Origin of the sequence: Pseudooceanicola endophyticus, from assembly GCF_018760365.1 — a bacterium.
GTDB lineage: Bacteria > Pseudomonadota > Alphaproteobacteria > Rhodobacterales > Rhodobacteraceae > Pseudooceanicola > Pseudooceanicola endophyticus.
Window position 1 is genome coordinate 397,143 of the sequence record NZ_JAHIAB010000002.1, and the last position, 53,591, is coordinate 450,733.

Annotated in this window: 68 protein-coding genes and 1 tRNA gene (2 of these 69 cut by a window edge); 50 read left to right on the forward strand and 19 right to left on the reverse strand. The window is 65.4% G+C overall.

Annotated features, from left to right (window positions below):
* Nucleotides 1–92 carry the 3' portion of a transcription-repair coupling factor gene (mfd, locus tag KM176_RS05400; RefSeq protein ID WP_160890931.1) on the forward strand. Its footprint begins 3,382 nt before the window's first position, so 92 of the gene's 3,474 nt are visible here — the last part of the coding sequence; its start codon lies off the left edge, out of view; the stop codon is at nt 90–92.
* Between the two features lie 81 nt (nt 93–173).
* Here mfd and KM176_RS05405 read toward each other — a convergent pair whose 3' ends face one another.
* Nucleotides 174–1,313 carry an HD domain-containing protein gene (locus tag KM176_RS05405; protein WP_160890930.1) on the reverse strand — a complete coding sequence of 380 codons (1,140 nt, stop codon included), beginning with the start codon at nt 1,311–1,313 and terminating at the stop codon, nt 174–176.
* A gap of 87 nt (nt 1,314–1,400) precedes the next feature.
* Nucleotides 1,401–2,057 carry an alpha/beta hydrolase gene (locus tag KM176_RS05410; protein WP_160890929.1) on the reverse strand — a complete coding sequence of 219 codons (657 nt, stop codon included), beginning with the start codon at nt 2,055–2,057 and terminating at the stop codon, nt 1,401–1,403.
* A 192-nt stretch (nt 2,058–2,249) separates the two neighbouring features.
* On the opposite strand from KM176_RS05410, the gene iscR reads away from it, so the two are divergent.
* The 11 genes from iscR to KM176_RS05465 all read left to right on the forward strand — a co-directional run bounded on the left by iscR (nt 2,250) and on the right by KM176_RS05465 (nt 12,903).
* The gene (iscR, locus tag KM176_RS05415) at nt 2,250–2,750 is read left to right on the forward strand and encodes a Fe-S cluster assembly transcriptional regulator IscR (protein WP_160890928.1); all 501 of its coding nucleotides are present in this window, start codon (nt 2,250–2,252) and stop codon (nt 2,748–2,750) included.
* A gap of 109 nt (nt 2,751–2,859) precedes the next feature.
* Nucleotides 2,860–3,903 carry a cysteine desulfurase family protein gene (locus tag KM176_RS05420; RefSeq protein WP_160890927.1) on the forward strand — a complete coding sequence of 348 codons (1,044 nt, stop codon included), beginning with the start codon at nt 2,860–2,862 and terminating at the stop codon, nt 3,901–3,903.
* 24 nt (nt 3,904–3,927) lie between these two features.
* Nucleotides 3,928–5,466, forward strand: coding sequence for a Fe-S cluster assembly protein SufB (gene sufB, locus KM176_RS05425; RefSeq protein WP_375372106.1), 1,539 nt, complete (start codon nt 3,928–3,930; stop codon nt 5,464–5,466).
* Between the two features lie 41 nt (nt 5,467–5,507).
* Nucleotides 5,508–7,133 carry a glycosyltransferase family 2 protein gene (locus tag KM176_RS25155; RefSeq protein WP_160890925.1) on the forward strand — a complete coding sequence of 542 codons (1,626 nt, stop codon included), beginning with the start codon at nt 5,508–5,510 and terminating at the stop codon, nt 7,131–7,133.
* Between the two features lie 63 nt (nt 7,134–7,196).
* A complete protein-coding gene (gene sufC, locus KM176_RS05435) occupies nt 7,197–7,952 on the forward strand; it encodes a Fe-S cluster assembly ATPase SufC (protein WP_160890924.1) in 756 nt (251 codons plus the stop codon).
* Entirely contained in the window at nt 7,952–9,268 is a 1,317-nt protein-coding gene (gene sufD / locus KM176_RS05440; RefSeq protein ID WP_160890923.1) for a Fe-S cluster assembly protein SufD, read from the forward strand. Before sufC ends, sufD begins: the two co-directional genes overlap by 1 nt.
* Nucleotides 9,268–9,768, forward strand: a complete 501-nt coding sequence (locus KM176_RS05445) for a YIP1 family protein (protein WP_160891264.1) — start codon at nt 9,268–9,270, stop codon at nt 9,766–9,768. The genes sufD and KM176_RS05445 overlap by 1 nt, the downstream gene beginning before the upstream one ends.
* A gap of 2 nt (nt 9,769–9,770) precedes the next feature.
* On the forward strand, nt 9,771–10,331 hold the full coding sequence (locus KM176_RS05450) for a Yip1 family protein (RefSeq protein WP_160890922.1): 561 nt from the start codon (nt 9,771–9,773) through the stop codon (nt 10,329–10,331).
* A 1-nt stretch (nt 10,332) separates the two neighbouring features.
* A complete protein-coding gene (locus KM176_RS05455; protein WP_160890921.1) occupies nt 10,333–11,553 on the forward strand; it encodes a cysteine desulfurase in 1,221 nt (406 codons plus the stop codon).
* A 184-nt stretch (nt 11,554–11,737) separates the two neighbouring features.
* Complete coding sequence (locus tag KM176_RS05460) at nt 11,738–12,748, forward strand: methyltransferase family protein (RefSeq protein WP_160890920.1); 1,011 nt, start codon at nt 11,738–11,740, stop codon at nt 12,746–12,748.
* Nucleotides 12,749–12,826: 78 nt separating this feature from the next.
* Nucleotides 12,827–12,903: transfer RNA gene (locus KM176_RS05465), tRNA-Arg, on the forward strand.
* 217 nt (nt 12,904–13,120) lie between these two features.
* Here the strand turns inward: KM176_RS05465 and KM176_RS05470 are convergent.
* The 10 genes from KM176_RS05470 to KM176_RS05505 all read right to left on the reverse strand — a co-directional run bounded on the left by KM176_RS05470 (nt 13,121) and on the right by KM176_RS05505 (nt 18,114).
* Nucleotides 13,121–13,306 (reverse strand): helix-turn-helix domain-containing protein, encoded by a 186-nt coding sequence (locus tag KM176_RS05470; RefSeq protein WP_160890919.1) that lies wholly within the window; start codon nt 13,304–13,306, stop codon nt 13,121–13,123.
* A 447-nt stretch (nt 13,307–13,753) separates the two neighbouring features.
* The gene (locus KM176_RS05475) at nt 13,754–14,653 is read right to left on the reverse strand and encodes a tyrosine-type recombinase/integrase (RefSeq protein ID WP_236045174.1); all 900 of its coding nucleotides are present in this window, start codon (nt 14,651–14,653) and stop codon (nt 13,754–13,756) included.
* 8 nt (nt 14,654–14,661) lie between these two features.
* Nucleotides 14,662–15,012 (reverse strand): hypothetical protein, encoded by a 351-nt coding sequence (locus KM176_RS24805; protein ID WP_236045175.1) that lies wholly within the window; start codon nt 15,010–15,012, stop codon nt 14,662–14,664.
* Nucleotides 15,009–15,191: a hypothetical protein gene (locus tag KM176_RS05480; RefSeq protein ID WP_160890917.1), complete on the reverse strand. Its 183-nt coding sequence runs from the start codon at nt 15,189–15,191 to the stop codon at nt 15,009–15,011. Before KM176_RS05480 ends, KM176_RS24805 begins: the two co-directional genes overlap by 4 nt.
* Nucleotides 15,188–15,853, reverse strand: coding sequence for a hypothetical protein (locus tag KM176_RS05485; RefSeq protein WP_160890916.1), 666 nt, complete (start codon nt 15,851–15,853; stop codon nt 15,188–15,190). Before KM176_RS05485 ends, KM176_RS05480 begins: the two co-directional genes overlap by 4 nt.
* A gap of 30 nt (nt 15,854–15,883) precedes the next feature.
* On the reverse strand, nt 15,884–16,018 hold the full coding sequence (locus tag KM176_RS25160) for a hypothetical protein (RefSeq protein ID WP_268946102.1): 135 nt from the start codon (nt 16,016–16,018) through the stop codon (nt 15,884–15,886).
* Nucleotides 16,015–16,566 carry a LabA-like NYN domain-containing protein gene (locus KM176_RS05490; RefSeq protein WP_160890915.1) on the reverse strand — a complete coding sequence of 184 codons (552 nt, stop codon included), beginning with the start codon at nt 16,564–16,566 and terminating at the stop codon, nt 16,015–16,017. Before KM176_RS05490 ends, KM176_RS25160 begins: the two co-directional genes overlap by 4 nt.
* Nucleotides 16,567–16,568: 2 nt before the next feature.
* A complete protein-coding gene (locus KM176_RS05495; protein ID WP_160890914.1) occupies nt 16,569–16,943 on the reverse strand; it encodes a hypothetical protein in 375 nt (124 codons plus the stop codon).
* Nucleotides 16,909–17,202 carry a hypothetical protein gene (locus KM176_RS05500; protein WP_160890913.1) on the reverse strand — a complete coding sequence of 98 codons (294 nt, stop codon included), beginning with the start codon at nt 17,200–17,202 and terminating at the stop codon, nt 16,909–16,911. The genes KM176_RS05495 and KM176_RS05500 overlap by 35 nt, the downstream gene beginning before the upstream one ends.
* A gap of 546 nt (nt 17,203–17,748) precedes the next feature.
* Nucleotides 17,749–18,114, reverse strand: coding sequence for a helix-turn-helix domain-containing protein (locus KM176_RS05505; RefSeq protein WP_311136118.1), 366 nt, complete (start codon nt 18,112–18,114; stop codon nt 17,749–17,751).
* 421 nt (nt 18,115–18,535) lie between these two features.
* Between KM176_RS05505 and KM176_RS05510 the strand changes: the two genes are divergently transcribed.
* From KM176_RS05510 to KM176_RS05535, 6 genes are all read left to right on the forward strand, one after another.
* The gene (locus KM176_RS05510; RefSeq protein WP_215558763.1) at nt 18,536–18,970 is read left to right on the forward strand and encodes a hypothetical protein; all 435 of its coding nucleotides are present in this window, start codon (nt 18,536–18,538) and stop codon (nt 18,968–18,970) included.
* A gap of 103 nt (nt 18,971–19,073) precedes the next feature.
* Nucleotides 19,074–19,469 (forward strand): hypothetical protein, encoded by a 396-nt coding sequence (locus tag KM176_RS05515; RefSeq protein ID WP_160890911.1) that lies wholly within the window; start codon nt 19,074–19,076, stop codon nt 19,467–19,469.
* Between the two features lie 34 nt (nt 19,470–19,503).
* Nucleotides 19,504–20,160 (forward strand): hypothetical protein, encoded by a 657-nt coding sequence (locus KM176_RS05520; protein WP_160890910.1) that lies wholly within the window; start codon nt 19,504–19,506, stop codon nt 20,158–20,160.
* Nucleotides 20,161–20,443: 283 nt separating this feature from the next.
* Nucleotides 20,444–21,031: a hypothetical protein gene (locus KM176_RS05525; RefSeq protein WP_160890909.1), complete on the forward strand. Its 588-nt coding sequence runs from the start codon at nt 20,444–20,446 to the stop codon at nt 21,029–21,031.
* Nucleotides 21,028–21,687 (forward strand): transcription termination/antitermination protein NusG, encoded by a 660-nt coding sequence (gene nusG / locus KM176_RS05530; RefSeq protein WP_160890908.1) that lies wholly within the window; start codon nt 21,028–21,030, stop codon nt 21,685–21,687. Before KM176_RS05525 ends, nusG begins: the two co-directional genes overlap by 4 nt.
* A gap of 287 nt (nt 21,688–21,974) precedes the next feature.
* Nucleotides 21,975–22,553, forward strand: a complete 579-nt coding sequence (locus tag KM176_RS05535) for a hypothetical protein (protein ID WP_160890907.1) — start codon at nt 21,975–21,977, stop codon at nt 22,551–22,553.
* Between the two features lie 340 nt (nt 22,554–22,893).
* On the opposite strand, the gene KM176_RS05540 is transcribed toward KM176_RS05535, so the two are convergent.
* Nucleotides 22,894–23,574 (reverse strand): hypothetical protein, encoded by a 681-nt coding sequence (locus tag KM176_RS05540; RefSeq protein WP_160890906.1) that lies wholly within the window; start codon nt 23,572–23,574, stop codon nt 22,894–22,896.
* Between the two features lie 133 nt (nt 23,575–23,707).
* On the opposite strand from KM176_RS05540, the gene KM176_RS05545 reads away from it, so the two are divergent.
* The 19 genes from KM176_RS05545 (at nt 23,708) to KM176_RS05635 (ending at nt 39,986) form a co-directional block, all read left to right on the forward strand.
* Nucleotides 23,708–24,436, forward strand: a complete 729-nt coding sequence (locus tag KM176_RS05545; protein ID WP_160890905.1) for a hypothetical protein — start codon at nt 23,708–23,710, stop codon at nt 24,434–24,436.
* On the forward strand, nt 24,436–26,415 hold the full coding sequence (locus KM176_RS05550) for a phage terminase large subunit family protein (protein WP_160890904.1): 1,980 nt from the start codon (nt 24,436–24,438) through the stop codon (nt 26,413–26,415). Before KM176_RS05545 ends, KM176_RS05550 begins: the two co-directional genes overlap by 1 nt.
* 67 nt (nt 26,416–26,482) lie before the next feature.
* Entirely contained in the window at nt 26,483–26,713 is a 231-nt protein-coding gene (locus tag KM176_RS05555; protein WP_160890903.1) for a hypothetical protein, read from the forward strand.
* A complete protein-coding gene (locus tag KM176_RS05560) occupies nt 26,710–28,293 on the forward strand; it encodes a phage portal protein (RefSeq protein ID WP_160890902.1) in 1,584 nt (527 codons plus the stop codon). The genes KM176_RS05555 and KM176_RS05560 overlap by 4 nt, the downstream gene beginning before the upstream one ends.
* Entirely contained in the window at nt 28,290–28,556 is a 267-nt protein-coding gene (locus KM176_RS05565) for a hypothetical protein (protein WP_160890901.1), read from the forward strand. The genes KM176_RS05560 and KM176_RS05565 overlap by 4 nt, the downstream gene beginning before the upstream one ends.
* Nucleotides 28,557–28,599: 43 nt before the next feature.
* Entirely contained in the window at nt 28,600–29,658 is a 1,059-nt protein-coding gene (locus tag KM176_RS05570) for a head maturation protease, ClpP-related (RefSeq protein WP_160890900.1), read from the forward strand.
* A 3-nt stretch (nt 29,659–29,661) separates the two neighbouring features.
* Nucleotides 29,662–30,042, forward strand: coding sequence for a head decoration protein (locus KM176_RS05575; protein WP_160890899.1), 381 nt, complete (start codon nt 29,662–29,664; stop codon nt 30,040–30,042).
* 14 nt (nt 30,043–30,056) lie between these two features.
* A complete protein-coding gene (locus KM176_RS05580; protein WP_160890898.1) occupies nt 30,057–31,049 on the forward strand; it encodes a major capsid protein in 993 nt (330 codons plus the stop codon).
* 122 nt (nt 31,050–31,171) lie between these two features.
* A complete protein-coding gene (locus KM176_RS05585) occupies nt 31,172–31,678 on the forward strand; it encodes a hypothetical protein (protein ID WP_160890897.1) in 507 nt (168 codons plus the stop codon).
* On the forward strand, nt 31,678–32,049 hold the full coding sequence (locus tag KM176_RS05590) for a hypothetical protein (RefSeq protein ID WP_160890896.1): 372 nt from the start codon (nt 31,678–31,680) through the stop codon (nt 32,047–32,049). The genes KM176_RS05585 and KM176_RS05590 overlap by 1 nt, the downstream gene beginning before the upstream one ends.
* A complete protein-coding gene (locus KM176_RS05595; RefSeq protein ID WP_160890895.1) occupies nt 32,049–32,828 on the forward strand; it encodes a hypothetical protein in 780 nt (259 codons plus the stop codon). Before KM176_RS05590 ends, KM176_RS05595 begins: the two co-directional genes overlap by 1 nt.
* Nucleotides 32,828–33,412, forward strand: coding sequence for a phage baseplate assembly protein V (locus KM176_RS05600; protein WP_160890894.1), 585 nt, complete (start codon nt 32,828–32,830; stop codon nt 33,410–33,412). Before KM176_RS05595 ends, KM176_RS05600 begins: the two co-directional genes overlap by 1 nt.
* A 58-nt stretch (nt 33,413–33,470) precedes the next feature.
* Complete coding sequence (locus KM176_RS05605; RefSeq protein WP_160890893.1) at nt 33,471–33,857, forward strand: GPW/gp25 family protein; 387 nt, start codon at nt 33,471–33,473, stop codon at nt 33,855–33,857.
* Nucleotides 33,854–34,810 (forward strand): baseplate assembly protein, encoded by a 957-nt coding sequence (locus KM176_RS05610; RefSeq protein WP_160890892.1) that lies wholly within the window; start codon nt 33,854–33,856, stop codon nt 34,808–34,810. The genes KM176_RS05605 and KM176_RS05610 overlap by 4 nt, the downstream gene beginning before the upstream one ends.
* The gene (locus tag KM176_RS05615) at nt 34,803–35,549 is read left to right on the forward strand and encodes a phage tail protein I (RefSeq protein WP_160890891.1); all 747 of its coding nucleotides are present in this window, start codon (nt 34,803–34,805) and stop codon (nt 35,547–35,549) included. The genes KM176_RS05610 and KM176_RS05615 overlap by 8 nt, the downstream gene beginning before the upstream one ends.
* 9 nt (nt 35,550–35,558) lie before the next feature.
* A complete protein-coding gene (locus tag KM176_RS05620; protein WP_160890890.1) occupies nt 35,559–37,784 on the forward strand; it encodes a phage tail-collar fiber domain-containing protein in 2,226 nt (741 codons plus the stop codon).
* A gap of 114 nt (nt 37,785–37,898) precedes the next feature.
* The gene (locus KM176_RS05625; protein WP_160890889.1) at nt 37,899–39,077 is read left to right on the forward strand and encodes a phage tail sheath subtilisin-like domain-containing protein; all 1,179 of its coding nucleotides are present in this window, start codon (nt 37,899–37,901) and stop codon (nt 39,075–39,077) included.
* 77 nt (nt 39,078–39,154) lie between these two features.
* The gene (locus KM176_RS05630) at nt 39,155–39,661 is read left to right on the forward strand and encodes a phage major tail tube protein (RefSeq protein ID WP_160890888.1); all 507 of its coding nucleotides are present in this window, start codon (nt 39,155–39,157) and stop codon (nt 39,659–39,661) included.
* A gap of 13 nt (nt 39,662–39,674) precedes the next feature.
* A complete protein-coding gene (locus KM176_RS05635; RefSeq protein WP_160890887.1) occupies nt 39,675–39,986 on the forward strand; it encodes a hypothetical protein in 312 nt (103 codons plus the stop codon).
* Between the two features lie 146 nt (nt 39,987–40,132).
* On the opposite strand, the gene KM176_RS05640 is transcribed toward KM176_RS05635, so the two are convergent.
* The gene (locus tag KM176_RS05640; RefSeq protein ID WP_160890886.1) at nt 40,133–40,348 is read right to left on the reverse strand and encodes a hypothetical protein; all 216 of its coding nucleotides are present in this window, start codon (nt 40,346–40,348) and stop codon (nt 40,133–40,135) included.
* 49 nt (nt 40,349–40,397) lie between these two features.
* Here KM176_RS05640 and KM176_RS05645 point away from each other — a divergent pair, with 49 nt between their 5' ends.
* From KM176_RS05645 to KM176_RS05695, 11 genes are all read left to right on the forward strand, one after another.
* The gene (locus KM176_RS05645; protein WP_160890885.1) at nt 40,398–42,974 is read left to right on the forward strand and encodes a phage tail tape measure protein; all 2,577 of its coding nucleotides are present in this window, start codon (nt 40,398–40,400) and stop codon (nt 42,972–42,974) included.
* A 69-nt stretch (nt 42,975–43,043) separates the two neighbouring features.
* On the forward strand, nt 43,044–43,469 hold the full coding sequence (locus KM176_RS05650) for a phage tail protein (RefSeq protein ID WP_160890884.1): 426 nt from the start codon (nt 43,044–43,046) through the stop codon (nt 43,467–43,469).
* On the forward strand, nt 43,469–43,678 hold the full coding sequence (locus tag KM176_RS05655) for a tail protein X (RefSeq protein ID WP_160890883.1): 210 nt from the start codon (nt 43,469–43,471) through the stop codon (nt 43,676–43,678). Before KM176_RS05650 ends, KM176_RS05655 begins: the two co-directional genes overlap by 1 nt.
* Nucleotides 43,678–44,673: a phage late control D family protein gene (locus KM176_RS05660; protein WP_160890882.1), complete on the forward strand. Its 996-nt coding sequence runs from the start codon at nt 43,678–43,680 to the stop codon at nt 44,671–44,673. The genes KM176_RS05655 and KM176_RS05660 overlap by 1 nt, the downstream gene beginning before the upstream one ends.
* Before the next feature lie 15 nt (nt 44,674–44,688).
* On the forward strand, nt 44,689–44,982 hold the full coding sequence (locus KM176_RS05665; RefSeq protein ID WP_160890881.1) for a hypothetical protein: 294 nt from the start codon (nt 44,689–44,691) through the stop codon (nt 44,980–44,982).
* A 3-nt stretch (nt 44,983–44,985) separates the two neighbouring features.
* A complete protein-coding gene (locus KM176_RS05670; protein WP_160890880.1) occupies nt 44,986–45,480 on the forward strand; it encodes a hypothetical protein in 495 nt (164 codons plus the stop codon).
* A 27-nt stretch (nt 45,481–45,507) separates the two neighbouring features.
* Nucleotides 45,508–45,903, forward strand: coding sequence for a hypothetical protein (locus tag KM176_RS05675; RefSeq protein WP_160890879.1), 396 nt, complete (start codon nt 45,508–45,510; stop codon nt 45,901–45,903).
* A gap of 30 nt (nt 45,904–45,933) precedes the next feature.
* Entirely contained in the window at nt 45,934–46,749 is an 816-nt protein-coding gene (locus tag KM176_RS05680; protein ID WP_160890878.1) for a M15 family metallopeptidase, read from the forward strand.
* 83 nt (nt 46,750–46,832) lie between these two features.
* Entirely contained in the window at nt 46,833–47,093 is a 261-nt protein-coding gene (locus KM176_RS05685; protein WP_160890877.1) for a hypothetical protein, read from the forward strand.
* Complete coding sequence (locus tag KM176_RS05690; protein WP_160890876.1) at nt 47,090–47,452, forward strand: hypothetical protein; 363 nt, start codon at nt 47,090–47,092, stop codon at nt 47,450–47,452. Before KM176_RS05685 ends, KM176_RS05690 begins: the two co-directional genes overlap by 4 nt.
* Entirely contained in the window at nt 47,415–47,684 is a 270-nt protein-coding gene (locus KM176_RS05695) for a hypothetical protein (RefSeq protein ID WP_160890875.1), read from the forward strand. Before KM176_RS05690 ends, KM176_RS05695 begins: the two co-directional genes overlap by 38 nt.
* A gap of 111 nt (nt 47,685–47,795) precedes the next feature.
* Here KM176_RS05695 and KM176_RS05700 read toward each other — a convergent pair whose 3' ends face one another.
* Together KM176_RS05700 and KM176_RS05705 are read right to left on the reverse strand one after the other, a co-directional pair.
* Nucleotides 47,796–48,224: a hypothetical protein gene (locus tag KM176_RS05700; RefSeq protein WP_160890874.1), complete on the reverse strand. Its 429-nt coding sequence runs from the start codon at nt 48,222–48,224 to the stop codon at nt 47,796–47,798.
* The gene (locus KM176_RS05705) at nt 48,211–48,420 is read right to left on the reverse strand and encodes a hypothetical protein (protein WP_160890873.1); all 210 of its coding nucleotides are present in this window, start codon (nt 48,418–48,420) and stop codon (nt 48,211–48,213) included. The genes KM176_RS05700 and KM176_RS05705 overlap by 14 nt, the downstream gene beginning before the upstream one ends.
* Nucleotides 48,421–50,879: 2,459 nt before the next feature.
* Between KM176_RS05705 and KM176_RS05710 the strand changes: the two genes are divergently transcribed.
* The gene (locus KM176_RS05710) at nt 50,880–51,044 is read left to right on the forward strand and encodes a hypothetical protein (RefSeq protein ID WP_160890872.1); all 165 of its coding nucleotides are present in this window, start codon (nt 50,880–50,882) and stop codon (nt 51,042–51,044) included.
* A gap of 11 nt (nt 51,045–51,055) precedes the next feature.
* On the opposite strand, the gene KM176_RS05715 is transcribed toward KM176_RS05710, so the two are convergent.
* Nucleotides 51,056–51,445: a c-type cytochrome domain-containing protein gene (locus KM176_RS05715; RefSeq protein ID WP_160890871.1), complete on the reverse strand. Its 390-nt coding sequence runs from the start codon at nt 51,443–51,445 to the stop codon at nt 51,056–51,058.
* Between the two features lie 156 nt (nt 51,446–51,601).
* Between KM176_RS05715 and KM176_RS05720 the strand changes: the two genes are divergently transcribed.
* Nucleotides 51,602–52,180, forward strand: coding sequence for a hypothetical protein (locus KM176_RS05720; protein ID WP_236045176.1), 579 nt, complete (start codon nt 51,602–51,604; stop codon nt 52,178–52,180).
* 93 nt (nt 52,181–52,273) lie between these two features.
* Here the strand turns inward: KM176_RS05720 and KM176_RS05725 are convergent, their stop codons facing one another.
* Both KM176_RS05725 and KM176_RS05730 read right to left on the reverse strand, forming a co-directional pair.
* A complete protein-coding gene (locus KM176_RS05725; RefSeq protein ID WP_215558764.1) occupies nt 52,274–53,044 on the reverse strand; it encodes a Pnap_2097 family protein in 771 nt (256 codons plus the stop codon).
* A protein-coding gene (locus tag KM176_RS05730) for an MSMEG_0569 family flavin-dependent oxidoreductase (RefSeq protein ID WP_160890869.1) crosses the window boundary here: on the reverse strand, nt 53,041–53,591 show its 3' portion. It continues 724 nt past the right edge of the window; the window shows 551 of its 1,275 coding nt (coding positions 725–1,275); the start codon falls outside the window, past its right edge — the gene reads right to left on this strand; the stop codon is at nt 53,041–53,043. The genes KM176_RS05725 and KM176_RS05730 overlap by 4 nt, the downstream gene beginning before the upstream one ends.

The following is a 53,591-nucleotide window of genomic DNA, read 5'->3' on the forward strand; positions in this document are numbered from 1 at the left end:
AGGCGGATCGGATCAAGGGGGCCTTCGCCATCGCGCGGGACCTGGCCGAGAAGGTCGTTGCCAAGGAAAAGGCCGCGAAGGCGAAGGGCTGAGGGCGGCAGGGGGCGCTGCCCCCGCGCCTTTCGGCGCTCCCCCGGGATATTTCGGGCCAGATGACTGGGAGCGCGGCGGGTTCAGGCCAGCAGCGTGGTGATCTTCGGGGCGATGTGATCCCAGAGCGCAGGGGTGGCGCGGCGGATGACGCGACCGACGCGGGTGTCTATCATCTCGTAGGTGACGTTGTTGGCGCGCCAGGAGACGCCGTTGGAGGCGATGTTCTGCATCGGCGGCTGGAAGCGGTCGAGGGCCTTGGCGAAGCGGGCATCCGGGGTCTCGGCGGCTTCGAACTCCTGCCAGAGGGCATGGTGGGGGGCGCCTTCGGTGTCGGGCAGCAGGCCGAAGAGGCGGGCGGCGGCGGCCTCTTCCTTCTCGGCCATCAGGGCCTGGGTTTCGGGGGTCTGCAGGTAGAGGGGGGCATCGCCGGCGTCGATCTCGACCAGGTCATGCAGCAGCAGCATGCGGATCACCCGGGAAGGCCGGGTGCCCTCGGGGGCATGTTCGCCAAGGGTCAGCGCGTAGAGGGCGAGGTGCCAGGAATGTTCGGCGGAGTTCTCGAACCGGGAACCGTCGGTGAGGGTGGTGGCGCGGGTCACGGTTTTCAGCCGGTCGGCCTCGGCCACGAAGCGGGCGCGGGCGGCGACGGGCTGATCGGTGTCGGCGCAGGCGGCGGAGAGATGGGCGTGCAGATCGGGCAGGGTCTCGGCCAGCAGGCGGGCGCGACCGGTGGCGAGATTGCTCAGCGTGCCCTCCACGTGGTCGGCGCGGCGGGGCGAGGCGGCGAAGGTCTGCAGCACCGGCACGCCGAAATCGACGGATTTGGCGAGGCGGGCGTCGGGGGTTTCCTTTGCCTCGAATTCGGACCAGAGGGCGTGGAAGGCGGCGCCCTGGTCGGCGGGCAGCAGCCCGAAGAGGCGTTCGGCGGCGGCGCGTTCGGCCCGTTCCAGGGCCGCGGCATCGTGGGGTTCGTCGAAGGGCTGATCGCCGGCGTCGATTTCCACCAGATCGTGCAGCAGCAGCATCGACAGGATGCGGTCGAGGCGATGATCGGGGAGGTCCGGCAGCCAGGCCATGGCCGCGAGCGCCGCCTGCCAGGAATGTTCGGCCGCGTTTTCCTGCCGGGACTGGTCGGTGAGGGTCGAGGCACGGATGACGCGCTTGAGCTTGTCGGCCTCGGTGAGGAAGGCAAGCTGGGCGTCGAGGCGGGTGCTGTCCATGGGGGCTCCTGTCGCTATGCGCGTGGGGTAGGCCCATGGGCGGAAAGGTGCAAGGCCTGCCCCGGTCGAGGCAGGCCCTGTCATGGTTCAGCGCGTGGTCTCGGTGAGGCGGCGCTTCACGTAGTCGGAGACCGAACCGATCATCTGGTTCATCTGCTCTTCCTCGGAGAAGAAGTGGCCTGCGCCCTCGACTTCCTCGTGGGTGATGGTGATTCCCTTCTGCTCCTGAAGTTTCGAGACCAGGGAGCGGGTATCGGCGGGGGGCGCCACGCGGTCGGCGGCGCCGTTGATGATCAGGCCCGAGGAGGGGCAGGGCGCCAGGAACGAGAAATCGTACATGTTGGCGGGCGGCGCGACCGAGATGAAGCCGGTGATCTCGGGGCGGCGCATCAGCAGTTGCATGCCGATCCAGGCGCCGAAGGAGAAGCCCGCGACCCAGCAGTGCTTGGAGTTCGAGTTCATCGACTGGAGGTAGTCGAGCGCCGAGGCGGCATCGGAAAGCTCGCCCACGCCCTGGTCGTATTCGCCCTGGGAGCGGCCGACGCCGCGGAAATTGAAACGCAGGACCGTGAAGCCCATGTTATAGAAGGCGTAGTGAAGGTTGTAGACAACCTTGTTGTTCATCGTACCGCCGAACTGGGGGTGCGGATGAAGGACGATGGCGATCGGGGCGTCCCGGTCCCGCTGGGGGTGGTAACGGCCTTCAAGACGGCCTTCGGGTCCGGGAAAGATGACCTCGGGCATGGAAAGGTTCCTCACAGGTGGCGCCTTCATTCTTGACGAATTTGGTCAGGCACCTTAGAAATGTTCTAAACGGCTCATCCGGGCCGTTTGCCGGTTTCCAGCCGAGATAGTCTGGACGCGGGCGAAGGTCAATGAAATCAGCCAGTCCCAGCGGAGGGCCAGGCGAGGCGCAGGATCGGGAGAGAACCCCTCGTGAAACTGAGTACCAAGGGACGTTACGCCATGGTGGCGCTGTCGGACATCGCCCTGCAACCGGCGGAAAGCCTGGTGGCCCTGGGCGATATTTCCCGGCGTCAGTCGATTTCGCTGCCCTATCTGGAGCAGCTTTTCGTGAAGCTGCGCCGGGCCGGGCTGGTGGTGAGCGTGCGCGGGCCGGGCGGCGGCTACCGCCTGTCGCGGGAGGCGGGAGAGATTCGCGTCCTGGATGTGCTTTCTGCGGTGGACGAGACGGTCAGCGCGATGCACAAGGGCGCGGGCGTATCGGGCGGGCTTTCGGGCAGCCGGGCGCAGTCGATGACCAACCGGCTCTGGGAGGGGCTTTCGGCCCATGTCTACGTGTTCCTGCACCAGACCACCCTGGCCGATGTCGTGCGCAACGGCCTGGCCCCGTGCCCGGCGGTGCCGAGCCTGCTGGTGCTGGTCGACGAGGATGATGCCGATGCGGCGGCCGAGCCGGTGAGTGCCGCGTCGTGAGAACCCGGCGGGAGAAAGGGGGCTCTGCCCCCGTCGCTGCGCGACTCCCCCGCCATATTTTTGGAAAGATGAAGATGTTGCGGATCGCGCGACATCGGGTGTGCCGATCATGAGCCGAGTGTATCTGGATCACAATGCGACGACGCCGCTGCGGGCCGAGGCCCGGGCGGCGATGATCGCGGCCATGGATGTGGCGGGCAACGCTTCTTCGGTGCATGCCGAGGGGCGGGCCGCCAAGGCGCTGATCGAGCGGGCGCGGGCCCAGGTGGCCTCTGCGCTTGGGGCCGATGGCGCCGACGTGGTCTTTGTCTCGGGGGCCACCGAGGCGGCGGCGCTGGCCATGGCGGGGCGCGACCTGGCCGTGGCCGATGTGGAACATGATGCCGTGCGCTCCTGGGGGCGGGCGGTGCTGGCGGTCGATGGTGCGGGCATCGTGAGTGTATCCGATCCCGCGGGATCGGCGCTGCAGCTGGCCAACAGCGAAACAGGCGTGGTCCAGAAACTGCCGGAGGGGCTGGCGGTCAGCGACCTGACCCAGGCCTTCGGCAAGCTGCCGCTGGCCTTCAACTGGCTGGGGGTCGGTATGGCGCTGATCTCGGCGCACAAGCTGGGCGGGCCGAAGGGTGTGGGGGCGCTGGTGCTGAAGCGCGGCACCGACCTGGCGGCGCAGCTGAAGGGCGGCGGCCAGGAGATGGGGCGCCGTGCCGGTACCGAGAACGTGATCGGCATTGCCGGGTTCGGGGCGGCTGCGGAAGCGGCGGCGCGCGACCTCGATGCCGGGCTCTGGGAGGCTGTGGCGGCCCGGCGCGACCGGCTGGAGGCCCGGCTGAGGGATGACATTCCCGATCTGGTGATCGCCGGATCGGAGGCGGCACGGCTGCCGAATACGACCTGCCTGATCTCGCCCGGCTGGAAGGGTGAGACCCAGGTGATGCAGATGGACCTTGCCGGGTTCGCGGTCAGTGCCGGTTCGGCCTGTTCCTCGGGCAAGGTGAGGGCAAGCAATGTGCTGCGGGCCATGGGCTATGACGAGGAGGCCGCCTCGGGCGCGCTGCGGATCAGCCTGGGTCTTGAGACAACCGATGAAGAGCTTGAGCGCTTTGCCACTGCCTGGCTGGCGCAGAGAAAACGTCGCCGCGCGCGTGCGGCGTAAGAGATAGGACGCGATATGACCAAGATGGATACGCCCGAAGACATCCGGGGGCCCGAAGTCAAGGAAGGCGTCGACCAGGAGACGGTGGATGCCGTCCGCAACGTGTCGACCTACAAGTACGGCTGGGACACCGAGATCGAGATGGACTACGCCCCGATGGGGCTGAACGAGGACATCGTGCGCCTGATCTCGGCCAAGAACGAAGAGCCCGAGTGGATGACCGACTGGCGTCTGCAGGCCTATCGTCGCTGGCTGGAAAAGGAAGAGCCCTCCTGGGCGATGGTCGACTACCCCGAGATCGACTTCCAGAAGCAGTACTACTATGCCCGTCCCAAGAGCATGGAAGTGAAGCCGAAGTCGCTGGACGAGGTCGATCCGAAGCTGCTGGAGACCTACCAGAAGCTGGGCATCCCGCTGAAGGAGCAGATGATCCTGGCCGGTGTCGAGGCGCCCGAGGCCCCCGAGGGCGAGGAAGAGGCGCCGCGCCGGGTCGCCGTGGACGCGGTCTTCGACAGTGTTTCCGTGGGCACCACCTTCCAGAAGGAACTGAAGGAAGCCGGCGTCATCTTCTGCTCGATCTCGGAGGCGATCCGCGAACATCCCGAGCTGGTGAAGAAGTACCTTGGCTCGGTGGTTCCGGTGTCGGACAACTTCTACGCGACGCTGAACAGCGCGGTCTTCTCGGACGGGTCCTTCGTCTACGTGCCGCCGGGCGTGCGCTGCCCGATGGAGCTGTCGACCTATTTCCGCATCAATGCGGAGAACACCGGCCAGTTCGAACGCACCCTGATCATCGCCGACAAGGGCAGCTACGTCAGCTACCTGGAAGGCTGCACCGCGCCGCAGCGCGACACCGCGCAGCTGCACGCCGCCGTGGTCGAGATCATCATCGAGGAAGACGCCGAGGTTAAGTACTCCACCGTTCAGAACTGGTTCCCCGGGGACGAGAACGGCAAGGGCGGCATCTACAACTTCGTGACCAAGCGCGCCGATTGCCGGGGCGACCGGGCGAAGGTGATGTGGACCCAGGTTGAAACCGGCTCTGCCGTGACCTGGAAATACCCCTCCTGCATCCTGCGCGGCGATGATGCACAGGGCGAATTCTACTCGATCGCCATCGCCAACAACTTCCAGCAGGCCGATACCGGCACCAAGATGATCCACCTTGGCAAGAACACCAAGTCCCGGATCGTGTCCAAGGGCATCTCGGCGGGCCGCGCGCAGAACACCTATCGCGGCCTGGTCTCGGTGCATCCGAAGGCCAAGAACGCGCGCAACTACACCCAGTGCGACAGCCTGCTGATCGGCGACAAGTGCGGGGCCCACACGGTGCCCTACATCGAGGTGAAGAACAATTCTTCCCGCGTGGAGCACGAGGCGACCACCTCCAAGGTGGATGACGATCAGCTGTTCTACTGCCGCTCGCGCGGGATGGACGAAGAGGAAGCCGTGGCCCTGGTTGTTAACGGTTTCTGCAAGGACGTGCTGCAGGCTCTGCCGATGGAATTCGCGATGGAAGCACAGCAGCTTGTCGCGATCTCGCTGGAAGGGTCCGTGGGCTAAGGCCTGCGGACTCAGGGTACGCCGGGGCAAAGGGTCGGGTCATGGTTCAGAAGGTCTTTTTCTCGGCCGTCAAGAACGAGGGCCCGTTCCTGTTGGAATGGATCGCCTATCACCGGGCGATCGGTTTCGACCGGATGGTGATCTATTCCAACGACTGCACCGATGGCAGCCACGAGCTGCTGGAGGCGCTGGCGCAGGCCGGGATCATCGACCACCACCCCCGGGACCTTAAGCCCGGTCAGTCGGCCCAGGTCTCGGCGGCGCAGGCGGCGAATGCCGCCGGTGTCGTGGCGCCGGGGGACTGGGTGATCTGGCTGGATGCGGACGAGTTCCTGAACATCCACGCCGGGGCCGGCCATCTGGACGACCTGCTGGCCGAGATCGGAGAGGCGCGCGGCATGCTGATCCCCTGGCGGATCTTCGGCGATGGCGGCAACCTGACCTTCCCGGGCCGGGTTCTGTCGGAGGCCTTTACCCGGGCCGCCCGGCCGACCTTTGGCGCCAATCGCGAAAGCAAGACGCTGTTCCGCGCCGGTCCGGGGATCGAGGGTTTTGCCGAGGTCGGGATCAACCGGCCGCGGCTGACGCCCGGCGCCCTGCGGGCCGTGGATTTCCTGACCGGGTCGGGGCAGCCGCTGGACGGGGCCTCGCTGCGCAACCTCGATTGGCTGGCGGGCCGCGACTTTGCCGCAAGCAAGATGGTCGCGTCCGAGGAATACGGCACCGAGCTTGCGCAGGTGAACCACTACTGCGTGCGCACGCCGGATCTGTTCCGGCTGAAGCGGCAGCGCGGGCGCGGTTACCGGGCCGATGCGACGGGGGCGGCCAACACCCGCCACCAGGACGATTTCTACGTGCGTCACAATCGCAACGGTGCCGAGGATCGCTCCATCCTGCGGATGTTGCCCGAGACCGAGGCCGAACTGGCGGCGCTGCGGGCCCTGCCGGGGGTGGCCCAGGCCGAGGCGCTGGTGGCGCGGCGCACCGCCGGGGCGCTGGCGCGGCTGGAAGCCGAGGAGGGGCCGGTGCGCCGTCCCCGGGCGGCCGCCGCTGCGGCGGGGCCGAAGGATGCCACGATCGCGGCCCCCGAACGCTTCGAACTGACGCTGCCGGAGGCCGAGGCCGAGGTGCTGCGGGCCGCCTATGCACGGGCCCGGGTGATCCTGGAATACGGCTCTGGGGGCAGTACCTTCGTCGCGCTCGACGGGCCGGCAGAGGCGGTCTTTGCGGTGGAAAGCGATGCCGATTGGGCCAGGCGCATCCGCACGGCGCTGCGCGCGGGCGATCCGGGGCGCCGGGTCCGGGTGCACCATGCCGATATCGGCAAGACGGGGGCCTGGGGCAAGCCGGTCAACCGGCGCGCCGCCGAGCGCTTCCACCTTTATGCCACGGGCATCTGGGATGCGGAGAAGTTCCGTCAACCCGATGTCGTGCTGATCGACGGGCGCTTCCGGGCGGCCTGTTTCATGACGGTGCTGCTGCGCACCACATCGCCGGTCACGGTGCTGTTCGACGACTACACCGAACGGCCCGAGTACCACTGGATCGAGGACTACCTGACACCCAGCCGGGTTGTCGGGCGCATGGCCATCTTCGAGGCGTCTCCCATGGCGTTTCCCACCGACGATCTCTCTCGCGTCGTCGGGGCCTATGCGGATTGGAGATAGGCCGCTCGGGCGGCCATGATCATCTAAGGCGGCCTTAGGGACGCCGGTGAAAAGGACAAGAAAATGCTGGAAATCAAAAACCTGCACGTCAAACTTGAAGAAGAGGATAAACAGATCCTCAAGGGCGTGAACCTGACGGTCGAGCCGGGCAAGGTACATGCGATCATGGGGCCGAACGGCTCGGGCAAGTCGACGCTGTCCTATGTGCTTTCGGGCAAGGACGGCTACGAGGTGACCGAGGGCGAAGCGACGCTTGGCGGTGTCAGCCTGCTGGACATGGAAGCCGAGGAACGCGCCGCTGCCGGCCTGTTCCTGGCCTTCCAGTACCCGGTGGAGATCCCCGGCGTCGGCAACATGACCTTCCTGCGCACCGCGGTGAACGCACAGCGCAAGGCCCGCGGCGAAGAGGAAATGTCGGCTGCCGACTTCCTGAAGGCCGTGCGCGAGAAGGCGAAGTTCCTCAAGATCGACGGCGACATGATGAAGCGTTCGGTCAACGTCGGCTTCTCGGGCGGTGAGAAGAAGCGCAACGAGATCCTGCAGATGGCCATGCTGGAGCCGAAGATGTGCATCCTGGACGAGACCGACTCCGGCCTCGACGTGGATGCGATGAAACTGGTCTCCGAAGGGGTGAACCAGCTGCGCAGCCCGGACCGCGGCTTCCTGGTGATCACCCACTACCAGCGCCTTCTGGACCACATCAAGCCGGACGTCGTGCACATCATGGCCAATGGCCGCATCGTCAAGACCGGCGGCCCCGAGCTGGCGCTGGAAGTCGAGAACAACGGCTACGCGGACATCCTGGCGGAGGTGGAATAATGACCGCTCTGACCAATGCACAGCGGGCGCGTCAGCGCCTGGCCGAGCAGAAGGCGCAGGTGAGCGAGGCGCGGATTGCCGCCCTCGCACCCGCGCCCCAGGCCGGCTGGTCCGCCGAGGCCCGCGCCGACGCCCTGTCGCGCCTGCGCGCCGAAGGTCTGCCGCATCCGCGCGACGAGTACTGGAAATACACCCGCCCCGAGAGCCTGACCCAGGCCGAAGCCCCCGCCGCCGCGATCTTCACGACGGATGAGAAGGGCATCTTCGATGCCATCGACCGGGTGAACGTGGTCTTCGTCGACGGCGTCTTCTCGGAGGAGCTGAGCTCGGATCTGGCGCTGGAAGGCGTCTCGATCGAGCGTCTGGCCGAGACCACCAGCGATATCCATTGGGCCTCGGGCCTCTATGGCAAGCTTGAGAAGGCGGGCCAGGATCCGGTCGCGCGTCCGCTTGCGGCGCTCAACACCTATGCGGCGACCGATGGTCTGCTGATCCGCGTCACCGCCAAGGCGACCAAGCCCGTCGCGCTGCAATATGTCCACAATTCCGAGACTTCCGACGCGATGCTGCATCACGTCGTGAAGCTGGAAGAGGGGGCGGACCTGACCCTGCTGGAGAACGGCCCCGCCGCCGCGCGCTTCAACAAGGTGATGGAAGTGGACGTGGCCGATGGCGCCAGCTTCCACCATATCCGCGCCCAGGGCCGCGATCACGAGCGTCGCGCCGTGACCCATATCTTCGCGCGCCTGGGCACGGAAAGCACCTTCAAGTCCTTCACCATGACGGTGAACGGCGTGCTGACCCGCAACGAGGTGGTGGTCGAGTTCACCGGCAATGACGCGGTAGCCCACGTGGCCGGCGCTGCGGTCGGCGACGGCGATTTCCACCATGACGACACGGTCTTCATCACCCATGACGCGGTGAACTGCGAAAGCCGGCAGGTCTTCAAGAAGGTGCTGAAGAACGGCGCCAGGGGCGTCTTCCAGGGCAAGATCCTGGTCAAGCCCGACGCCCAGAAGACCGACGGCTACCAGATCAGCCAGTCGCTGCTGCTGGATGATGACAGCCAGTTCCTGGCCAAGCCGGAACTTGAGATCTACGCCGATGACGTGGCCTGTTCGCATGGCTCGACCTCTGGCGCGATCGACGACGACGCGATGTTCTACCTGCGCTCGCGCGGGGTGCCCGAGCATGAGGCGCAGGATCTTCTGGTGATCGCCTTCCTGGCCTCGGCCATGGAAGAGATCGAGGACGAGACCCTGCGCGACATCATGCTGGGCCGCATCACCGAATGGCTGGAGCGGCGTCGCGGCTGATGTCGCTGATCGGCAACATCGCCGCCACCTATCGCGGTCCCCGCCGCGTCCTGCGCCAGCTGCTGGCGCAGGGCCCGCGCGAGGACCGCGCCCTGGCGTTGCTGATGGGGTCGGTGGTGATGATCTTCGTCGTGCAATGGCCGCGCCTCTCGCGCGAGGCGCTGGAAAGCGGCGAGAACCTTCAGATGCTGCTGGGCGGGGCGCTGTTCGGACTGGTGTTCATCCTGCCCCTGCTGCTCTACATCCTGGCGATGCTGAGCCACTGGGGGATGCGGCTTTTCGGCGGGCAGGGCAGCGGTTACGGGGCACGCCTGGCGCTGTTCTGGGCACTGGCGGCGGCGATGCCGCTGCTGGTCCTGCACGGGCTGGTTGCGGGCCTTATCGGCCCGGGACCCGAGAAAGCGCTGGTGGGCCTCGGCTGGCTGGCGGTATTCCTGTGGTTCTGGCTGGCCGGCCTCTGGGAGGCCGGTCGCGGACCCAAGACAGAGCGGAACGGCTGACAATGCAATACTGGATCGAGCTGGCGCGCCAGAGCATCCTGAACCCGCGCGCGGCAGCGCCGATCGTGGCGGGACTGATCCTGCCGCCGGGCACGCTGGCGCTGCTGGTGGCCCTGGTTTCGGTGCTCAACGGCATCTTCTACGGGCTGTTCCTGCCCGCCGGCCTGCTGCCGGGGCTGTTTGGCCAGCCCATTCCCATGGCGGTGCTGTTCGGGGCGATCTTCGTCGCGGGCGCCGCCGCGCTGACCGGGGTCGGCCGCTTGTTCGGCGGCACCGGGGAGATCCGCGACATCCTGCGGGTCACCATCTTCCTGCAGATCATCCGCCTGGCCGTCCAGGTCGTGCTGATCGTCATCGCGCTACTGGTGCCGGTTCTGGCGACCTTCCTTGGAACGGCCGCCGGGGTCTGGGGCCTTTACATGATGATCTGCTTCATCGCAGCCGCGCATCGCATGGATTCCCGCGTGAAGTCCTTCGGTGTGATCGGCGTCACGTTTTTTGCCGCAATCATCGCCCTGTCGGTGCTCTTGTCGGCAATGGGCCTTGCGCCCATGGAGGTCTGAGATGTTCGACGTCAACGCGATCCGCAGGGATTTCCCGATCCTGTCGCGCCAGGTCAACGGCAAGCCGCTGGTCTACCTCGACAACGGGGCCTCGGCCCAGAAGCCGCAGGTGGTGATCGACGCGATCACCCGCGGCTATGCCGAGGAATATGCCAACGTGCACCGTGGGCTGCACTACCTGTCGAACCTCGCGACCGAAAAGTACGAAGGCGTGCGGGGCAAGGTGCAGCGCTTCCTGAACGCAGGCCACGAGGAAGAGATCGTCTTTACCTCGGGCACCACCGAGGGGATCAACCTGGTCTCCTATGCCTGGGCCGCACCGCGGATGGAGGCCGGCGACGAGATCGTGCTGAGCGTGATGGAGCATCATGCCAACATCGTGCCCTGGCACTTTCTGCGCGAACGCCAGGGCGTGGTGATTAAATGGGTCGAGATGGAGGCTGACGGATCGCTCGATCCGCAGAAGGTCATCGACGCCATGGGGCCGAAGACGAAGCTGGTCGCGATCACCCAGATGTCGAACGTGCTGGGCACCGTGGTCGACGTGAAGACGATCTGCGCCGCCGCGCGGGCGCGCGGCATCCCGACGCTGGTCGATGGCAGCCAGGGCGCGGTGCACATGCCGGTGGACGTGCAGGATATCGGCTGCGATTTTTACGCCATCACCGGGCACAAGCTTTACGGGCCCTCGGGGTCCGGCGCGATCTACATCCGGCATGAGCGCATGGCCGAGATGCGCCCCTTCCTGGGCGGCGGCGACATGATCCGCGAGGTGACACGCGAGGGGATCTGCTATGCCGATCCGCCGATGAAGTTCGAGGCCGGCACGCCGGGCATCGTGCAGACCATCGGCCTGGGCGTTGCGCTGGATTACATGATGGAGATCGGGCTGGAGAACATCGCCGCCCATGAACGCAGGCTTGCCGATTACGCGACCGAGAAGCTGCACGGGCTGAACTGGCTGAACGTGCAGGGGCAGGCGCCGGGCAAGGGGGCGATCTTCAGCTTCACCATGGAGGGTGCGGCCCATGCTCATGACATCTCGACCATCCTCGACAAGAAGGGGGTCGCGGTGCGCGCGGGCCATCACTGCGCCGGGCCGCTGATGGAAACGCTGGGCATCACCGCCAGCTGCCGGGCGAGCTTTGCCATGTACAACACGACCCAGGAGGTCGATGCGCTGGTCGAGGCGCTGGAACTGGCGCACGAGCTGTTTGCGTGAAGATTTCCGATCCGCCGTCGGGCGGATCGGGCCTCCGGCGGGGATATTTGGGGCCAGATGAGAGAGCCGGTCTGCGCGCGCCTTGGGCGTTTGCGACATTGGTTCGGTCGTTTTCGGCCCATCGGGTTTTCATTCCGGCGGGCGGCGTTACCCTTGGGGCATGCAATAACCCGAGGAGAGACGCATGACCCTTCTGACCGAAGCCGACGAGATTTCCAGGATCGCATTCGGGTTCATGGGGTCGAAGGCCCTGTTCGCGGCACTGGAGCTGAATGTGTTTTCGCACCTGGCCAAGGGGCCGATGACGGCCGAGGCGCTGGCGGCAGCGGAAGGCATTCACGCGGATCGTGCCATGACCCTGCTGACGGCGCTTGCGGGCCTGGGCCTGTGCAGCGTGGAGGAGGGGGTGTTCCGCAATTCCCCCGCCGCAGAGGCCTTCCTGGTGCAGGGGGCGAAGTACGATTTTGGCGAATACCTGCGGCTGCAGGTCGGCAAGCAGATGTATCCGCTGCTGGACCAGATCGAAGGTGCCCTGACCGGCGAGATGGATCCGGAGGCGACCAAGTCCTACGCCGACTGGTTCTCTGATCCGGAGGAGGCGCGGCTTTATTCCGAGAGCCAGCATTCCGGGTCGCTGGGGCCGGCGCGGCAACTTGCCAAGGCGCTGGACCTGTCGGACAAGCGGCGGATGCTGGACGTGGGCGGCGGCACGGCGGCCTTTGACATCGTGCTGTGCGGTCGCAATTCCGAGCTGCGCTCGACCGTTCTGGAATTTCCCAATGTTGCCACCCTGGGCCGGCGCTACGTGGCGGAGGCCGGGTTGTCGGACCGGATCACCTACCAGGAGGGCAATGCACTGGAAGCCGACTGGCCCGAGGGGCAGGATATCGTGCTGATGTCCTACCTGTTCTCTGGCGTGCCGGGGGCGGCCCATGCGGGGCTGATCCGCAAGGCGATGTCGGTCCTCAATCCTGGGGGTGTCGTGCTGGTACACGATTTCATCGTCGCCGAGGATCGTACCGGGCCCTCCCTCGCGGCGCTCTGGCAGTTGCAGCACACGGCCTTCACGCCGGAGGCGCGTTCGCTGGATTCGGGATGGCTGACCGGGGCGCTGGAAGGGGCCGGATTTGCCGAGGTGGGCATCCGGACGATGATCCCCGAAATGACGATGCTTGCGATGGGCACGAAGACCTGACGGCAGTTGAAGAAAATCGTCCCAGGCGGTGCGCGGACCATTGCGGCCCGCCTGGGGAGCCGCTATAGACGCGCTCAGGCACCCGTAGCTCAGCTGGATAGAGCGCTGCCCTCCGAAGGCAGAGGCCACAGGTTCGAATCCTGTCGGGTGCACCATAAAATCAAGCACTTAGGAAAAGCACACTGGACCGTCGGTCCCGTTTTGGTGTGGAAACCCGGATAATTCATGCTCGACGCGCCTCGTCTTGAGCTGAGAATTCGGGTTTGAGGTGTGCGTGTAAGCTCCTCCGGAATCGCCACATAAGTTTAGAAGGGCCATCAGTGGCCTACTGCTCTTAGGCGAATGAGAAAGGGGCCCTAAGGCCCCTTTCTGTCAGATCGCTTGAGCGGCGCTACCAGAGAACGTCTTACCATTTTTGATCTCGCTGATCCGCCCTGGGTTGACGTCATAGTCTGCAGCAATCCTATTGAGGTATTCGCCGCGCTGGATGCGCTTGTGGATCTCCACTGCGTCGCTGAAGGTTAGTTTGGTACTCGGTTTCCGTTCGATAAGAGCCATTTGGGCATCCTTAAAGCGGCCGAGTCAGGGTTGACTAGATTTGGGAAATGTAGTATTCCCACACTATACAGAAGATCTAGCGTCCTGAATCGACGTTTGATTTAAGCCACGGAATCCTGCAAGATTCCGTGGCTTCTTCGTTTTAGCGTGCCAGATTTGGTTTGGCAAGCCGCTTCCGGCAAAATCCTCTGTATCCCCCTAAATTGGCCCGCAGAGTGGCGGGGTCTTGGCCCGGTGGGGGGCGGCGGCTTGCGCAAGTTGCGCACAGAAGCCCTTCTATGGCGCCCTGTGGCGCTGTTCTTCTAATGTACATTTTAAGTGCTGTTTGTGACATGTGACCTTGAGCCCGTGTCTGCCGACGGTTGGCCTTGGGGGCGAGTATCGACCGACAGCAAACAGTGATCGCTATGCAGGCATTCCCAACAGTTTTGAAATGCGCAGTGGATTTCAGGCGCGTTTGTTCATCGCATTCACGGCGGTCTGCATGTGGTCCGGCGCGTGATGGCCATACACCCGTTCAATGGTCTCGATGCTGGTGCCGAAGTATCCAGCCGCGTCCCAAGTCGTCGCGCCGCGCTGCAGGGCCCATGTGATCGCGGTGTGCTTGAGAACGTGAGGCGTGATTCCAGTCAGGTTGACGGTGATCCCGCGCGCCGCTGCCAGTTCCATCGCCAGGCTGACCGCACGGGGCCAGCCTTTTTTGATGTCCGCAACCATGCAGCGTTCTTCCACGCCCCGACGGATGATCTTCCGTTCCACCACGAACTGGCGCCCGTTCCTGGCCTGACGGCGCAGGTGCGCAAGATAGCGTTCGGGCAGGCGGGCCGGGCGCTGGCGCTTGTTGGTCTCCCGCTTGCCCTGGGGTTTGCGGTAGAGGATGCCGTTGACCGTATCGACATGGCCGCCGATCTTGCTCGGCTTGTCGATGTGCATGGCTAGGATCGTGGCCTTGCGGCTACCTGTGTAAAGGCCATGCAGGATGAAGTCCTGAAGGTGACGCCCGTCCTTGTTCAGGGCGCGTGCGCCGCGCAGCAGCCAAGCAGCCTCCTGGCGGGTCAGCCAGCGTTCCCTGGGATCGGGCTTCGGCGGCAGGGTCACCTTCGGCGCGGTGACCAGATAGCCTTCGCGGTGGCAGTAGTTCAGGGCCGCCTGCAGCACGCCCAGTTCCCGGCGGATCGTGCCGTCACTGCAACCGCGCTGCGTCGCATAGCGGCGGCAGGTCTCGCCCTTGATGGCCGAGACGGGCAGGTTCTGCCAGATCCGGTCCAGCGCCTCGATGGCGTAGCCGATGCGGGCGGGCGAGGCGACATGCGGCGCGTGTTCATCCGCGTAGATCGCCAGCACCATGGAAATCGTCAGCTCTTCCGGTCGCGCCGGCCCGTTGGGGCGGTGCTTCCTTTCGATGTGGAGGGCGAGCAGCCTTTCAGCCTCTGGGCGGCTTGTTGTGCCGGTCGAAAGGCGAAGGGCTCCGTCGCGGATCTCCCAGACTGACGGTCCGTCTTTACGTGTTCTCCAGTGGAGGCGGGGGCCTTTGGCGCGACGCGGCATAGTTCGATCAGTTCCTTGAGGTCGTCAGGGTGCAGGCGTGCGGCGCGCCCGATGCGGATGGTCTTGCCGTGGTGATCGGCGGCGCGGCGCAGGCTCTCGACGGGGACGCCGAGCTGTGCCGCCGCGCTGGATATGGACAGCAGCCGGGGCAGGGTCATGCGATAAACTCCTGCCGCATCCCGCGCAGCATCTTGCGCATTTCGGTTGCCAGGGCACGGCAGACGCGGCGCAGGTGGGGATTGTCGGTTTCGTCCGCGATCCTCTGAGCCTTGTCCTTGGCCTCTTTCAGGCGGGTGTATTCGTCATACATGGGCGTTTCCTCGGGGCGGTGGGTCATGCCGCCACCGCCTGCAGCGCATGGGCGCCCCACTGGTCGGCGGCAGCTGCGGCCAGTCCCTCGAAGGTCCGGCTGCGGATCTTCCAGCGGTCGGGGCCGGGCGGGGCGCGGTGGATCGCGGACCAGGCGGCGTGGCTTTGCGGATCGGTGGCCCGGCGGGGCGGTGTCAGCCGGTGGGTGGCCTGCAGCGCGGGCAGGCCGCGCAGGTAGAAGCCGGTCGCCTTGAAGAACGGTTCTCCGAACCACCAGGGCTGGACGATCTGCGGACGCGGCAGGTCGGCGGGGAGGCGTTCGCGGGCATGGCGGTGCATCACCGGGTTCTCGATGGCGATCCGCGGCACCTGGGCGTGCCAGCAGGCGGCGAAGAGGGCCGCGCCTTCGTCCAGTTCGGCCCACATCTGGGCGCGAGTCTTGCCGCGCGGCGGGACATGCAGCCAGCGGACACCGCTGTTGCAGAGCCGCGTGCAGGGCGGGTGCATGACGGCCAGCAGGTCCCAGCCGTCATTCAGGTGGTCGCGGATGTCGCCGGTGATGTGGCGGTTGCTGCCGTCTTCTGAAGGCAGGAGGTCGCAGGACCAGACATCATGGCCACGGGCCGCAAAGGCGCGACGCATGACTCCGCTGGTCTCGCAACCGATGAGGATGCGAAGGGATTGGGTCATAGGTTTTCTCGAAAGATCCGGCGGGGCCGGTCAGGGATGCGGGGGAATGGCTGAGGCCAGCCGCAGGCCGATTGCGATCAGCCCGGTGATCAGGCCGCAGAGGTAAAGCAAGGCGCCGGCCCGGGCGGCCCAGATGCCAAGCCGCCGGCTGCGGCGCAGGTTCATGCGGCGGCGCTGGCGCGTTCGGGGCGGGAAATTAGCGGGCGCAGGTCTTCGAGGTCCAGGAAGGTGTCGGCGGCCCGGCGCAGCTCGTCCGCCGCGAAGGGGCTGGGCTTGGTCTTCATGGACGACACCACCGTCACCCGGACGCCCTTGGACTGCAGATCCTGCACCAGCGGCGCGAAATCACGGTTCCCGGTGAAGAGCGCCATGTGCGTGATGCGGGGGGCAAGGTTCACCGCCGTCAGTGCCAGATCCACATCGGTATTGCCCCGGAAGCGGCGGCGGCCTTCGTCGTCGGTGAATTCGCGCGCCGGCTTCGCGATGACGTTCCAGCCGTTGTAGTCGAGCCAGTCGACCAGCGGGCGCAGGGCCACATGTTCGCCCTCGGCGGTGCTGATCGGCGTGAAGTAGCTGGCACGCAGCAGGCGCCCGGTCTGGGACAGCAGCCCCATCAGGCGCTTGTAATCCACGTCGATGCCCAGGGCGCGGGCGGTGGCATAGAAATTCGGGCCGTCGATCAGGGCGGCGGCGGTGTCGGTGGGGTGGAACATGGTCAATCCTCCGGGAATGTGGGGGCGGGATGCGCAAGCCTGACGCTCAGGATGCGGGCGCAATCGCGGTCCCTGCGGTCGCGCAGGGCAAGGCGGGCGAGGGTGGCGGTATCGGTCAGAAGGTTGCCGCCGTTCACAGGCACTGTTTCGGTGATCATCACGCCGTCCGGGCGGCGAAAGGTCACCTGCAGGTCGATGTCCGGGAAGAGGCCCGGGCGGGGCGGTTTGGCGGGGCGGTGCCGACGCAGAAGGGCGGTCAGCATCAGCGGCGCTGATAGAGCGACCAGACGATGATGCCCGCATAGAGGATCGCCGCCGGGATCAGCACGGGAAGGGTCCAGCTCATGCACAATGCCCGTGGATTTCGGCCAGTACATCGGTGGCGGCCTCGCGTTCCTTCGGGGAGGGCGACAGACGCCGGATGATGTCGCAGGCGCGGGCAAGATCGCCCAGCGTGCCTTCCTCTGCGTGCAGCGCTGTGTGGCGGGCCCGTTCCAGCTGGCCTTCAAGGGCTGCGCTGCGCAGCGCCATGGCCAAGGCCGCCGGGTGGTCGCTGGCGGCGCGGCGCCAGGTCAGCAGTTCGGCGCAAAGGCCGGGCATCGTGTCGCCGAGGAAGTCGCGCGTTTCTGGCGTCATGCTGTTTTCAACGGCAAGATGTTCACGGGCGGCGAGATGAGCGAGACGCCCGTCGCTTGCCAGTGAAAGGGAATGTGTCGTGTCCAAATTCGCCTCCATCTGTTGGATGCCGGTAGAATATCCACGAAAAATGGACTGGCAAGAAGAAAATCCATAAACAATGGATTTTGACTGTTGCGCCTAACCGCAGAGTGAGCCTCTGGGCCGCAACTGAGCGGATATTTTGAGCCTGGAATTCGGGTTTTCTGAACGAACCTGAGGGTGAAGGCGCTCTGGCTATGTCATTGGGTTGCGCCCGTCGGATGCCGAGGGGGATCGGGCATTTAGCAACACTCTAGGGCGAAATGTCTCTGCTCATGGCAATTTCGTGTTGAACCCGCCTCGCGTGACCTAAGGCGTCGAAGCCGCTTCCTGGGGACTAGGGCGGCAAGTCACGGAAATAAAAGAACCGCCAGAAGGCGGTTCGAGGAGAAAGGAAGGTATGCAGAATGCAGGTGCCCGTACTTTATCGGATTGCCCGCGTCGCTGTGCGCCTTGGGGTGGACCTCAACTGGCTGTTTGATCCCATTCATCGTTTGCGCGCTGGAGGGCAGGGAACAGGGAGGCTTGAACATCGGCAGGAAGCTGGGCGAAATCGCCGTTCATGATGAAGTTAAAGTCGATCCGATGCGCCCTGTATAGGTAGCGCATCACGTCCCGGTTCGGGAACTGAAGCCCCTTTTCAATATTGTTGTAAGAAGTCTTCGAGACCCCGCATCGCGTCGCGAACTCGGACTGCCTGTCAAAGCCAGCAGCATACCTGGCAGCCTTCACGCGGATCGCGCTGGCTTTGACGCCCATGTCGCTCTTATGGGCCAATTTTTCTTGTTCAAGAATATCCATGCTGGTCAGTCGGCCTTCGACGTGTGTCACGGAGTCTGTTCTAACCGCTGTCCAGAAAATATGAACCTTCTGCGGGATGGACGTTGATAGTCCAAAAAAAATGGATTAACGCTGGCCTATGTGCAGCGTTTCTGACATCTGTAACCGCCTGGGCCGTCGGCAGATTGCCGAACGTCTTGGGGTAGTGCCGACCACGGTGAGCAATGCAGCCGTGGCCGGCCTCTTCCCGGCAAAATGGTACCTGGTTCTGCGCGAAATGTGCGCGGCGGAAGGGATCGACTGCCCGGAAGAGCTCTTCCGCTTCTCACGTGTGCAGAGCGTGGGGACTGAAGCGTTGGAGCCGGCAGAGGGACGTGGAGCCGATCACGCCGTCCAACTTGCGCATTGCACGCGATCTTAACAGGAAAAGAGGTTGCCCATGACGGACTACCGGAAGGTGACGCAAGCCAGCATGAGATCCATTCTCGACTGGTTCGGGTGCTATGACGCGGCTGCCGACTGCATCGCCGCGAGGTGGGGCGGCAGTGCCAACAAGGCCACGATCAGCAAGAAGGTCTCGGGTCTGCTGGACTGGACGGTGGCCGATGTCATCGCCCTGGAAGACGCGCGGGGCCAGTACCCGGTGACGCGCCTGCTGGCCCGGCGCGTAGAGGAACAGGACGAAGTGCTGTCCGGCTCTCTCCTGTCGGATGGCTCCGAGATTGCGAAGGAATGCGGCGAGGCGATCCACGCCATCCTGCGGGCCCATGAATCCAGCCATGGCGATGATGTCGCGCGGGCCATCGCGGAACTGGACGAAGCGCTGGCTCCGATGCGCACGGCGCGGACGCGACTGGTCGGGATGCTGGATGGTGGCCCGCGTGGCCGGATGGCGGCTGCGGAATGAGGGGACCTTTCACCATGGGGGTGCTGTTGAACTCCAATTTCGCCACCCCCGAAAAATTGCCCGTAGAGGCCCATCTCGGGGTCTGGGCAGGGGTGGTGCCGGAATGAGCAGACTCGCAAATGCACCGGCGGTGCATTTTGATCTTGAGCCTTTTCGGGCCTTTGCGACCCGCGAACTGGGGCAGACGCTGCTTTCGCCCGCCGGGGTCTGCATGAACCCGGCGTGCAGCTGCCCCTTTGTGCCTTGCCGCCCATGGCAGGCCTACTGCAGCGACACTTGCCGCAAAGCGGACGAAGCCGAAATGCGCCGCGTCGGCCAGCGGGCCGCGCCCGCGTTGCTGGCCTGGCGGCTGGGCAAGTACGAGATCCGCGACGAAGCCCTGCGCGACCTGTCGCGTGCGGGCCGTCGCTACATCGGCCAGCTGCAAACCGAATGGCTGACCAGCCGCCAGAACCGCGCGCAAGCGGCCAAGAGCCCCGGAAGGGGGCCGGGCTTATGAGACAAACCGAATTTCAATCGAGTGAGGTGAGGGCATGACAGACTTCGAACGTCAGCCGGACATGTGGCCGCTGAAACGTGGCGAGACATTGTCCAACCACGACTGGTTTCCACTCTATGGGCACCGGTTCCTGGGCTCTTCCTTCGTCCGCAAGGCGGTATTGCAGGGGCGACGGGCAGACATCGGCACCGCGATGATCCTCTGGGCGGAAGCCATGCGGGAAGATCCTGCGGGAACATTGCCGACGGATGACGAAGAACTGGCGTCTCTTGCCCGCTTCCAATCGGTAGAGGATTGGTTGGAGGTGAGGGAGGGAGTGCTGCACGGCTGGGAATTTGTCTTCGTTGAGGATGAACGAACGGGTGAGACGCAGCGCCGCCTTGGGCATCCGGGCTTCATGCAGGGCGTCGTGCTGCAGATGCACAAGCGCAAGATCAGTCGCGATGCAGGGCGAGAAATGCGTAACCTGGCGGTCAAAAAAAGTCGGATCAAAAAGAAGATGGAAGAACTGCAGGTACGCGAACCGCTATTGTCGGACAGCCGGGCGTTGCACGCGATGGCAGAGTTCTTCGAGCAGTCCGACCTGCACATTACCCATGACAATGTCCGGAGCGCCATGGTAGAGGTGCTTGGCTATTCGGGTGATGTGATGCCATTTCCTACGGCAGGTCGCCGCCCGGCAGGGCGCTGAAATCACGCTGAAATCGACGTGAAACACTGCTGAAATCAACTGAAATGTAGCTGAAACGCTGCTGAAATATTTCAGATAGTCACACTGAAATCGCCCTATAGGACATAATAACAGATAACAAAACAAAACACCTTTCACGCGGTGCGGACCGCACGGGGTGTGGATAAGTTTTGTGGTCCTGGCAGGCTGATAAGATCAGACGAATAGCCATATCAAACCGCCCCCCATTCCCGCCTCTCGCAAATTTCAGACCGGGGCAGTGCAGAGAAACAGGGACATCACCATGGACAGTGCAGAACAGGCAGAGGGTGCCCGCAGGGTGCGGGCGTTGCTGGTCGAGCCATTGCAGCGGCGGGGGTTGGTGAAGCCTTCGGCCATGACCAAGGACCAATTCGCGGCGATGCTGGACGACATGTGCGCCCGGCTGGCCTACATGAGCGCGGGCAGCATTGCCGCCCTGGAAGAGGAAGCCGCCGGGATGGCCAGCGGCAAGGATCGGGATCGCTTCCCCATCGCGCAGCGCATCCTGGAAAAGGCCTCGGACATCGAACCGCCGGGCGATGACGCCTCGCCGCTGATCCGGGCCGTCTTCGCCAATCAGGTGGGGCATGAGGCGCTGGCCGGGGGCTGGGCGCCCGAACTGCTGGCCGAGGTTCGCCGGACGCGGAAATGGCCGGGCAAGTACACCCTCAGTCAGGTGCGCGCGCAGGCCGATGACGCGCTGCGCAAGATGACCCGCCTGCGCGAGTTCGAAGGGCAGGGGCAGGCGCTGACGCAGGAGGAAAGCACCTGGCTGCAGCGGCGGCGCGACGCGCTGGCGAAGTGCCGGCGGATCGCGGACCTGGGCCAGATGGCAGAGGGCGGCGCATGAGCATGATGGGCAAGATCGAAGCGCAGGAACTGCAATGGTTCGCCGTCCGCGTGAAGCGCAAGCAGGTGGGCGGTATCGGGCGCGCCACGGTCGGGGGCGAGTTCGAAGCCTATCGCGACCGCGAGGGCCGGGTAAGGAAGCGTCGTATCAGCGGCACCGGCACCCGGGTCTTCCTGCCGGAACACATCCTGAAGCGCGCAGGGTTTCAGGTCTTCCTGCCGGTCAAGAAGGTCATGAAGCGCCGCAACCGGTTCAACCCGGAACGGATCTGCGTCAGCCAGCCGCTGCTGGTCGACTGGATGTTCGTCGGCTGGCCGGTGGGCGAGAGGCGCTGGCATCAGCTGATGGCGCTGGACGTGGTGTCGGGCGTCATGGGCACCGGCGGGCATCCCGTCGCCATCCCCGAGGCCCGGATGCTGCAGCTGATGCGGCAATGGGGCGGGGGACAGCTGGATGCGAACCTGCACCAGCGGGTGAAGGCCGCGCAGGATCTGCGCCCCGGCGATCTGGCCCGCGTCGTGGCGGGGCCGTTGCAGGATCATGACCTGCGGGTGGTCGAGGTGACGGGCCCTTCGGTGAAGGGGCTGATGGCGCTTCTGGGCGGCGAAATACCGGTCGAGGTTCGCGCCGAACTGCTGCAGCCCGCCGTGCGTTAAGCGCAGTCCCCAGATGTTAAGGGGGGTTGACGCGATGAGTCCGCCTCCCTTAACAGTCGAATTGACGAAGGTTGCCGACCCACTGCTGCAAGATGCACGCTTGGCTTCCGGTCGAAGAGATACGCAGGCGTTCGCCCCGTTTCTCTTCGAATGCCGTCATGCCCTTGCGGATCCGCGCGGATCATCAGCAAGCGGCAGTGCTGCTGCAATTCCCGAACGGCCCGGCTGCAAAGCGCGGGCCATTTTCATGTCCGGTGATCCTGCCGGACCAGCCAGGGGGCGTGCCCATGTTCCGTGTTGGTGAGGTGGATATCCGGGGTCTGCAGCGGTTCGACAACCTGCTGGCGGGCCTCGGGCGCGAGGGTGACAAGGCCGTGGCCCGCGCCGTCAGCCGGGCCGGGGACATGGGGCGCACGCAGGTCATCAAGACGCTGGCCGCCCAGACCGGCCTGACGCAGAAGGTCATCCGCCGGTCCCTGCGGGTGCGCCGGGCCTCCTGGGACGTGCCGGAATACGTGCTGATCAGCGCGGGCACCGATGAGCCGCTGAAATACTTCAGGAAGCGCGAGACGAAGGACGGCGTGGAAGCCTACCTGGGCAAGGCGCGGGGCACGGAATGGTTTGCCGAAAGCTTCTATCGTGGTGGCCTCTTCCCGCAGCGCCGTGTCGATCTGCCGACGATGAACGGCCATGTCTTCGTCCGCGCAGGCGGACGCACGCAGCTGGAAAAGGTGACCTCGGGCGTCTTCATCCCCGAGGAAATGGTGCAGGGCACCACCGCCGCCGTCTGGTCCAAGACGGTCACGGCGGCCTTGCCGAAGCGTCTGGATCATGAGTTCAACCGGCTGCTGAACGGCGCGGCCTAGGCCGGGTCGAGGGCCGATCCCCCGGGGGGGGGGGCCGGGTCCGGGGCAGGGACCGTGCCGGAGCGGGAAGGCAGGCGGGGCCCCTGGGGCCCGGGGGGGCGCCAGTCACACCGGTTTTTGAAAGCCTTAACAAGGGGATTAACACTTAACACCGCCATGGTATCAGCCGACTATCTAGTAGAGAAAATGTGCCACTAAGTACGGCTTGAAGAAGCTTCAGTTGCCGCATCTAACCCAACTGGTTAAGAAAGGGAGAATACCTCGACCGGAGTGCTTTTACCTCACGTTTACGCGACTTGGTGCTGAGTCAAGCCATGTTACTTTTCGGAGGACGAAGATGCTAAATATCAGTAAGTGGCGGCCACTGATCTTTTGGTTGGTTGGTATTTTTGTTCTCGGTTATGTCCTTGGTTTCATCGGGAAGTTTGGTTTGAGCGTTTTCTTCAGCTCCTGAGCTTGGTGTGTCCTTGCTTTGCTCATCAGGTCCGGCGGCTGGTGCTGCATGAGCAGAGTACAATTCACCGCGAACGTACTTCTGGTACACTTCGTCGCTATCATTGATTCCCGAAGCTACGCCGGCAAAGAAGAGCGCTATTGCGGCAGCGGCATGAAGAAACCTTCTCGGGTTTCTTGTCTTTCCAGCTTCCTCTACCGCGACTTCAAATTGGGGCCCGATCAAACGGCTTTTGATTCTTAAGCTGTTAAAGTCCTTAAACTTTTTTACGGCATGCGCAAATCTACGTGCTTGCTGCCGGGTGGGCCTGTGTTGTGCGAAACTATGAAAAACCTTGTCTTTGCCGTCGTATTCTCCGTTCGATAGGGTAACGGCTGCTCCGCAATTTGCGCACTCGACAGTTGTTTCCTGAAGTTGAAAATTTGTGTCGCCTGCGAGTGGCATCACCAATTTGGTCTTGCCGCAATTCGGGCAAAATCCGTCAACCAGATCCCCATCGAGACCGGAGAAGGCAACGTTTGAAATGCGGACTCGGCGTTTGCTTCCGGTGTTCCGTGGTCTAGCCAAGTCACTCTCCTGTGCCGGAAAATATGTGCTGCTTGAATGGCGATTCTAAATGGCTGCGAACTGCTTTGTAACGCGGAAGTTGTTCGCGGAAAAGCTTTGGCTGGTTTCGTGATACTATCGAGCGAGGCATCACATGCAGCAAATGAGCCAGGCCGATTTCGCGCGGGCCATGGGTGTCAGCCGCGCGGCGGTCAGCCAGTGGAAGGCCAAGGACATCCTGCGCGAGGACGCCTTTTCCAAGGCCGGGAAGGCCGGGAAGATCCTTTACGAGATCGCGGTGGAACAGGTCCGCCGAAACCGCGACATCGGGCAGTCCCTCGGGAATGGGATTGCCACGCGGACCACGCCGGACCTCGCAGCTGGCCCTGCGGATCCGGCACCGCGACGGGCGGCAGTCGAGGCGGCAAAGGCAGATCCTTCCCTGTCTCTGCCGCTGACCCCGCCGCCCGTCGCACCTGTCGCGCCCCGATCCTCCGAGGTGATCGAGCCCTGGCCCGTGCCAGAGCCGCCGCCCTGGAAGGTCGACAGCATCGAAGACCAGCTGAAGCGGGCGAAGCTGGAAGAGCAGTTGCGTCGCAACCGCGTCCAATCGGCGGAAGAGGCGCAGCGCACCGGTCAGCTGATGGCTGCGGCGGATGCGCGCGAACAGGCGGGCCGCATCGCGGTCACCATGCTGCAGATTTTCGAAGGGGCGCTGCCGGACTTCGCGGCGGCGCTGGCGGCGCGGTTCGATCTGCCGCAGCGCGATGTCCTGCACCTGCTGCGGGCGGAAATGGTCAAGGTCCGGCGCAGCGCCGCTGCCAAGGAACGTTCCCGCGCCGAGGCGGTCGCACGCGAGAAGGACGAAGGGTTGGAGGACTGATGGGCATCACCGTGCGGGTCACTTCGGCGGAATGGATGGTGGCAACCGTGATTGCCGACATCCTGGACCCGCCGCCTTCGGTCGATTACCTGGCCTGGGCCGAAGACAACATCGTCTTTTCCAAGCGCGAAAGCCCTCTGCCGGGGCCGTATAGCCGCGAACGCTTCAGCTATTTCAACGAGATCCTGACGGCTCTGTCGCCCGATGATCCCTGCCGGATCGTCACCCTGGCGAAGTCGGCGCAGCTGGGCGGCACGGTGCTGGCCAACATCTTCACCGGCGGGTCGATGGACATGGACCCGGGCGATTTCCTCTATGTCCACCCGACCGAAGAAAACGCCCGGCGCTGGTCCAAGATGAAGCTGGGGCCGATGCTGAAGGGCACCACCAGCCTGCGCCGCATCTTCCCGATGAAGGCGCGCGACGGGCAGGACAGCGTGTTCTACAAGGAACGCCGCGACGGGCGCGGGGCCATCCAGATTTCCGGGGCCAATTCGCCCGCCTCCCTGTCTCAGGTGTCGATGTCCCGGCAGGTGCAGGATGACCTGGCCAAATGGGACATGAACAGCGCGGGCGACCCCGAGACGCAGGCCGACAGCCGGTCGCAGGGCTATGAGTTCGCCAAGATTTTCAAGATCAGCACCCCCATGGTGGTGCCCGGCTGCCGGATCACCAAGAACTTTGAGGACGGATCGCAGGAATACCTCTACCTGCCGTGCCCCCATGACGAATGCGGCCACATGCAGACCCTTGAGTGGGAAAACATGCTGGCCTCCCTGGATGAAGAGCACCCCGAGCGGGCGCATTTCACCTGCGAAGCCTGCGGCGCGGCTATCGAGGAACACCACCGCGCCAAGATGCTGAAGGGCGGCGAGTGGCGCGCCGCGAACCCGAAGATGAAGCGGGTGCATCGGTCCTTTCACATCTGGTCGGCCTATTCGCTGCTGCAGTCGTTCGAGCGGATCGCGCGCAGCTGGCTGGCTGCGAAGGGGGATCCGCCGCGCGAACAGACCTTCATGAACGACGTGGTGGGCCGGGCCTATCGCGTCCTGGGCGAGGCCCCGCCCTGGGAAGACATCCGCGACCGCGCTTCGCAATCGGACTATGCGCGGGGCAGCATCCCGGCGGGCTTCCCGCTGGTGACCTGCGGCGTGGACTGTCAGGGCGACCGTGTGGAATGGCAGGTGGTGGCCTGGGGCACGCACCGCCGCCGCGCTGTGATTGAATACGGGGTCTTCAACGGCCATATCAGCGAAGAGCGGTGCCAGCAGCAGCTGGACGCGCTGCTGAAACAGGGCTTCCGCAACGCCTACGGGCGCAAGCTGGAAATCGACGCCCTGGCCATCGACGGCAACGCCTACACGGAAGAGGTCTGGGAATGGGCGCGCCGTCACCCGGCGGCGCGGGTCATCATGGTGCGCGGCGTGCATCCAGAAACCGCGCCGCTCCTGGCGCAGGTCAAGCGCGAGCGGAACCGGCGCGGCAAGCTGCTGCGCTATTCCAAGCGGTTCTTCAACTTTGCGTCCTCGGTCCTGAAGATGGGCCTCTACCGGAACCTGAAGAAGGACGATCCCGAGGAACGGGGCTTCATCGCGCTGCCGCGCGGGCTGGAAGACGAATACTTCCGCCAGCTGACGGCAGAGACTCGCAAGGCGCAGAAGGCGAAAAGCGGCTTTACGCGCTGGCTCTGGGTCAAGGATCCGAACCAAGCGAACGAGGGTCTGGATACCCACCTGCAGGCCGAGGCGGCGGCGATCCGGCTGGGCGTGCGGTCGCTGCAGGATGCCGAATGGGACGCGCTGCTGGCCGCGCGCGACAGCGCGCCCGATGCGGTGCAGGGCGATTTCGAAGACCTGCTGATGCCGGCGGCACAGGTGCAGGCTGCACCACCCGAAGCGCCGGCAGAAGAGGCCCCGGAGGCTGAGCGCCCGAGCACCTTCGAGGCGGCCAAGGCGAAATGGAAGAGGCGGCGGCGCTGAAGGCGGCCCCGCCAGATTGGGGGATGCCATGGGCGACCTGGTGCCGCTGAGACCGGCAGACATTGACGTGGACACGCAGGAGGTCGGCGCGGCCTTCGTGGCGGCGATCCTCGGGGCCGTGGACGGCTACCTGGACGGCGTAGACCGGCAGTTTCAGCGCGAGGGCATCCCGCCCTGGTCGGCGGCGCTGGTCCGGGTGCGCATGTCCGAGCGCCTAAGGGCGGCGCTGGATGCGGGCGGGGCCTTCGAATTGGCCGTGTCCTTCGACGGTGGGGCGGAAAGCGTGGTGATCGCATGAACAGTGGACTGATCAAGCCGGACGGCACGCCCCTGGTGGCGCGGCAGGCGGCGCGGCCTGTGGCGCGCTATCTGCGCGACACCAAGTCGGGGGTGATCGCGTCCCGCATCGCCCCCCTGACGCGCCACGAAGAGGACGTGCGACGCAGTTGGGAACGCGCCGCCGGGCTTGCCATGGATCTTATCCAGAATTCGGGCCGCCTGAAGGGGGCCACGGATCAGGTGCTGGCCGATACGGTAGGCGTCGGGCTGACGCTTTCGCCGCAGCCGGATCTGCAGCCCCTGGGCTGGTCGGGGGAAGAGGAAACCGCCTTCATCCGCACGGTCAAGAAACGCTGGCGGCGCTACTGGAACAGCGCGTCCGAGGTATCGATGAACGGCAAGCTGACCGGGCCGCAGCTGGTCGACATCGGGCTGCGCTGGCACATCGCCTATGGCGAGGCCACCGGCGTCTTCGATTTCTTCGACGCGGCCACGCGCCGCCGCTACGGGGTCACCACGGGCACCAAGCTGCGCCTGGTGCCGCCGCATCGCCTGGTGCAGGACACCAACGCCCCGGCGGGGCTGTTCCAGGGCGTCCAGCATGACGAAAACGGGCGGGTGATGTCCTACCGCTTCCGCACCGGGCCTGCGGGGCTGGAACGGGCCGAGGACTTCCCGGCCTTCGACTCCGAGGGGCGGCCCCTGGTGATGCATATCTTCGACCCGATGGACAGCGAGGACGTGCGCGGGATTTCCCTGCTGGCCCCGGCCTTCCGCAAGCACATTCAGGCGGAAATGCTGGACGACGCCACGCTGCAAATGGCGATCCTGCAGACGGTCTTCGCCATCACGCTGACCAGCGAAGCCCCCAGCCAGGATGCCTTCGAGGCGCTGGAAGCGCTGCGCGAGGCAGGCGAGGGCGGCAAGACGATTGCCGCCGAATACATGGGGTATCTCGGGGCGCAGTTGGATCGCGCGGCGGACAGCCGGGTGTCGGTCGGAGCCGATCCGCAGGTGTCGCACCTGGGGCCGGGCGAAGACCTGAGCCTGAAGACCGCGAACGTGCCGGGCAAGGATTTCCTGCCGTTCTCGGGCAGCCTGGCGCGGGACATGGCGCGCACCATCGGCATCACCTACGGCGGGCTGACCATGGACCACACGCAATCGACCTATTCCAGCGTGCGGATGGAAAACGCCTCCATCTGGTCTGTGGTCATGCGGCGGCGCGAACGCATCGCTGCGCCCATGTGCCAGATGACCTATGAACAGTGGCTGGATGAAGAGATTGGCGAAGGCCGCATCCCCTTCAAGGGAGGCTATGCCGCCTTCCTGGCACAGCGCGGCAGCGTGGTGGGGGCGAACTGGCAAGGCCCGGCGAAGCCCACGGCGGACGACTACAAGAGCGCGCGGGCGGCCACCGAACGGCTGGGCAACGGCACCAGCTCCATCGCCATCGAAACCGGCGATCTGGGCACCGACCCGGACAGCCTCTTTGAAGAGCGCCAGCGCGAACACCGCCGCTATGTCGATGCCGGCATGGCCTCGCCCTATGCCGCGCGCGAGGATGCGCCGGTCATCCAGACGGAACCCCTGCCATGACGATCACCAACACCGTGCGCATCGGGTCGGACCTGATCGACATCAGCCGCCCCTGCGACGTGGTGACGGCGCTGCGCAAGATGCAGCTGAAGCTGGGCACCGGCGGCATCCGCCAGACGGTGAAGATCGACGGCGAGGAAGTCACCTTCCAGAACGCCAATGACGCCCGGCTGTCGAAGCTGATCAAGCACTATCAGGCGGAATGTGACCGCGCGAGCGGCGCGCGCCGCAGCCGCTACGCCAAGCGCTTCCGGTTCGGCTGATCCGCCGGGCCGGACCCTTTCCAGACAATCAGGAGACAGCACCATGGGAATTTTGGTGGATGGTGAGCTGTTGCTTTACGGGGTCGTGGGCGACGACTTCTGGGGCGACGGTTTCACGTCATCGGAGGTCATCACCGCGCTGGCCGAGGTCGGGCGGGATACCGACATCACCGTGCGCATCAACTCGGGCGGCGGATATACCGACGACGGGATCGCGATCTACAACGCCCTGCAGGCCCATCGCGGCGACGTGGCGGTGGTGGTCGATGCCATCGCGGCGTCTTCGGCCTCGATCATCGCCATGGCGGGCGACACGATCACCATGCGCACCGGCGCGCTGATGATGATCCATGACCCGGCGATGATGACCTGGGGCAATGCCGGCGATCATGAGAAATCGACCGAACAGCTGCATAAGCTGGCCGATCTGATGGCGGACATCTACGCCGAACAGACCGGCGAGGACGCCGCCGCGATCCGCGAGGACATGAAGGCGGAACTCTGGATGACCGGGGCCGAGGCCGTAGAGCGCGGCTTTGCCACCGACACCGAAAGCGGCAAGGCCAAGGCCGTCGCCGCCTTCGATTACCGCGCCTATGCGCAAGCCCCCAAGCACCTGAAGACCACGGCCCGCAAGGAAAAGTGGTCCTTCAAGGCGCTGGCGGACCCTGCGGCCCCCGCCGCCAAACCCAAGACCCATGCACAGGAGACCCCGACCATGGACGGAAAGAATGCGCCGCAGGGCACGCCGCCCGGCGGCCCGACCAGCGCGGACGTGAAGGCGCGCATCAAGGCCATCACCGGCCACAAGGCCGCCGCCGGGCGGGCCACGCTGGCCGCGCACCTGGCCTTCGACACCGACATGCCCCTGGAAGAGGCCGTGGCGGTGATGGAAGCCGCCGCCGGGGATGCAGGCACCCCAGAGGACACCCCGCCCGAGGGCACGCCGGACCCGGACGGGCAGGGCGGCAGCACGACCGCGGAACTCTACCAGCAGCGCCGCACGCAGTCCCTGGCGCAGCCGGGCGGCAAGCCCGCGCCGAAGCCGCAGGCCACCATCGACATGCGCGGCATCTACGCCGCCCGCAACAAGGGAGCGTAACCCATGGAAAAGGTCACCATGATGACCCGCAATCTGTCGTTCCTGCTGTCGCACGCGGCGGGCACGCGGTCGTTCAACACGATCACCATCGCCGCCGGTGAAGGCGAGCTGGCTCCGGGCACGGTGCTGGGCAAGGTCACGGCCTCGGATCTTTACGTGGTTTCGCCCGAGGCCGAGACGGTCGGCAAGGAAGGCGCGGAAACCGCCCTGGCCGTGCTGGCCTATGCGGTCGATGCCACCGACGCGGACGTGGACGCGCTGGTGGTGGATGCGGATGCCGAAGTGAAGGTGGGGATGCTGACCTTCGACGCAACCGTGGATGACGAAACCAAGACGGATGCCAAGCTGGCGCAGCTGACCGCTGCCGGCATCCGCGCGCGCTGAAGGAGAAAAGCAGCATGTTGTGGGATAATTTCGGCCTGATCGCGCTGACCGCGACCCTGAACAACCAGCCCTTCGTGCCGGGGCAGGTGGGGGCCACCGGCATCTTCCACGAAGAGGGCGTGGATACCACCATCGTCATGGTGGAAGAGCAGAACGGCAGTCTGTCGATCATCGAACCGACCGAACGCGGCGGGCCGGGCACCACGGTTGGCGATGACGAACGCAACCTGATCCCCTTCAAGGTGGATCACTTCGAAATCAACGATACCGTGCGCGCCGACGAAGTGCAGGGCGTGCGCCTGCTGGGCAGCACCGACCAGATGGAAACGGTGCAGACCCGGATCGACAGCAAGCTGGGGCGCCACGCGATCCGCCTGGACGCCACGCTGGAACACCAGCGCGTCGGCGCGATCAAGGGCATCGTGCTGTCAGGCAAGGGCAAGGTGCTGCACAACCTCTATGACCGTTTCGGCATCGCGGTGCCGGCGGCGGTGTCTCTGGGGCTGGACGGCGACGTGTCGAAGCTGGCGAGCGCCATCAAGAGCAACGTCATCATCCCGATGGAAGACGAACTGGATGCGGCCTATTCCGGCACTCACGCCTTCTGTGGTGACGAATTCCATGCCTTCCTGTGGGATCAGCCCGAGGTGCGCGAAACCTACCTGGCGCAGGCCGGGGGCACGCTGCGCGATGGCGCGCCCGATGTCTTCAATTTCGGGCAAATCACCTGGGAACGCTACCGCACCGGCAAGAAGGCCACGGCGGCCAATGGCGGCGCGCCCTTCATCGCCGCGAACAAGGCCCGCATCGTCCCCAAGGGCGTGCCGGAACTGTTCATCACCCGCTTCGCCCCGGCGGACCTGGAAGAGACGGTGAACACCATCGGCCTGCCGCGCTACGCGAACCAGTACCCGATGGCGAACGGCAAGGGCCGTCACCTGGACAGCCAGATGAACGCGATTTCGCTCTGCACCCGGCCCGGTGTCCTGCGCGAAGTCACCATCTGATCCACATCCGGTCACCGACCCGATGCAAGGCCCGGCAGCACCCCTGCCGGGCCTTCGACTTCGGCCCCGTCCGGGCGCGTGCCCGGATCGGCCTGCAGTCGTGACAGAGAAAGGGGGGCCACATGGCCGAAAAGAAAATCTGGGTGGCGTTCAAGAGCGCAACGCCCGTGCCCGCGTCCGTCCTGGGCGAGACGGCGGACCGCCGGATGAAGATCGGGGCCCCCGTGCAGCTGCCCGCGACCTATGCGGCGCAGATGATCGACAACGGCTTTGCGGTGGTGTCCAGCGCGCCCGTGACCACGGAGAAGACCAGTGCCAAGACCACCAGCAAGAAGGCCACTGCCAAGGCTGCCGCCGGTAAGGCTGCCGCTGCCAATGTCACCGATAAAAAGGCCACCGCCGATGCCGTCACCGATCCGGCGCAGGCCAGTCTGAACATGGGCGACACGGGCGAAGGCACCACCGACCCGCTGACGGTCGAGGCGGCGCAGGCGGCCTATGACGCCATCACGGCGCAGATGGAAACCCTGTCCGAGGACACGCCGGAATGGCAGGCGCTGAAGGACCAGCTGGACGACGCGGCAACCGCCCTTGCTGAGGCACAGGACGCCGCCAAGGCAGGTGTCTGATGGACGCCAGCCTGCGCGATGAACTGAAGGCCGAAGTGGATGACCTGTGGTCCGAGACCATCCGCCATCTGCCGCTGGCGAAGGGCGCGCCCGACACCACGCGCAGCCCGGCGGAATTTGCCGCGATCCTGCGCACCGGCGCGCGGGACGAAGAGCGCCCGAACTACGCGGGCACCTCGGGGCGGCGCGTGGGCGTGATGGCGGACGGCGGGGTGCTGCGGATCGACCGCAGCGCCTGGCCGGACGTTCTGCCGCGCAAGGGCGACAAGGTGGTGGCGCTGGATCGCGAGGGCCAGCCGGTCTTCGACGTGCTGGCGGTGGATGATCGGTCGCACCTGCGGCTGATCTGTGACCTGGGGGAGGCGAACTGATGTCCCTGACCATGATGGCGCTGCGGATCGCGGCGATCAAAGCCCTGAAGGCCGGCGGAACGCTGGTCGGGGACAACGTGCTGGACAGCCAGATTTCCGCCTTCGATCACACGGCCAAGGGCGGGCTGCAGACGGATCAGCAAAGGCCCTTCATCGCGGTCTATACCGACGCGGCGAAGGCCGATGATCTGGGGCAGGCGGGCCTGCGGGGCAACGGGGTGGTGGACATCCTCTTCAACACCGGCGTTGCCATGACCATGACGCAGACGAACCGCGACACCGGCGCGTCCGAGATCATGGAAGGCTTCCCCGCCACCGATGCGCATTTCGAAGCTGTCCTGGACGTGCTGGAATGGCAGCTGGGCCGGGTGCTGTCGGACCCGGACAACCCTTGGGCCGATGTCTTCCGGGGCTTCGTGCTGTCCTATGCGGGCAAGCATCATGTCCGTTCGTCCAGCGCCGCAGATCAGGTGCGCCTGGCCGCCGGTCAGACCCGCCTGCGGGTCGAGGTCTTTGCCGATCCGCGTCCCGGCCAGCCGATGGACCCCGAAGGCCCCTGGGGCCGCTTCCTGGCGCTGATGGAAGCCGAGGCGGTGCCGCAGCTGGTGCTGTTCCAGATGGCGCTGGCGGACGCCTCCGAGGGCGCCTATCCGGCGGCGGAACAGCTGCTGGCGATGCCGGTGGCCGATGCCGAGGCGCTGCAGCTTTACACCTTCGGCGGCGTGGCGCGCGATGTCACCCTGTCCGATCCCTCGGGCGCTGCGGTGCCGGTGTCCTGATGTCGCGGCTGGTCACGATCATTGACGATTTGCGCCGCCGGGTCGCGGATCTGGAACGCCGGTTGCGCGGCCAGACCCGCACCGGCGTTATCGTGGCGGTCGATCCTGCGAACGGGCTGGCGCGGGTGCAGCTGCAGGACGGGGACAGCCCTTTCCTGACCGGCTGGATCCCCTGGGAAGAGGCTGCGGCGGGGGCGATGAAGACCCACACGCCGCCGTCCGTTGGTCAGCAGGTGCGGCTGTTCAGCGAAAGCGGCGACCTGGTGGATGCGACCATTCAGGGCAGCCTGAATTCGGATGCGAATGGCCGTCCCTCGGGGGCGGGGGATGCCTTCATCCTCGCTTCGGTCGGCGGGGCCAGCATCACCATCACCGGCGGCGGGTCGCAAGCGGTGGTGACGGTCGGGGCTGCCACCCTGACCCTGGACCCCGACGCGATCACCCTGGACGCGGCCACGATCACCCTGCGCGGCAACGTCGCCGCCGAGGGCGGTTCGCTGACCCATAACGGCACCAACGTGGGCGACACCCACACCCACGGCGGGATCACGGCGGGGCCGTCTTCGACCGGCACGCCCGAGTGATCTGCAGACCGGCGCGCGTGGGGCGCGCCGGTGCCCCTTCCAAACCCCGAGGCATCCCATGGACCTTGACCCCCAGACGGGCGGCACCGTCACGGGCTGGGCGCATGTCGTCCAGAGCCTGCAGACCCTGATGCGCACCCGGCTGAACACCCGCGTCTTCAGGCGCGAATTCGGATCGGGCGTGCCGCAGCTGATCGACGCCCCGATGAACAGCGCCAACGTGCTGGCCCTTTACGTCGCCGTGGCCGAGGCCATCGACGTCTGGGAACCGCGCTTCGAGCTGACGGACGTGGCCCTTGAAGCGAATGCGCAGGGCCAGTTCACCATGACCCTGACCGGGGCCTACCTGCCGAATGCCCACCTGGGCGACATGTCCACCGTTTCCGACGACACCCGCACCGTGAAGGTGCAGGCGACCGGGGCCGATGTCTGGAGCACCGCATGAGCCGTTATTCCGCCCTTGATCTGGCCGCGCTGCCGGACCCGAGCGCCATTGTCGCGCTGGATTTCGACGCGATCCTGGAAGCCCGCCTGACCGAACTGGAAGCGCAGCTGGCCGAGGTCTTCGACGCCGCCAAGGTGGCCGAGGTCATGGCCCTGGCGCGCAACATCGCGGCCAGCCCCATGCGCTATCTGAACGAAGCCGCCGCCGCGCGCGAACTTTACATGGAAAACCGCATCAATCAGGCGGTGCGGTCGGTCTTCCTGGCGACGGCGACGGGCGATGACCTGGACCAGATCGGCGCCAACCGGGGCGTGGTGCGAAAGGTGCTGGACGACAGCGACGCGGACAATCCGGTGATGGAAAGCGATGCGACGTTCCGCGCCCGCATCCAGCTGGTGATCGAAGCCTGGTCGCCCCACGGCACGGAAGGGTCCTATGTCTATTGGGCGCTGGATGCGGACGACAGGGTGGTGGATGTGGCCGTTTACGGCCCGAACCACGGGCTGGACCCCGCGATCCCGCCTGCCGAACCCAAGATGGTCATCCTGTCCTCCGAGGGCGACGGCACGGCGGACGCGGATCTGCTGCAGGCGGTCTATGACAACTGCACCGTGGACACCCGCCGACCCGTCGCGGACAAGCTGACGGTGATTTCGGCAACGCCCGTCACCTATTCGGTCGAGGCGGTGCTATACGTCACCAGCCCCGAGGCCGCATCGGCGGTGCAGGACGCCGCGCAGGCCGCTGTCGAAGCCTTCGCGGCGGGCCGGATCAGGATCGGCCGGAAACTCTACCGCGCGTCCCTGGCGGCGGCGCTGAATGTCTCGGGCGTGGTGGACGTTGACGTGATTTCCCCCGCCGCCAGTGTCGAGGTCGGACCCTTTGAGGCCGCCTATTGCGACAGCATCACCATCACCCTGCAGTCGATCACCGGGGGATGGCGCGATGTCTGACACCCCCCGCAGCCTGTTGCCGGTGACCGCGTCCGATCTGGTGAAGGCGCTGGACCTGCTGGAAGAACGGCTGTTCGCGCTGCCCACGTCGATGATCACGAAGGACCCGCAGTCGGTCAGCGTGGCCTATCTGGATCACCTGGCCTGGGAAGAGTCGGTGGACGTGTGGGACGCCGACTGGTCGGAAGAGGTCAAGCGATCCGTGATCGCGGCCAGCGCCGAGGTGCACAGATACAAGGGCACGCCCCATGCGATCCGCCACGCGCTGGCGGCCTTCGACGTGGATGTGGACCTGCTGGAATGGTGGCAGCCCGGCGGCGTTGACGCCGGACTGGTCGCGGGCAGTTTCCGCGTCACCGCCTTCGTCAACGCCAGCTTCTATGACGGCAGCGAAGACCGGCTGGACAATCGCATGGTCAAGGCCATGACCGCCGTCCTGCAGCGCGCCGCGCCGGTGTCGCGCAAGCTGGTCTTCCGCCTGGGCGAAACCTACCGAACCGGCGTCGCCCTGCGCGCCGGGCAGCAATCAAGCGGCCTGGACCGGCGCAAGCTGGCTCCGACGCCGCGCACCGACATCCCCCAAAGCGACCTGCAGCTGCGGGCCGGTGCGCGGGCGCAGCATCGCATGACGGCAGTGCTGTCCCCGATGCCCGCCAGCGGCACCAGCAGCGCCGCCATCACCACCAGAGCCGCGATTTCACAGGCTGCCATCAGCCGCGAAACCCATGACATCGAGTGAGGAAATCCCATGCCCACCACCCTCCTGACGGATGTGGCAGAACAGAAGATCAACCTGGCCGCCGGGTCCGGCTCTGCGGTCGTCATCACCCATATTGCGGTCGGCGACGGGGGCGGTGCGACCTATGACCCGAGCAATGACCAGAGCGCGTTGCAGAACGAAGTTGCCCGCGTGGCGGTCTATCAGAGCGAGCTGCTGGCCCCCAATTCCTGGCGCGTGCGGGCGGAATTCGGCGTGGACACTGCCGCCGCCTATGTCCGCGAGATCGGCTTTTTCGATCAGGACGGCGACCTGATTTCCGTCTGGGCGGGGGCCGATGTCGTGCCCCGCCAGACCGGCGCCATCGCTTACCTGATCGACCACGTTCTGAACTTCAGCCGGGTGGCCGAGGGGCTGGTGATCGTCAAGCCGGATGCCGAAGGCACGGAATACCTCTCGCCCGACAGCCTGCTGAAAAGTCAGGAGGCCCGGCGCGGCGAGGGCGCGACCTGGGCGGCCAAGGGGGGCTTTCTCTATCGCGAGGCGGCAGAGGGGGCGGAAGACGCCCATGTGACCACCGCCGGCGGTGTCGGCCTCTATGTCGTGCCGATCAACGGGGTCATCAACGCGGCGGCCTGCGGGGCCCTGGGCGACGGGGAAACCGACGATGCGGGGGCGCTGCAGGCCGCGATTGCCGCAACCGAGGCGCAGCGGGCGATCCTGCAGGTCACCGCCGGGGCCGGGGCCTATCGCTACGGCGCGGAACTGAAGGTGACCAAGCCGATTTCCTTCCTCGGGTCCGGGCGGCGCAACACCATCTTCGAACCGATGGACGGCTATTCCGGCTGGTTCATGAGCATCACCGAAACCAGCTTTGTCGGCAGCGGCAACCAGTCCGATGAACTGAATATCGGCAATGACAATGCCGGGGTGACGCTGGCCGATTTCTCTGTGCGCTCGTCGCGGACCGGGGTGGTGCAGCACGGGTTCCGCTGTGTCGGGCGCAATGACCGGATGCAGTGGCGGTCGGTCTATGTCGAGCAGCTGCAGGGCACGCATTTCCATTTCGGCTACAACAACGGCGTGGACAGCGACGGCGACGACAATCCGTCCTTCATCCGGGAATGCGACTTCTACAACGTCGAAAGCCGGGGCGGCGGCGATGCGGACAGCAAGGCCCCGGCGGTGGTGATCGACAGCTGGGGCATCGGGGACGCCACGAACCTGTGCAACTTCTACAGCATGAGGGTCGTCTATGCCCGTCACGTCGGCATGGACATCCGTCACAACGGATCGCGGGTGCGCGATGGCGGCACGCCCATTGCGATGAACGCCATCCGCCGGCTGCATTTCTATTCGCTGCTGCTGCACGCCACCACCGATGCGGCCTATGCGACGTCTGAGCCGACCGTGCGGATCACCGGCTGGGTCAACCTGCTGACCTTCTCGGGGTTGATGATGAATTCCTTTGCGGCGGATCAGACGGCGGTGGAAGTCAACGCCCGCACCATGAGCATCTATGACGGCACGACCTACACCGACAGGCTGATCGCACCGGATGGTCTGAGCTTTGATTGCGATGTCTCTGCCGGGGACGGCAAGACCTTCGTCTTCAACGGTGTCGGTGCAGTCGATCTGAAGATGCGCGAGGTCGCGGCCATCGGCACCGACCTGACGGTGGGGGCGGCAGTGACCGGCCCCATCGTGGTGGCCGCGCCGCAGGACACCACGATGGATATCGCGACCGAGGCTGCCAACAAGGTCTTCTGCTACAACAACAAGCTGGCCGGCCTGAACATGGTGACCACCGGGCTGACGGTCGGTGTATACGAGGACAGCCCCCGCATCCTTTCCGGCAGCGGTTCGCCGGTGGGGGCGGTGAGCGCCCCGGCTGGGTCGCTCTACATGAGAAAGGATCAGGCGCCGGGGGAAAAGGACAGTGACCAGCTTTGGGCGAAATACGCCGGAAGCGAGTCCAATGGCTGGTTTCCGCTTCAGTTGGCGGCGTATTTCAACGATGCCAGCTATCCTTCCGCGCTGACGCCGGGGGCCAGCTATGTGGTGGACGATCTGCGCCGCATCGGGGCCGCCACCTCCGACGGGGAGGCCATTCAGGCCGCCATGTGGCGGGACACCCCGCCCACCTCTGCCACCGATGACGGTCAGCCCTCCGAAATGGCGAGCGACGGGGCGTATCTCTATCTTTGCGTTGCCGCGAATACCTGGGTCCGGGCGGGGCTTTCGACCTGGACCTGATCGCTGATCCCGTCCTGATCCCGACCTGGTGGATCGGGGCGGGGTTCCTTCCCTTCTGCAATCCCCCTTTGACCCGGCCCATGCGCCGGGCCGGTCAACCTTCTGAGGTACTTCATGGCTTTCACGTCCTTTCACCACGGCACCCGGCTGCAGGAAACGAGCGAAACGCCCGTCCTGGTGCAGGTGTCGCAATCCGCGGTCGTGGGTCTTCTGGGCACCGCGCCCGATGCTGACGCGGACACGTTCCCGCTGAACACCCCCGTTTTGCTGGCGGGCGATGCCACGCTGGCGGCCAGCCTCGGGGACACCGGCACGCTGAAAGCTGCCGTGGATGATGTCTTTGATCAGGTCGCGCCCTATACCATCGTCATCCGGGTGGAAGAGGGGGCGGACGACGCCGAAACCCTGTCGAACCTGGTGGGCGATGCCACGGCCCGCACCGGCGTCCATGCGCTGCTGAAGTCGCTGCCCGTGCTGGGCATGAAGCCCCGGCTGATCGCCTTCCCGGGCTATTCCGCGCCCTCCGATCCCGCCACGCTGAACCCCGTGGTGGCGGAACTGGTGGGCGTGCTGGAAGAGCTGGGGGCGGTCGCCTTCGTGGATGGCCCCGACACCACCGACGCCGAGGCGGTGACCTATCAGGCGCTGATCGGCTCCGAACGGGTCTACCTTGTCGACCCACAGGTGAAGGTCTGGGACACCGCGACCAGCGCTTATGTGGCCCGGCCCGCATCGGCCCGCTTCGCCGGGGTGCAGGCACGCGTCGATACCGAACTGGGCTTCTGGCATTCGCTGTCCAACAAGGCCATCAACGGCATCGGCGGCGTGACCCGTGAAATCACCTACGGCACGCAATCCGACTACCTGAACGAAAACTGCGTCGGCACGATCATCAACCTGGGCTCCGGTTACATCACCTGGGGCAACCGGGGCTGCGGGTCCGAAAGCCTCTGGGCGTTCCTTGCGGTGCGCCGCACCGCCGACTTCATCAACGAGGCGATGCAAAAGGCGTACCTCGCCTTCGTGGACAAGCCCTTCAGCAAGGCCAACCTGAAGTTCATGCTGGAAAGCGGCAACGCCGCCATGCGCACCTTCAAGGCGCAGGGCGCGATCATCGGCGGCAAGGTCTGGATCGACACCACGCTGAACGAGGCATCCGACATGGCCGCCGGCAAGATCACCCTGTCGATGGAATTCGAACCGCCCGCGCCGATGGAAGACATCCGGTTCATGGCCTACCGCAATATCGACTACTACCTGGACCTGACGAAGGACGCCCTGGCCGCCGCATGACGGCCTTCGGGCCGGTGCAGATGACGAACACGGGGGGCCGCAGCACGCGGCCCCTTTTTGCATCAGGAGACTGAGACATGAAATCGACCCCCGCATATATCCTGCGGAACTGCGCCCTCTGGGCGGATGAAGACATCAAGGTGGGGCAATTCTCTTCGGTCAGCATCCAGCTGCCCAAGGCCACCACCGAGAAATTCCGCAACGGCGGCATGATCAAGGAACGCCAGGTGGTGATGGGCTATGAGGTCGGGGACATGACCTTCAAGCTCACGGCCTTCGATCCGGCCACGCTGAAGCTGCTGACCGGCAAGGCGGGCACCGAACACGCCTTCATGGTGACGGGTGCCCATGTGGACGAAGACGGCACCACCCATTCGGCGGTCTATTACGTGCGCGGCCAGCTGATCGCGCCGGATGCGGGCGACTGGCAGCCGGGGCAGAAGGCCGAAACCGACTGCACCGTGGCGGTGAACTACGCCAAGCTGGAAATCGACGGCGCGGACATTTTCGAAATCGACGATTTCGATTATTCCGTGGGCGGGGTCAGCCAGACCGGCGACATCGCTAACGCACTGCTGATCTGAGGGAGGGCAGGACATGAAATTCCCTGTGCGCGTCCCCCTGAAGACGCCGATCAAGGACGCCGACACCGACGCCGAAATCACCGCCCTGGTGTTCGAGGAACCCGACATCGGCCTGAGCATCGAAGTCGAGGACGCCGAAACGCCCCGCGACCAGATGTTCATCCTGCTGGCGGGCATGGCCGGGATCGGTATCCCGACCTTCAAGCGGCTGAAGGAAAGCGATTACCGGGCCGTCATCAAGCAGGTGCTGGACCCCTATAACGCCCTGCAGGTGGCGCGTGCCGCAGAGGACGGGGTGGGAAACGCGGGGGAGGCGGCGACCTAGCGCAGGATCTGCGCTTCGCCGCCGCCTTCGTGGCCCGCGCCACCTGCACCCCGCTGCCCGAGATCCTGCGCATGAAGGTTCCGGCCTTCCTGCGCTGGCAGGAGGCGGCGCAAGAGGTCTGGAAGCTGGATCACCCGCAGGGCTGATCAGTCATCCGACAGGGGGTGCTGAAAGGCGTTCAGGCGGTCGCGCTTCAAGGGGCGCGGCTGCCCGCTGTCGCGGGTCGCCAGCCGGTAGACCCCGAACAGCATCAGGGCAAAGACCAGCCCGCCAAGCCAGCCCGACACGAACCAGACCAGAGCGACCGCGCCGCAGGCGAGAGCGATCATGATCACGGCAAAGACCATCGCGAAAATCTCCATGCCTTCGACATGGGGCCTGCGCGAGTCCCTGACAAGATGAGGCCCGGAAATGGTGTCCAAGCGGATCGAAACGCAGCTGACCATCAAGGCGGTGGACCGCTACAGCGGCGCGCTGAAACAGATGGCCACGGTCACCGGGCGCTTTGCCGAGGACGTGCGCAGCGAAATGGGCCGCCTGCAGCAGATGCGCGGGCCATTGCGGCTGATCGAGGATTTCCGCAAGCAGCAGGCCGTGACCCGCGAAAGCGCGGCCTCCCTGGACCGTGCCCGGGAACGGGTGCGCCAGCTGAAGCTGGAAATCACCACCACCGCGAACCCCACGCAGGCCCTGCGCCGGGAATTCGACAGCGCGCGCCGCGCCGCCGACCGGCTGGAACAGAAACACGGCCAGAACCGCGCCACCCTGCGCGGGCTGCAGTCGCAGCTGGAACAGGCAGGCGTCAAGACCCGCGACCTGGCCGGGGAACAGGCGCGGCTGTCGGCAGCGCTGGATCAGGGCACCACCGCCTTCGGGCGCCAGATGCAGAAGATGGAACGCCTGGCGCAGGCACAGGAGAAGATCGCGGCGGGCCGTCAGCGGATGGAACGCACGCTGGCAACCTCTGCCAACCTGTCGTTCACCGGCATGGCCTCGCTTGGCACCGGGCGGCGCATTGCCACGTCGCTGTCCAATCCGATCAAGCAGGCCGTGGACTTCGAAAGCGCCATGGCGGACGTGAAGAAGGTGGTGAACTTCGACGCGCCGGATGGGCTTGCGAAGATGTCCGACGACATCCTGAAGATGTCGGGCCGCATCCCGATGGCGGCAGAGGGCATCGCGGCCATCGTCGCGGCGGGCGGGCAGTCCGGCCTGAAGACCGAGGAACTGACGAAGTTCGCGGAAATGGCCGCCAAGGTGGGCGTGGCCTTCGACATCAGCGCCGAGAAATCCGGCGATGCCATGGCCAGCATCAAGACCGCCCTGGGGCTGTCGCTGGACGATACCGGCAAGGTCTTCGACGCGATCAACCACCTGTCGAACAACATGGCGTCCACTGCGCCGAAGGTGCTGGACTTCATGACCCGCGCCGGATCGGCGGGGCAGCAGGCCGGGTTTTCGGCGGACGAAACCCTGGCCATCGGGTCGGCCATGATCGCCGCCGGCGCGGAAGCGGATGTGGCGGCCACGTCCTTCCTGAACATGGGCCGGGCGCTGACCAAGGGCAATTCCGCCACCGACCGCCAGTCTGCCGCCATGCAGAAGCTGGGTCTGAACACGGTGACGGTCGCCAAGCGGATGCAGAAGGATGCCACCGGCACGCTGGAAGACGTGCTGATGCGCATCAACAAGATGCCCGACTACATGCGCACCAGCATCATCAGCGACATCTTCGGGGATGAGGCGCGGGCGCTTGGCCCCCTGGTCGGCAACGTCGATCTGCTGCGGCAGGCCCTCGGGCTGGTGGCCAAGGAAAGCAATTTCGCGGGCAGCGCATCGCAGGAATATGCCGTCCGGGCTGAGACGACCGCCAACAACCTGCAGCTGATGCACAACAAGGTCGACCGCCTCGGGATCACCCTGGGCGAAGTGCTGATCCCGCCCATGAACGACCTGCTGGATCGGATTGCGCCGATCATCGACGGGCTGACGGAATGGACCAAGGTACATCCCGGCCTGACCCGCTACATCATGGCCGGCGCGGCAGCGACTGCCGGGCTTGCGATCACGGGCGGGCTCCTGATGAGCGCTGCCGCCGGGCTGATCGGCACCCTGGCGGTGCTGCGCTTTGGCCTGGTGGGGCTGGGGGCGCGGTCGGCCCTGGTCGCGGGCGAGGTCGGCGGCGTCGGGCGCGCCTTCGGACTGCTGCTGAAGCTGCCGAAGTTCGCCCTGTCCAGCCTGATCACGCCGCTTCGCTGGGGCACGGCGCTGTTGCCGAACTTTGCCCCCGGGCTGGCCCGGTTTGCCGGGTTCCGCCGCGATGCCACCGACCAGATGACCCGCCTGGAACGGTCCGTGGCGAGCAAGTCCAAGGCCATGCAGGCCAGCCTGAATTCCATCAAGTGGGGGGCGTTCAGTGCCGGTGCCATGGCCTTCCTGGCGATGAGGAACCTGCCCGAGGGGGCCGAGGCGCAGGCCGAATTCCGGCAGCAGAACCGCGAGAAGATGGACAACACCTTCCGCAACATGCCGGTGCTGGGCTGGGCGATGGGCAAATACGAGGACGCGGTAACCGCGGTGCATGGTGCGCCGCCGGGGGACGGGGTGGCGGGTGACAGCGCGGGCGCCCTGCAGCAGCGGGCGCGCGGTGGCCCCTTCGGCCCGAGGCCCCTGCTGGTGGGGGAGCGGGGGCCGGAACTGTACTTCCCGAACCGCTCTGGCTTCATCGCCACGAATCGCCAGCTGCAGGGCCTGCAGGCGGCGGTACAGGGCATCCGCATGGCGGGCGCGGCGGCGGTTGCCGCCTCGGTCGCAGCCGCCCCAGTGGCCGCTGCCACGCGGCCCTCGGATGGTCTTCGGATCGAAATCAACAGGGTCAACATCACGGTGCCGTCGGGGATCAGCGATCCCGAAGCCATCGTGGACCTGATGGAAACCCGGCTGGGCGACCGCCTGGCGGCCACGCTGCAGGCCAGCTTTGCAGACTGAGGGGACAGCATGTCGAAGAGCAACACGAACCCCGGCGGGCCGTTCTGCCCGCCGGACAGGGGGTAGGCCATGGCCGGACCTGTCGTCATGGCCCTGGGGCCGTTTCCGTTTCAGGCGCATGGCTTCGGCTTCACCGGGCTGCAGCGGTCGCTGGATACCAGCTGGGCCGAACTGGAAACCGTGGGGCGGCTGAACGCCCTGCAATGGACCGGGCCGAAATCCGAGGTGGTGACCATTTCGGGCGTCCTCTTCCCGCGCGAATTCGGCGGCCAGACCACGCTGGACGGCATCCGGCTGGCCGCGCAGAACGGCCTGCCGCTGATGCTGGTGTCCCTTGGGGGGCGCATCTTCGGGCGGCACGCGGTGCAGCGGGTGGACGAAGATCGCAGTTTCCATGACCGCAACGGCACGGCGGGGCGCAATGCCTATTCGCTGTCGCTGCGGCGCTTGTCCGGCACGCTGTCGTTGTCGGCGCTGACGGGGGTATCCGTCTGATGGCTGTGATCTACACCACCGCCGAGGGCGATCAGCTGGACCTGATCTGTTACCGCCAGTACGGCCAGCAGGCCGGGGCCGTGGAACAGGTGCTGGACGCAAACCCTGCCATCGCCCTGACGGCCCATTGGTTGCCGGCGGGCATCACGCTGACGCTGCCCGACCTGACGGCGGATGACACCACCGGCACGGCGAGGCTCTGGGACTGATGGCGCTGCATCCAAGCGTTCGCGTCAGCGTGGACGGCACGCCGGTGTCCGGCCTGTTCTTCGAACGGCTGATGTCGCTGACCATCACCGACCGCGAGGGCATCCGCTCGGATTCCCTGGACCTGGTGTTCAGCGACGGCGCGCCGCACCTGGACCCGCCGCGTCGGGGCGCGGTGGTGGCGGTCAGCATCGACACCGGGGCAGGGGTGGGTTTTGCCGGTTCCTATATCGTGGACCGGGTGGAAATGACCTGTTTCCCCTTCACCCTGTCGGTGCGCGGCCATTCCGCCGACTACCGATCCGACATGAAGACCAACAAGACCCGCCATTGGGACGGGGCCAGCGTGCGCCAGATTGTCGAGGACATCGCCGCCGATTACGGCCTGACCACCAAGATTGCCGATGCGGTGTCGGATCACGTCTATGACTGGATCGGCCAGCAGGACGAAACCGATCTGGCCTTCCTGGAACGGCTGGCCGAACGGCACGGCGCGCTCTTCACCATCAAGGCGGGCAAGCTCCTGTGGCTGCGGCGCGGCGCGGGCGAGACGGCGGACGGCACCGGCATGACGGCGGTGCAGATCCTGCCCGGGGTGATCCTGCAGGGCAGCTGCCGGGTGTCGATCGAGGACGGCGACCGCTTCGCCACGGTGAAAGCCTATTGGCAGGACCGCAGCGGCGCGCGGCGGCAGTCGGTGGTGGTCGAGGCCGACCCCGAGGCCAGCGGCGAACATGTTCTGCGATCCCCCTTCGGGACCGAAGCCGAAGCACGCCGCGCGGCAGAGGCGGCCGCGCGCGAAATGGTCCGGGGCCTGGTGCAGATGTCCTGCGTGATCGAGGGAAATCCCGCGCTGATGGCCGGGCAGCCGGTGGTCTTCGCGGGCGTGCGCTCCTGGATCGACGGGCAGGAATTCATCCTAGAGACGGTGCAGCATTCCTTCGGCAAGTCCGGCGGGCTGCGCACGTCTCTGTCGGGAAAGCTACGGGCGGAATGACCGGAAGGGGGCACGGTGTTCGGAAAGAGCGCGGAATTCTGGACTGTGGTCTGCGGGATGGTCCTGTGGGCGATGGTCAGGGCGGAAAGCGAACCGCTGCACAGGCGATTGGTCAAGACGGCGGCCAGCGCCTTTCTGGCCTACGGGCTGTCCCCCACCATCGCGCCCTGGACGCGCGGGTCCGAGGTGCTGGCGGCCCTCGGTATCATGGCGGTGGGGCTCATTGTCCTGGATACCGCCACCGGGCTGATTTCGGACCGGGAATTCATCAAGGAACTGATCCGGCGTCGGATCGGCGGGAAGGGGTGATCCATGTTTGACGTCCTGCAGAACACGCGCGCCGCGATCCGCGCCAATGCTGGCATGTTCGCGGTGCTGGTGGCGGTGGTGGCCGTCAGCGGCAGCGCCGAAGCCTGGGAACAGCTGTCCCGGTATCGGGTCTTCCGCGACATCACCCTGCAGACGCCCTTCCGGGCTGTCACGGTGGAACAGGAGAGCGTCCCCGAGGGGCTGGCGGTGCGCGGCAGCATGATCAAGACCCGCTGCGTCTACGGCGGCCTGACGGCCTATGCGCTGATGCCGGACGGGCTGCGCCGACCCGTGCGCCTGGACCTGTCGCCCGAAACCGACATCTGGGGCGGCGGGTCGCGTGCCCCCTCGGGGCAGGCCGAAGCCTGGGGGCCGTGGATCCTGTCCACGCCGCTGCAGGGCACCCCGCAAGCCTGGGAAATCTGGGCCTTCCACCTGTGCCCCGAGGGGCGACAGGCCAACCGCTTCGCGTCCGGTCCCTGGACGGCGAAGCCCTGATCCATTCCAACCAAGGAGGTAACGGCCATGGCCGTTGATGCTGTTCAGCAGGCGCTGAACGGGCGCTTCACCTATCGCGCCGACAAAGGCGAATACTGGCAAATCCTGGGCGGGTCCGGCCCGGTCTACGGCGATTGCGAGGACTATTCGCTGACCCTGATCTGGCTTTGGGAAGGCCAGTCGCTCTGGCGCTTCTGGTGGGCGCTGATCACCCTGAAATATGTGCTCTGGTATTGCCTTGCCCCGAATGGCGAAGGTCATTGCGTGACCTGGGTGCGGGGCCGGGGCTGGACCGACAACATCCAGCGCAAGATCGTCACGGACCTGCCCGAGGGATACCGGCTGAAGCTGCCGATGCTGGCCCCGCTGGTGCTGCTGAAGTTCCTCTATCGGCGGCTGATCGGTCGCCCCGGAACCGCCTGAACCAACATCTGAAAACGAAAGGAAGCGGACATGAATGTGTCTGACATCCAGCAGCTGCTTGCGGCTGCGGGCTGGTACTCTGGTGCCATTGACGGGGATGCGGGGGCGAAGACCCTGCAGACGGTGGCGCAGGCCGAAACCGCACAGGCCGGGGCCTATGTCGAGCCTCCCTCGGGCTGGCCGCAGGCGCGCCGGCTGATCGGCGCGGGGCAGGCGGTGCTGTTCCAGCTGGGTTTCGAGCCCGGCGCGGTGGACGGCTACGCCGGTCACAACACTGTCGAGGCCCTGACCGCCTGGCAGAGCGAGCGCGCAGGCACCACGTCCACGCTGTCGCGGTCGGCCATCGTGGGCGCGAAGAGCGATCCCGCACAACTGGCCTATCCCCGCCAGAAGGACATGCCGGCCTTCTATGGCGAAGCGGGCGGGGCACAATGCACCGCTGGCAAGGTGCAACTGGCCTATCCGATGAAGATCGCCTGGAACAAGGCGCAGACGGTCACCCGGTTTTCCTGCCATGAAAAGCTGTCCGAGCCGCTGACCGGGATTTTCCGGGACGCACTGGCCCATTACGGGCAGGCCGACATCGAACGCCTGGAACTGGACGTGTTCGGCGGCTGCTACAACCTGCGCAAGATGCGCGGCGGGGCGGCGCTGTCGGTCCATGCCTACGGCGCGGCGGTCGATCTGAACCCCGAGAAAAATCAACTGCGGTGGGGCGCGGATCGCGCGCAGTTCGCTGCCGAGGATTACGCTGCCTTCTGGCGGATCGTCATGGCCCACGGCGGCACCCCGGCGGGCTATGCCTGGGGCGCGGACTGGATGCATTTCCAGTTCGCCCGGCTGTGATCGAGGGCAGCACCAGAGGGCGCGGGCACCAGCCTGCGCCCTTTTGCATTGGGACCACCTGACACGGGGAAAGGGGAAGCGGGATGCTTCGATTGTTCATGAAATGGGTGCTGGGCGGGCAGTCCAACAAGCGTGAGGCCACGCTGTTTGCCTTCCTGATTTCGGTGGGCTGGGACAGTTACATCTTCTGGAAAGTGGGTGAGGGCGTGGACATGTCGCCGGTGATCGGCCTGGCTTCCACGGTCACGGTGATCACCTTCACCGGCCTTCTGGGGGCGACCACGCTGGATCACCTGGGCGGACGCGGCGCGATGGACAAGCGCGGCCCTGGCGGTGCGCCATGATGGCGTTGCTGGCCGGGACAGGGTGGCGCCTGCTGACCAGCCGCATCGGGCTGGCGGTGATGCTCTGCGGCGGGCTGTGGGTCTGGCACCTGCAGGACCGCCGCGCGGCGGTCGAGACCGCACGCCAAGGCTATGTCCGTCAGATGCAGCTGGACGCCGCCGAAGCCGAACTGACGGAAATCAAGCGCCGCGCTGCCGCCAGCGATGCGGCAAGTCGCGTCCTGCAGGAACGTCTGCAGGCATCGGAAGGGGACGCGCAGCGCTTCGCTGCCGAATTGGAGGCTTACGGGAATGAAACGACGGTCAACGCTGATTGCTCTGTTGATGCTGACCTTCTGCGCCTCTTGCGGGGTCGGTGATCCGCTGCAGGACGCCGCGCGCCGAAAGGCGCAGGCCGCGCCGCTGCAGCTGCCGGACCTGCCGTCCGCGTGCCGCGAGAAGATCGGAAGCGGCGTCCAGCTGGGGGACCGGCTGGACGTTGCGCTGCGGAAGACGGATCACGCCCTGGTGCGCCAGTGGGCAAGAGTCGATGACTGCGCTGCGTGGTTTGAGAAGCTTCAAAGCTCGGCGGCCTTCGGTGCCCAAAAATAAAGAACAGTACACGTACTTTAGTAGCCGGTTTGGATAGATTTCCTGAGCACTATCCCTTTTTCTTGCCTCTTTTGATCTAGCCGAAATTCTATAGAGATGCCGTCAGGGAGACTACTTTCCCGCTTGGCGCTTCGATATCGCCATTTCCAGCATTGGACGAATTTTCGGGGTCACTACGTTCTTCATGAAATTGATCGAAAATGTGCCACGATATTGCATCTCTGAAAATACTGGTGAGTTATGAATGGTTTCGCTGTACTCACAGACGGTTAGGTAAGACGTGACACGAGGGTCGAGCCCGTTAATGAGAGCTATCTCTTCTGGCGGTATTACAATGCGATCTGCTCTATCAAAGTAGTCCTTGGTGCTGATCGAAAGAAGATACACATCAACCCCATCAATAAGAACGGGAAGACGTATAGCTACACAGCAAGGACGGTACTTCTCAGCGACGGCATCTTCTCCGTCCTCTTTGATCTGCCGTTGCCAAATGTAGGGGTAATAATAAACGTCACCGATCTGAGGATCAGAGTTCGGCAAACGCTTTCTCCATCGCGTCAAGCAAAGCGGCAGCCTTTTCAGGTTGCATTTGATCAAAGCGCCCAGTTCGCGCATGAGGATCGCGCTTCAAGCCATCGTTCGCAGGCGCCGGCAGGCGCTGAATGATCCGAAAATGCAGCGGAGTGCGTTGGGGGGTGTCACCGACCCAGTCGCCATCTACACAGATCATGTTCATCACTTCTCTCCTACGTCGACGTCGTGTACGTCTTCGATGTCGGACTACTTCTTAAACCACGGAACTTATCCATACAACGTTAAAGTGGTGCGCGTCTCGAACGTGTACGTTGTTACAACGCGTTCATCGTCGCAAAGGTTGCAGAAAAATCGGCGTCACTGCATCCATGGCTGCGCGTTGTGGCCGTTTCACGTACTCGGTCGTGTACGTGAAACGGTTGGCAGAGCATAGCTCTATGTTTGCGTCGAAAAGTTGGGAGTCGTAGTCGGCTTGTGGTGACGGAACTTGTAGGTAGCGAAAGCGTTGGATGCCGGGAAGTGGCCGCGTCGGTGAAGGCTGTCTTGTCTGATACGCTCAAACGCATCGTGTGCGGCGTCTCGTGTCGAAGCAATGGCCACTCGTGGCCTCATTCGGGTACGGTTACAGTCGACTAACCATGTCGAAGGGATGACGGACGCAGCATGGACGCCATCAGCGGTGCTGTCGTGGCTTCGGCGAGAAATGTTGCGAAAATTCTTCCCGGTTCGCTTTTGGTCCGGTTATCACTCTCCAGTGAGTTGGAGGGCAGGGCTATTTGGTGAACATAACGGGGTTATTCCGAGTATATTTGGAAGGCTCTAGCCCTCCGAAGGCAGAGGCCACAGGTTCGAATCCTGTCGGGTGCACCATGCAGATCAGACACTTGCGCTTTTCTCTTCAGGCTTGCTTTCAGTTATCCGTAGCAGTTTCAACGTTTTGACACACAATCCGTGGCTTCGCGCTTGATGTTTCCGAGGTGTGCACCCGGTATGTGACCGAGCGTTTGCGACCATGTCCTGCCAGCGGCGCAGGGGTGCTGGTCACTTGCGCGGGATGGGGGACGGCCCGGGTCGTTTCCGTTGATGTGCCCATACTTCATAGATGCGGGCCTCCAGATCGCGCTATCCGTCAACGGGGATCGGCTCTAACCCTGTGCGGAATACATCTTTCCTGGCGCCCGTTTAGGGTCCGGTCCGGAGAAACCGCGGGACGGGCTTTGCTTGTTGCCAACGGCAGGCGACCCAGATTGGCGGCATGGCTTCCTCCCGCCATGGCACTGGCGCCGGCAGATCCCTCCATTCACGTGGGTCCGTTTCTGCGCGGACCAGAACGGCGGCGGCGCCTCGATGTGATCGGCGCGCGCGTCCTGCTCGGCGTCCTGGCGAACGTCAAATGGTCTCTTGGCGATTGCAGGCATTCGCGCCGACCGGACCTGAGAAGAGTTTGAAAACAATGGCATGGTCGCTTCCCCCTCCGGTCGGACACACCGGAAGAAGCCCGTCCAATGCGTCGGGCGCCGTTGCAGGTGGTGCAACCGGATCGGGATCATGTTCGGCAGGCTCAAGGACTGGCGTCGTGTCGCGGCCCACCATGGCCGATGCGCATAGGTGGCTCCATCAGCCATCGCTTGCGCGGCTGTCATCCTCCAGCGGGTGCGCCCCCTGGCCGTCCTGGATCCCGGATCTGGTGGCATGGTCCCGTTACGCGTCCCGGCCAGGACCCGCGACGTCTGACCCTTGTGGCACGGCCACGCATCCTGGCAGGTCGGCACGGTCTCTTCTTCCTTGTCTCGACCCGTTGCCAGCGGCCCTTGCGGGGCCGCGCATCAGAAGGAGGACAGCATGGAGACGGTAACACATGGTCGGATCAAGCCCTGCCCGGCAGGTGATGGCGCACCGATCGGCCGAGAAGGGGGGATGGAGGTGAGCCGAGACTGGCGCGACATGCAGGGCCTTTCGGGCGGTCAACGCCATCGCATCCGCCATACCGATGATGCTCATGTCGCGATGTCCGATCTCGCGCACAAGCAGGAGGTCGTCGTCTGTTTCGCAGTGATAGGCGGGCAGGAATGGCGCCTCTGGTCCCATCTGAGGGCGCGGGGCCGAGGCCCGGCAAAGGGTGCCAGCGCAGGTCTGGGCCCTTGCGGGCAGCTTGCGGAGGCGTGCCGGGGCCGACAGGATGGATGCCGAACTCATTGCCCGTTTCCCGGTCTTTAGACCCAAGGCTGGACGGGTGGTTCCGGCTGAGTATCATTGGCATCTCAGCGTCTTGACCGCCAGGCGGGCACGGATGGTCGAGATGCGAAAGCGGCACTCGGGCGAAGTCCGGGCGCATCGGAAATCGGGCACTGCGGAGCCGTTCGACGTTTCGATCACGAGAGGACGCTCTGCTTGGACAGGGCATCACCGCACAGGAAAGCCGCATGTATCGTCTTTTCGAAGGTGACAGCCGGCTCGGGGACAGGGCTCGCATCTGCCGTTCCATGCCCGGTATCGGCCCGGTGGCGCGCGCAACGCTGATCGTCGGGCTTCCTGAAATCGGCACCCTCACGGCAGAGGCCGCTGCGGCATTGACCGCTCTGGCCCCCGATTGCGCAAGACAGCGGAACGCTGCGCGGCAAGCCCGCGATTGCCGGGGATCGATGCGCCCTGAGACATGTCTTGTTCGCCTCGCAGCAGGATCCGACGCTCAAGGCCTGCGCCAATCACCTTCGTAAAGACGGGAAATCACGCAAGGTCATCGTGACGGCGGTGGCGCGCAAGCTTGCCATCATCACCAATGGGCTCTGCAAAAGACGGGAGGAATGGGCGCCCAGACACCCTTGAAGATACAGGTGCTAGGGTGGCAGCCCGGCCTCCTCGTGTCGGGGGAACTCGGGCAGGCCGGCGGCGATCCAGCCTTCGATCAGTGCGATCTCGGCATCGGGCAGGGGGCGGCCCAGAAAGGGCATCCGGGGCTGGTGGGTGCCGCGCAGGCGCAGCATCAGCTCGCTTCGGGCGGGGGCGCCGGGGATCAGGACGGCACCACGTTCGCCCCCGGCCAGTGCTGCCGCGTAATCGTCAAGCCGCAGCCCCTTCGAGGCCCCTGCCAGCTCTGAATGGCACATCACACAGCGGGCGGTGAAGATGGCGCTGACCTCGGCCCAGCCAGCAGGAGCGGCCTCCTCTGCCGCAAGAGCCCCGGTGCTCAGCGCTGCCAGGGCAGGCGCCAGCAGTGCGGGCCTCATCCTGTGCCTCCCATGTGGCAAATCCCTCTCCCTTGATGCGGCGATACCGGCGTTGCCGCGACGCCCAGCATACCGCATCGGATCCGGGTTTTGTGGTAAAATGGGGCGGCCATCGCGGCGGTTTGGCCTGCGACGGCGCATCTAGGGAGGAGAACAATGAAAAGAATGGCATGGATGGCCGTTGTCGCGGCCTGCGCACCCCTGTCCCTTTCGGCAGCCGAGGTGGATCTGGACGCCCTGCGTGCAAGCGTCGAGAAATACAAGGATATCAACGTGGCTCTGGCGGATGGATACATTCCGCCCGACAATCACTGCGTTTCGGCCAAGGGAGAGGGGCTGCCGCCGGAGCTGGGGGCGATGGGCATCCACTACATCCATCCGGCTCTGCTGAAGATCACCGCGACGGAGCCCCGGGTGGACGGCGAGTCGACTTATACGAACTGGTCGCAACCCTCGATCCTGATCTACGAGCCGCAGGCCGACGGGTCCCTGGAGCTTGTCGCGGTCGAGAATCTGGTCTTCGAAGCCGCCTGGGAGGCCGCGGCCACCGGCGAGGACCTCTCGATCAACGGTCGGGCCTGGGATCACATGGCGGATGATGCGAACACGCCCGGCGATGAGGCGCATGGTTTCATGCCCCATTACGACCAGCATGTCTGGCTGTTCCGGGACAATCCGATGGGCGTGCTGATGCCGTTCAACCCGAGCGTCACCTGCGACCACGCCAGCCACTGAGCGCGGGCACCCGGCCCCTCGCTTGGGGCCGGGTGTGCAGCGCAGGTCGGGGGCGCACATCGGAAGGACCGGCAAGGGTCGGGGGCAGGTCCTTCAGGGTCGCAGCCGGCCGCGGATCTCGGCCAGCGGGCCGCAGGGGCCGTGCAGCACGAGGGTTTCGTCCGGGCCGCTGACGACGATTTCCTCGCCGGGATCAAGGTTGCCGGCATAGATCACCTCGCGCAGGCGCAGCGCGCCGGCAGAGGGCGCGGCCTGTTCCGCAATGCGCGAAAAGGTCGGGAAATACAGCAGGCCCACCGCATTGAAATCCAGCGCCGGCAAAGGCGTCAGTCTCAGGCGTTCCGGTCCCGGGCTGCCCTGGCGCAGGCGTCGTGCGGTGTCGCGGGCCCGGGCATGGAGCGCCATCAGCGGGCCATCGGCCACGGGCAGCGGCGGCAGGCCGGGCAGGCGGCTGCGCAGCAGCCGGCGGTTCGATCCGCTCTCGTCATGGCTCAGGAAACACGAGATCATCTCAAGCCGCGCCAGCAGGCCCTCGGGGCCCGTGACCTCGTGGATCGATCCCAGCCGATGCGGGCTGACCTGCGCCAGTCGCGCGGCGATCCCGACCGTGCCGCCCAGCCGCGCGACCCGGTCCGAAAGTTGCAACCGGGTGGCGCAGAAGGCCGCGTAGACCGGCCGCCCGGTCGCATCGCGGAAGGCGGTGTCGGGCCGTCCTGCGGCCCTTGCGATCAGCGACCAGTGCAGATCCCCCAGGTGGCGCAGCAGCCATTGCTCTGACAGGCCGTAGGGCGACAGCTGCATCATGCCGAGGCGCAGCTGCTCGCGCAGGGCGGGGGCGGCGGTTGGCGCGGGCAGGGCGCTCATCCGGAGATGGCCCCGGCGGCGATCTGCGCGGCAATCCGGTTGGCCAGGTAGCGGCTGTCCTCCTCGATCCCCAGGAACCGGCCCGACCCCCAGGTGTTCAGCCAGCCCAGGCCGATGAAATGCAGCCCCGGCTGGTCGGTCACGCCGCGATGGAAACGGGGCTTGCCGCGGGCATCGAAGACATCGGCCTCGATCCAGCGGTAGTCGGGCCGGAAGCCGATCGCCCAGAGGACCGAGGTGATTCCGGCCTCGGCCAGGTCCAGCTCCGTGCGTTCGGTTTCGGGGGCCCAGACCTTGGTGAAGGGCGCCTCTTCGGGGGCATCGATGCCGGCGCGGGCGATATGGGCGTCGATCTGGGTGCGGATGCCGACATAGGAGCGGTCCGCATCATCAAGGTTCTTGCCCAGATCGGGCAGGAAGGCCGCCCGCGTCCCCGACATGTCCGCGAGCGAGCCGTAAAGCTCTACCCCGTGGTCCAGGTGCCAGCGGCGCAGGTCGATCTCCTTGCCGCCATCGCGGCCCGACATGTAGTGGTTGGTCTGGGTGA

Coding starts and splice junctions, on each gene's coding strand:
- KM176_RS05405 (WP_160890930.1), bottom strand. CDS start 1,313: ATGGACAGCACCCGCCTCGACGCCCAGCTTGCCTTCCTCACCGAGGCC.
- KM176_RS05410 (WP_160890929.1), bottom strand. CDS start 2,057: ATGCCCGAGGTCATCTTTCCCGGACCCGAAGGCCGTCTTGAAGGCCGT.
- KM176_RS05420 (WP_160890927.1), top strand. CDS start 2,860: ATGAGCCGAGTGTATCTGGATCACAATGCGACGACGCCGCTGCGGGCC.
- sufB (WP_375372106.1), top strand. CDS start 3,928: ATGGATACGCCCGAAGACATCCGGGGGCCCGAAGTCAAGGAAGGCGTC.
- KM176_RS25155 (WP_160890925.1), top strand. CDS start 5,508: ATGGTTCAGAAGGTCTTTTTCTCGGCCGTCAAGAACGAGGGCCCGTTC.
- sufC (WP_160890924.1), top strand. CDS start 7,197: ATGCTGGAAATCAAAAACCTGCACGTCAAACTTGAAGAAGAGGATAAA.
- sufD (WP_160890923.1), top strand. CDS start 7,952: ATGACCGCTCTGACCAATGCACAGCGGGCGCGTCAGCGCCTGGCCGAG.
- KM176_RS05445 (WP_160891264.1), top strand. CDS start 9,268: ATGTCGCTGATCGGCAACATCGCCGCCACCTATCGCGGTCCCCGCCGC.
- KM176_RS05450 (WP_160890922.1), top strand. CDS start 9,771: ATGCAATACTGGATCGAGCTGGCGCGCCAGAGCATCCTGAACCCGCGC.
- KM176_RS05455 (WP_160890921.1), top strand. CDS start 10,333: ATGTTCGACGTCAACGCGATCCGCAGGGATTTCCCGATCCTGTCGCGC.
- KM176_RS05460 (WP_160890920.1), top strand. CDS start 11,738: ATGACCCTTCTGACCGAAGCCGACGAGATTTCCAGGATCGCATTCGGG.
- KM176_RS05470 (WP_160890919.1), bottom strand. CDS start 13,306: ATGGCTCTTATCGAACGGAAACCGAGTACCAAACTAACCTTCAGCGAC.
- KM176_RS05475 (WP_236045174.1), bottom strand. CDS start 14,653: ATGGTGCTGGCGATCTACGCGGATGAACACGCGCCGCATGTCGCCTCG.
- KM176_RS24805 (WP_236045175.1), bottom strand. CDS start 15,012: ATGACCCTGCCCCGGCTGCTGTCCATATCCAGCGCGGCGGCACAGCTC.
- KM176_RS05480 (WP_160890917.1), bottom strand. CDS start 15,191: ATGACCCACCGCCCCGAGGAAACGCCCATGTATGACGAATACACCCGC.
- KM176_RS05485 (WP_160890916.1), bottom strand. CDS start 15,853: ATGACCCAATCCCTTCGCATCCTCATCGGTTGCGAGACCAGCGGAGTC.
- KM176_RS25160 (WP_268946102.1), bottom strand. CDS start 16,018: ATGAACCTGCGCCGCAGCCGGCGGCTTGGCATCTGGGCCGCCCGGGCC.
- KM176_RS05490 (WP_160890915.1), bottom strand. CDS start 16,566: ATGTTCCACCCCACCGACACCGCCGCCGCCCTGATCGACGGCCCGAAT.
- KM176_RS05495 (WP_160890914.1), bottom strand. CDS start 16,943: ATGTACTGGCCGAAATCCACGGGCATTGTGCATGAGCTGGACCCTTCC.
- KM176_RS05500 (WP_160890913.1), bottom strand. CDS start 17,202: ATGACGCCAGAAACGCGCGACTTCCTCGGCGACACGATGCCCGGCCTT.
- KM176_RS05510 (WP_215558763.1), top strand. CDS start 18,536: ATGAGATCCATTCTCGACTGGTTCGGGTGCTATGACGCGGCTGCCGAC.
- KM176_RS05515 (WP_160890911.1), top strand. CDS start 19,074: ATGAGCAGACTCGCAAATGCACCGGCGGTGCATTTTGATCTTGAGCCT.
- KM176_RS05520 (WP_160890910.1), top strand. CDS start 19,504: ATGACAGACTTCGAACGTCAGCCGGACATGTGGCCGCTGAAACGTGGC.
- KM176_RS05525 (WP_160890909.1), top strand. CDS start 20,444: ATGGACAGTGCAGAACAGGCAGAGGGTGCCCGCAGGGTGCGGGCGTTG.
- nusG (WP_160890908.1), top strand. CDS start 21,028: ATGAGCATGATGGGCAAGATCGAAGCGCAGGAACTGCAATGGTTCGCC.
- KM176_RS05535 (WP_160890907.1), top strand. CDS start 21,975: ATGTTCCGTGTTGGTGAGGTGGATATCCGGGGTCTGCAGCGGTTCGAC.
- KM176_RS05545 (WP_160890905.1), top strand. CDS start 23,708: ATGCAGCAAATGAGCCAGGCCGATTTCGCGCGGGCCATGGGTGTCAGC.
- KM176_RS05550 (WP_160890904.1), top strand. CDS start 24,436: ATGGGCATCACCGTGCGGGTCACTTCGGCGGAATGGATGGTGGCAACC.
- KM176_RS05560 (WP_160890902.1), top strand. CDS start 26,710: ATGAACAGTGGACTGATCAAGCCGGACGGCACGCCCCTGGTGGCGCGG.
- KM176_RS05565 (WP_160890901.1), top strand. CDS start 28,290: ATGACGATCACCAACACCGTGCGCATCGGGTCGGACCTGATCGACATC.
- KM176_RS05570 (WP_160890900.1), top strand. CDS start 28,600: ATGGGAATTTTGGTGGATGGTGAGCTGTTGCTTTACGGGGTCGTGGGC.
- KM176_RS05575 (WP_160890899.1), top strand. CDS start 29,662: ATGGAAAAGGTCACCATGATGACCCGCAATCTGTCGTTCCTGCTGTCG.
- KM176_RS05580 (WP_160890898.1), top strand. CDS start 30,057: ATGTTGTGGGATAATTTCGGCCTGATCGCGCTGACCGCGACCCTGAAC.
- KM176_RS05585 (WP_160890897.1), top strand. CDS start 31,172: ATGGCCGAAAAGAAAATCTGGGTGGCGTTCAAGAGCGCAACGCCCGTG.
- KM176_RS05590 (WP_160890896.1), top strand. CDS start 31,678: ATGGACGCCAGCCTGCGCGATGAACTGAAGGCCGAAGTGGATGACCTG.
- KM176_RS05595 (WP_160890895.1), top strand. CDS start 32,049: ATGTCCCTGACCATGATGGCGCTGCGGATCGCGGCGATCAAAGCCCTG.
- KM176_RS05600 (WP_160890894.1), top strand. CDS start 32,828: ATGTCGCGGCTGGTCACGATCATTGACGATTTGCGCCGCCGGGTCGCG.
- KM176_RS05605 (WP_160890893.1), top strand. CDS start 33,471: ATGGACCTTGACCCCCAGACGGGCGGCACCGTCACGGGCTGGGCGCAT.
- KM176_RS05610 (WP_160890892.1), top strand. CDS start 33,854: ATGAGCCGTTATTCCGCCCTTGATCTGGCCGCGCTGCCGGACCCGAGC.
- KM176_RS05615 (WP_160890891.1), top strand. CDS start 34,803: ATGTCTGACACCCCCCGCAGCCTGTTGCCGGTGACCGCGTCCGATCTG.
- KM176_RS05620 (WP_160890890.1), top strand. CDS start 35,559: ATGCCCACCACCCTCCTGACGGATGTGGCAGAACAGAAGATCAACCTG.
- KM176_RS05625 (WP_160890889.1), top strand. CDS start 37,899: ATGGCTTTCACGTCCTTTCACCACGGCACCCGGCTGCAGGAAACGAGC.
- KM176_RS05630 (WP_160890888.1), top strand. CDS start 39,155: ATGAAATCGACCCCCGCATATATCCTGCGGAACTGCGCCCTCTGGGCG.
- KM176_RS05635 (WP_160890887.1), top strand. CDS start 39,675: ATGAAATTCCCTGTGCGCGTCCCCCTGAAGACGCCGATCAAGGACGCC.
- KM176_RS05640 (WP_160890886.1), bottom strand. CDS start 40,348: ATGGAGATTTTCGCGATGGTCTTTGCCGTGATCATGATCGCTCTCGCC.
- KM176_RS05645 (WP_160890885.1), top strand. CDS start 40,398: ATGGTGTCCAAGCGGATCGAAACGCAGCTGACCATCAAGGCGGTGGAC.
- KM176_RS05650 (WP_160890884.1), top strand. CDS start 43,044: ATGGCCGGACCTGTCGTCATGGCCCTGGGGCCGTTTCCGTTTCAGGCG.
- KM176_RS05655 (WP_160890883.1), top strand. CDS start 43,469: ATGGCTGTGATCTACACCACCGCCGAGGGCGATCAGCTGGACCTGATC.
- KM176_RS05660 (WP_160890882.1), top strand. CDS start 43,678: ATGGCGCTGCATCCAAGCGTTCGCGTCAGCGTGGACGGCACGCCGGTG.
- KM176_RS05670 (WP_160890880.1), top strand. CDS start 44,986: ATGTTTGACGTCCTGCAGAACACGCGCGCCGCGATCCGCGCCAATGCT.
- KM176_RS05675 (WP_160890879.1), top strand. CDS start 45,508: ATGGCCGTTGATGCTGTTCAGCAGGCGCTGAACGGGCGCTTCACCTAT.
- KM176_RS05680 (WP_160890878.1), top strand. CDS start 45,934: ATGAATGTGTCTGACATCCAGCAGCTGCTTGCGGCTGCGGGCTGGTAC.
- KM176_RS05685 (WP_160890877.1), top strand. CDS start 46,833: ATGCTTCGATTGTTCATGAAATGGGTGCTGGGCGGGCAGTCCAACAAG.
- KM176_RS05690 (WP_160890876.1), top strand. CDS start 47,090: ATGATGGCGTTGCTGGCCGGGACAGGGTGGCGCCTGCTGACCAGCCGC.
- KM176_RS05705 (WP_160890873.1), bottom strand. CDS start 48,420: ATGAACATGATCTGTGTAGATGGCGACTGGGTCGGTGACACCCCCCAA.
- KM176_RS05715 (WP_160890871.1), bottom strand. CDS start 51,445: ATGAGGCCCGCACTGCTGGCGCCTGCCCTGGCAGCGCTGAGCACCGGG.
- KM176_RS05720 (WP_236045176.1), top strand. CDS start 51,602: ATGAAAAGAATGGCATGGATGGCCGTTGTCGCGGCCTGCGCACCCCTG.
- KM176_RS05725 (WP_215558764.1), bottom strand. CDS start 53,044: ATGAGCGCCCTGCCCGCGCCAACCGCCGCCCCCGCCCTGCGCGAGCAG.